Origin of the sequence: Synechococcus sp. CC9616 (genome assembly GCF_000515235.1) — a bacterium.
In the GTDB taxonomy this organism is placed as follows: domain Bacteria; phylum Cyanobacteriota; class Cyanobacteriia; order PCC-6307; family Cyanobiaceae; genus Parasynechococcus.
On the sequence record NZ_KI911558.1, the window covers coordinates 566317 to 623169 of the forward strand.

54 protein-coding genes (2 of these 54 cut by a window edge) are annotated in these 56853 nt (G+C 54.7%); 30 read left to right on the forward strand and 24 right to left on the reverse strand.

Annotated elements, in window-relative coordinates:
• Nucleotides 1-150, reverse strand: partial view of a hypothetical protein gene (locus SYN9616_RS0103415; RefSeq protein WP_028951870.1) — the start only. 429 nt of this gene lie to the left of the window's left edge; the window shows 150 of its 579 coding nt (coding positions 1-150); the start codon lies at nucleotides 148-150; its stop codon lies beyond the left edge, outside the window.
• Nucleotides 151-365: 215 nt separating this feature from the next.
• Here SYN9616_RS0103415 and SYN9616_RS0103425 point away from each other — a divergent pair, with 215 nt between their 5' ends.
• Together SYN9616_RS0103425 and SYN9616_RS0103435 are read left to right on the forward strand one after the other, a co-directional pair.
• A complete protein-coding gene (locus tag SYN9616_RS0103425; RefSeq protein WP_028951871.1) occupies nucleotides 366-2000 on the forward strand; it encodes an FAD-dependent oxidoreductase in 1635 nt (544 codons plus the stop codon).
• A gap of 168 nt (nucleotides 2001-2168) precedes the next feature.
• Nucleotides 2169-2657, forward strand: coding sequence for a hypothetical protein (locus tag SYN9616_RS0103435; protein ID WP_028951872.1), 489 nt, complete (start codon nucleotides 2169-2171; stop codon nucleotides 2655-2657).
• Nucleotides 2658-2693: 36 nt separating this feature from the next.
• Here SYN9616_RS0103435 and SYN9616_RS0103440 read toward each other — a convergent pair whose 3' ends face one another.
• Entirely contained in the window at nucleotides 2694-4589 is a 1896-nt protein-coding gene (locus tag SYN9616_RS0103440) for a gamma-glutamyltransferase family protein (protein ID WP_084218291.1), read from the reverse strand.
• 34 nt (nucleotides 4590-4623) lie between these two features.
• Nucleotides 4624-5964: an FAD-binding oxidoreductase gene (locus SYN9616_RS0103445; RefSeq protein ID WP_084218292.1), complete on the reverse strand. Its 1341-nt coding sequence runs from the start codon at nucleotides 5962-5964 to the stop codon at nucleotides 4624-4626.
• A 295-nt stretch (nucleotides 5965-6259) separates the two neighbouring features.
• Here SYN9616_RS0103445 and SYN9616_RS17030 point away from each other — a divergent pair, with 295 nt between their 5' ends.
• Nucleotides 6260-6478 (forward strand): hypothetical protein, encoded by a 219-nt coding sequence (locus SYN9616_RS17030; protein WP_156918649.1) that lies wholly within the window; start codon nucleotides 6260-6262, stop codon nucleotides 6476-6478.
• Between the two features lie 127 nt (nucleotides 6479-6605).
• On the opposite strand, the gene SYN9616_RS0103450 is transcribed toward SYN9616_RS17030, so the two are convergent.
• The 3 genes from SYN9616_RS0103450 to SYN9616_RS0103465 form a co-directional block, all read right to left on the reverse strand.
• Nucleotides 6606-6824 carry a hypothetical protein gene (locus SYN9616_RS0103450; protein WP_028951875.1) on the reverse strand — a complete coding sequence of 73 codons (219 nt, stop codon included), beginning with the start codon at nucleotides 6822-6824 and terminating at the stop codon, nucleotides 6606-6608.
• Nucleotides 6825-7042: 218 nt separating this feature from the next.
• On the reverse strand, nucleotides 7043-8089 hold the full coding sequence (locus SYN9616_RS16285) for a WD40 repeat domain-containing protein (RefSeq protein WP_071991404.1): 1047 nt from the start codon (nucleotides 8087-8089) through the stop codon (nucleotides 7043-7045).
• Nucleotides 8077-9480 (reverse strand): GTP-binding protein, encoded by a 1404-nt coding sequence (locus SYN9616_RS0103465; protein WP_037990639.1) that lies wholly within the window; start codon nucleotides 9478-9480, stop codon nucleotides 8077-8079. Before SYN9616_RS0103465 ends, SYN9616_RS16285 begins: the two co-directional genes overlap by 13 nt.
• 108 nt (nucleotides 9481-9588) lie before the next feature.
• Here SYN9616_RS0103465 and SYN9616_RS0103470 point away from each other — a divergent pair, with 108 nt between their 5' ends.
• The 3 genes from SYN9616_RS0103470 to SYN9616_RS16290 are packed head-to-tail and all read left to right on the forward strand — an operon-like array spanning nucleotide 9589 to nucleotide 12283.
• On the forward strand, nucleotides 9589-10632 hold the full coding sequence (locus SYN9616_RS0103470; protein ID WP_028951878.1) for a metal ABC transporter solute-binding protein, Zn/Mn family: 1044 nt from the start codon (nucleotides 9589-9591) through the stop codon (nucleotides 10630-10632).
• A 6-nt stretch (nucleotides 10633-10638) separates the two neighbouring features.
• On the forward strand, nucleotides 10639-11409 hold the full coding sequence (locus SYN9616_RS0103475; protein ID WP_028951879.1) for a metal ABC transporter ATP-binding protein: 771 nt from the start codon (nucleotides 10639-10641) through the stop codon (nucleotides 11407-11409).
• A complete protein-coding gene (locus SYN9616_RS16290; protein WP_071991405.1) occupies nucleotides 11402-12283 on the forward strand; it encodes a metal ABC transporter permease in 882 nt (293 codons plus the stop codon). The genes SYN9616_RS0103475 and SYN9616_RS16290 overlap by 8 nt, the downstream gene beginning before the upstream one ends.
• Here SYN9616_RS16290 and SYN9616_RS15100 read toward each other — a convergent pair.
• The 4 genes from SYN9616_RS15100 to SYN9616_RS15110 all read right to left on the reverse strand — a co-directional run bounded on the left by SYN9616_RS15100 (nucleotide 12204) and on the right by SYN9616_RS15110 (nucleotide 16329).
• Nucleotides 12204-13088 (reverse strand): alpha/beta fold hydrolase, encoded by an 885-nt coding sequence (locus tag SYN9616_RS15100; RefSeq protein WP_198015130.1) that lies wholly within the window; start codon nucleotides 13086-13088, stop codon nucleotides 12204-12206. The two genes, SYN9616_RS16290 and SYN9616_RS15100, sit on opposite strands and share 80 nt — an antisense overlap.
• A gap of 333 nt (nucleotides 13089-13421) precedes the next feature.
• Complete coding sequence (locus tag SYN9616_RS0103490; protein ID WP_028951880.1) at nucleotides 13422-14393, reverse strand: glycine betaine ABC transporter substrate-binding protein; 972 nt, start codon at nucleotides 14391-14393, stop codon at nucleotides 13422-13424.
• Nucleotides 14390-15256, reverse strand: a complete 867-nt coding sequence (locus tag SYN9616_RS15105) for a proline/glycine betaine ABC transporter permease (protein ID WP_037990641.1) — start codon at nucleotides 15254-15256, stop codon at nucleotides 14390-14392. Before SYN9616_RS15105 ends, SYN9616_RS0103490 begins: the two co-directional genes overlap by 4 nt.
• Nucleotides 15256-16329: a glycine betaine/L-proline ABC transporter ATP-binding protein gene (locus SYN9616_RS15110; RefSeq protein ID WP_071991406.1), complete on the reverse strand. Its 1074-nt coding sequence runs from the start codon at nucleotides 16327-16329 to the stop codon at nucleotides 15256-15258. The genes SYN9616_RS15105 and SYN9616_RS15110 overlap by 1 nt, the downstream gene beginning before the upstream one ends.
• 378 nt (nucleotides 16330-16707) lie before the next feature.
• On the opposite strand from SYN9616_RS15110, the gene SYN9616_RS0103505 reads away from it, so the two are divergent.
• The gene (locus tag SYN9616_RS0103505) at nucleotides 16708-17520 is read left to right on the forward strand and encodes a class I SAM-dependent methyltransferase (RefSeq protein WP_156918650.1); all 813 of its coding nucleotides are present in this window, start codon (nucleotides 16708-16710) and stop codon (nucleotides 17518-17520) included.
• Between the two features lie 2 nt (nucleotides 17521-17522).
• Nucleotides 17523-18368, forward strand: coding sequence for a cyclopropane-fatty-acyl-phospholipid synthase family protein (locus SYN9616_RS0103510; RefSeq protein WP_028951882.1), 846 nt, complete (start codon nucleotides 17523-17525; stop codon nucleotides 18366-18368).
• 684 nt (nucleotides 18369-19052) lie between these two features.
• On the opposite strand, the gene SYN9616_RS0103515 is transcribed toward SYN9616_RS0103510, so the two are convergent.
• Nucleotides 19053-20072 carry a fatty acid desaturase gene (locus tag SYN9616_RS0103515; protein ID WP_028951883.1) on the reverse strand — a complete coding sequence of 340 codons (1020 nt, stop codon included), beginning with the start codon at nucleotides 20070-20072 and terminating at the stop codon, nucleotides 19053-19055.
• Nucleotides 20073-20082: 10 nt separating this feature from the next.
• Nucleotides 20083-20532: a hypothetical protein gene (locus SYN9616_RS0103520; protein ID WP_028951884.1), complete on the reverse strand. Its 450-nt coding sequence runs from the start codon at nucleotides 20530-20532 to the stop codon at nucleotides 20083-20085.
• Between the two features lie 89 nt (nucleotides 20533-20621).
• On the opposite strand from SYN9616_RS0103520, the gene SYN9616_RS0103525 reads away from it, so the two are divergent.
• The 7 genes from SYN9616_RS0103525 to SYN9616_RS18175 all read left to right on the forward strand — a co-directional run bounded on the left by SYN9616_RS0103525 (nucleotide 20622) and on the right by SYN9616_RS18175 (nucleotide 26951).
• Nucleotides 20622-21542, forward strand: coding sequence for a LysR family transcriptional regulator (locus SYN9616_RS0103525; protein WP_028951885.1), 921 nt, complete (start codon nucleotides 20622-20624; stop codon nucleotides 21540-21542).
• Between the two features lie 281 nt (nucleotides 21543-21823).
• The gene (locus SYN9616_RS17840) at nucleotides 21824-21961 is read left to right on the forward strand and encodes a hypothetical protein (RefSeq protein ID WP_232199974.1); all 138 of its coding nucleotides are present in this window, start codon (nucleotides 21824-21826) and stop codon (nucleotides 21959-21961) included.
• 25 nt (nucleotides 21962-21986) lie between these two features.
• Nucleotides 21987-22703 (forward strand): class I SAM-dependent methyltransferase, encoded by a 717-nt coding sequence (locus tag SYN9616_RS0103535; RefSeq protein WP_028951886.1) that lies wholly within the window; start codon nucleotides 21987-21989, stop codon nucleotides 22701-22703.
• Nucleotide 22704: 1 nt separating this feature from the next.
• Nucleotides 22705-23850, forward strand: a complete 1146-nt coding sequence (locus tag SYN9616_RS0103540; RefSeq protein ID WP_028951887.1) for an NAD(P)/FAD-dependent oxidoreductase — start codon at nucleotides 22705-22707, stop codon at nucleotides 23848-23850.
• 3 nt (nucleotides 23851-23853) lie between these two features.
• Nucleotides 23854-24945 carry a type III polyketide synthase gene (locus SYN9616_RS0103545; RefSeq protein WP_028951888.1) on the forward strand — a complete coding sequence of 364 codons (1092 nt, stop codon included), beginning with the start codon at nucleotides 23854-23856 and terminating at the stop codon, nucleotides 24943-24945.
• 359 nt (nucleotides 24946-25304) lie between these two features.
• Nucleotides 25305-26684 (forward strand): FAD-binding protein, encoded by a 1380-nt coding sequence (locus SYN9616_RS0103550; RefSeq protein WP_028951889.1) that lies wholly within the window; start codon nucleotides 25305-25307, stop codon nucleotides 26682-26684.
• Between the two features lie 30 nt (nucleotides 26685-26714).
• Nucleotides 26715-26951, forward strand: a complete 237-nt coding sequence (locus SYN9616_RS18175; protein ID WP_028951890.1) for a hypothetical protein — start codon at nucleotides 26715-26717, stop codon at nucleotides 26949-26951.
• 20 nt (nucleotides 26952-26971) lie between these two features.
• On the opposite strand, the gene SYN9616_RS0103560 is transcribed toward SYN9616_RS18175, so the two are convergent.
• Complete coding sequence (locus SYN9616_RS0103560; RefSeq protein WP_028951891.1) at nucleotides 26972-27223, reverse strand: hypothetical protein; 252 nt, start codon at nucleotides 27221-27223, stop codon at nucleotides 26972-26974.
• Between the two features lie 296 nt (nucleotides 27224-27519).
• Nucleotides 27520-28284, reverse strand: coding sequence for a hypothetical protein (locus SYN9616_RS16065; protein WP_156918652.1), 765 nt, complete (start codon nucleotides 28282-28284; stop codon nucleotides 27520-27522).
• Nucleotides 28285-28958: 674 nt separating this feature from the next.
• Between SYN9616_RS16065 and SYN9616_RS0103570 the strand changes: the two genes are divergently transcribed.
• Entirely contained in the window at nucleotides 28959-31697 is a 2739-nt protein-coding gene (locus tag SYN9616_RS0103570) for a CHAT domain-containing tetratricopeptide repeat protein (protein WP_028951892.1), read from the forward strand.
• A 637-nt stretch (nucleotides 31698-32334) separates the two neighbouring features.
• Here the strand turns inward: SYN9616_RS0103570 and SYN9616_RS18180 are convergent.
• Nucleotides 32335-32457: a hypothetical protein gene (locus SYN9616_RS18180; RefSeq protein WP_369791918.1), complete on the reverse strand. Its 123-nt coding sequence runs from the start codon at nucleotides 32455-32457 to the stop codon at nucleotides 32335-32337.
• 83 nt (nucleotides 32458-32540) lie between these two features.
• Between SYN9616_RS18180 and SYN9616_RS0103575 the strand changes: the two genes are divergently transcribed.
• On the forward strand, nucleotides 32541-33722 hold the full coding sequence (locus tag SYN9616_RS0103575) for a DUF4336 domain-containing protein (protein WP_037990643.1): 1182 nt from the start codon (nucleotides 32541-32543) through the stop codon (nucleotides 33720-33722).
• A 1-nt stretch (nucleotide 33723) separates the two neighbouring features.
• Here SYN9616_RS0103575 and SYN9616_RS0103580 read toward each other — a convergent pair whose 3' ends face one another.
• The 3 genes from SYN9616_RS0103580 to SYN9616_RS0103590 form a co-directional block, all read right to left on the reverse strand.
• Nucleotides 33724-34077, reverse strand: coding sequence for a DUF760 domain-containing protein (locus tag SYN9616_RS0103580; protein ID WP_028951894.1), 354 nt, complete (start codon nucleotides 34075-34077; stop codon nucleotides 33724-33726).
• 15 nt (nucleotides 34078-34092) lie between these two features.
• On the reverse strand, nucleotides 34093-34716 hold the full coding sequence (lepB, locus tag SYN9616_RS0103585; RefSeq protein ID WP_028951895.1) for a signal peptidase I: 624 nt from the start codon (nucleotides 34714-34716) through the stop codon (nucleotides 34093-34095).
• A 133-nt stretch (nucleotides 34717-34849) separates the two neighbouring features.
• Nucleotides 34850-35113: a hypothetical protein gene (locus SYN9616_RS0103590; protein WP_156918653.1), complete on the reverse strand. Its 264-nt coding sequence runs from the start codon at nucleotides 35111-35113 to the stop codon at nucleotides 34850-34852.
• A gap of 94 nt (nucleotides 35114-35207) precedes the next feature.
• Between SYN9616_RS0103590 and menD the strand changes: the two genes are divergently transcribed.
• The 6 genes from menD (at nucleotide 35208) to murF (ending at nucleotide 42071) form a co-directional block, all read left to right on the forward strand.
• The gene (menD, locus tag SYN9616_RS0103595) at nucleotides 35208-36944 is read left to right on the forward strand and encodes a 2-succinyl-5-enolpyruvyl-6-hydroxy-3-cyclohexene-1-carboxylic-acid synthase (RefSeq protein ID WP_084218293.1); all 1737 of its coding nucleotides are present in this window, start codon (nucleotides 35208-35210) and stop codon (nucleotides 36942-36944) included.
• A 6-nt stretch (nucleotides 36945-36950) separates the two neighbouring features.
• Entirely contained in the window at nucleotides 36951-37820 is an 870-nt protein-coding gene (menB, locus tag SYN9616_RS0103600; RefSeq protein ID WP_028951898.1) for a 1,4-dihydroxy-2-naphthoyl-CoA synthase, read from the forward strand.
• A 4-nt stretch (nucleotides 37821-37824) separates the two neighbouring features.
• A complete protein-coding gene (locus SYN9616_RS0103605) occupies nucleotides 37825-38370 on the forward strand; it encodes a L,D-transpeptidase (protein ID WP_028951899.1) in 546 nt (181 codons plus the stop codon).
• A gap of 64 nt (nucleotides 38371-38434) precedes the next feature.
• A complete protein-coding gene (gene glgA / locus SYN9616_RS0103610) occupies nucleotides 38435-39979 on the forward strand; it encodes a glycogen synthase GlgA (RefSeq protein ID WP_028951900.1) in 1545 nt (514 codons plus the stop codon).
• A 2-nt stretch (nucleotides 39980-39981) separates the two neighbouring features.
• Nucleotides 39982-40725: a hypothetical protein gene (locus SYN9616_RS0103615; RefSeq protein WP_051410933.1), complete on the forward strand. Its 744-nt coding sequence runs from the start codon at nucleotides 39982-39984 to the stop codon at nucleotides 40723-40725.
• Nucleotides 40722-42071, forward strand: a complete 1350-nt coding sequence (murF, locus tag SYN9616_RS0103620) for a UDP-N-acetylmuramoyl-tripeptide--D-alanyl-D-alanine ligase (RefSeq protein WP_028951902.1) — start codon at nucleotides 40722-40724, stop codon at nucleotides 42069-42071. Before SYN9616_RS0103615 ends, murF begins: the two co-directional genes overlap by 4 nt.
• 3 nt (nucleotides 42072-42074) lie before the next feature.
• Here murF and SYN9616_RS0103625 read toward each other — a convergent pair whose 3' ends face one another.
• Nucleotides 42075-42803, reverse strand: a complete 729-nt coding sequence (locus SYN9616_RS0103625; RefSeq protein ID WP_028951903.1) for a tetratricopeptide repeat protein — start codon at nucleotides 42801-42803, stop codon at nucleotides 42075-42077.
• Between the two features lie 51 nt (nucleotides 42804-42854).
• Entirely contained in the window at nucleotides 42855-44207 is a 1353-nt protein-coding gene (gene glmU / locus SYN9616_RS0103630) for a bifunctional UDP-N-acetylglucosamine diphosphorylase/glucosamine-1-phosphate N-acetyltransferase GlmU (protein ID WP_028951904.1), read from the reverse strand.
• Nucleotides 44208-45048: 841 nt separating this feature from the next.
• On the opposite strand from glmU, the gene SYN9616_RS0103635 reads away from it, so the two are divergent.
• A complete protein-coding gene (locus SYN9616_RS0103635) occupies nucleotides 45049-46452 on the forward strand; it encodes a hypothetical protein (protein ID WP_232199978.1) in 1404 nt (467 codons plus the stop codon).
• Between the two features lie 7 nt (nucleotides 46453-46459).
• Here the strand turns inward: SYN9616_RS0103635 and SYN9616_RS0103640 are convergent, their stop codons facing one another.
• From SYN9616_RS0103640 to SYN9616_RS0103650, 3 genes are read right to left on the reverse strand one after another with little or no spacing between them, the layout of a single operon-like run.
• A complete protein-coding gene (locus tag SYN9616_RS0103640) occupies nucleotides 46460-47398 on the reverse strand; it encodes an MnmC family methyltransferase (protein ID WP_028951906.1) in 939 nt (312 codons plus the stop codon).
• Nucleotides 47379-48704: a 3-phosphoshikimate 1-carboxyvinyltransferase gene (aroA, locus tag SYN9616_RS0103645; protein ID WP_028951907.1), complete on the reverse strand. Its 1326-nt coding sequence runs from the start codon at nucleotides 48702-48704 to the stop codon at nucleotides 47379-47381. Before aroA ends, SYN9616_RS0103640 begins: the two co-directional genes overlap by 20 nt.
• A 26-nt stretch (nucleotides 48705-48730) precedes the next feature.
• Complete coding sequence (locus SYN9616_RS0103650) at nucleotides 48731-50293, reverse strand: UbiD family decarboxylase (RefSeq protein WP_028951908.1); 1563 nt, start codon at nucleotides 50291-50293, stop codon at nucleotides 48731-48733.
• Nucleotides 50294-50357: 64 nt separating this feature from the next.
• Between SYN9616_RS0103650 and SYN9616_RS0103655 the strand changes: the two genes are divergently transcribed.
• Genes SYN9616_RS0103655 through sds form a run of 5 tightly spaced genes read left to right on the forward strand, consistent with a single transcriptional unit; the run spans nucleotide 50358 to nucleotide 54839 of the window.
• Nucleotides 50358-51089, forward strand: a complete 732-nt coding sequence (locus SYN9616_RS0103655) for a 2-phosphosulfolactate phosphatase family protein (protein WP_028951909.1) — start codon at nucleotides 50358-50360, stop codon at nucleotides 51087-51089.
• A gap of 34 nt (nucleotides 51090-51123) precedes the next feature.
• Nucleotides 51124-51945 carry a carbon-nitrogen hydrolase family protein gene (locus SYN9616_RS0103660; RefSeq protein WP_028951910.1) on the forward strand — a complete coding sequence of 274 codons (822 nt, stop codon included), beginning with the start codon at nucleotides 51124-51126 and terminating at the stop codon, nucleotides 51943-51945.
• 5 nt (nucleotides 51946-51950) lie between these two features.
• Nucleotides 51951-53045, forward strand: coding sequence for an N-acetylmuramoyl-L-alanine amidase (locus SYN9616_RS0103665; RefSeq protein ID WP_028951911.1), 1095 nt, complete (start codon nucleotides 51951-51953; stop codon nucleotides 53043-53045).
• A complete protein-coding gene (gene murI / locus SYN9616_RS0103670; RefSeq protein ID WP_028951912.1) occupies nucleotides 53042-53830 on the forward strand; it encodes a glutamate racemase in 789 nt (262 codons plus the stop codon). Before SYN9616_RS0103665 ends, murI begins: the two co-directional genes overlap by 4 nt.
• Before the next feature lie 37 nt (nucleotides 53831-53867).
• Complete coding sequence (gene sds / locus SYN9616_RS0103675) at nucleotides 53868-54839, forward strand: solanesyl diphosphate synthase (RefSeq protein ID WP_028951913.1); 972 nt, start codon at nucleotides 53868-53870, stop codon at nucleotides 54837-54839.
• On the opposite strand, the gene SYN9616_RS0103680 is transcribed toward sds, so the two are convergent.
• The gene (locus SYN9616_RS0103680) at nucleotides 54840-55499 is read right to left on the reverse strand and encodes an HAD family phosphatase (RefSeq protein WP_028951914.1); all 660 of its coding nucleotides are present in this window, start codon (nucleotides 55497-55499) and stop codon (nucleotides 54840-54842) included. It abuts the gene before it with no gap.
• A gap of 108 nt (nucleotides 55500-55607) precedes the next feature.
• Here SYN9616_RS0103680 and acs point away from each other — a divergent pair, with 108 nt between their 5' ends.
• Nucleotides 55608-56853, forward strand: partial view of an acetate--CoA ligase gene (gene acs / locus SYN9616_RS0103685; protein ID WP_028951915.1) — the 5' portion only. It continues 728 nt past the right edge of the window; the window shows 1246 of its 1974 coding nt (coding positions 1-1246); its start codon is at nucleotides 55608-55610; the stop codon falls past the right edge of the window.

The following is a 56853-nucleotide window of genomic DNA, read 5'->3' on the forward strand; positions in this document are numbered from 1 at the left end:
GATGGCCAGGAGGGCATCACACCATCCGTTCTGAGCCGCTTTCACTTCCGTGACGGTGATGTTGTCTGCCATCACGGCGGGTTTCGCATCGGCGGCGATGGCACCGGAAACGAGTGTTGCCAGTGATCCTGTAGTCGCAACAGCGAACATGATGGGCTTCAACATTCCAGGAAATTCAGTCTTCTCAACAAACTGAACTGTTGATGAGACATCGCATCTCTTTCACTGAAAAAATTCGGTTTTGCTCAGATCTGATTGGCCTGATTGAGATGAAGATCTCCTGAAATCATTGCGATGCGTTTGGGTGAGGTCTGGTCATGGTGAATCATTCCTCTCCTTAGCTTGTTGGGATGAGGAACAGCGCCATGGACGGGACGGTTGGGTCAGATCAGCAGCCTTCGCACGTGGTTGTGGTGGGCGCCGGCTGGGGGGGATGGGGGGCCGCCAAGGCGCTCTGCGAAGCCGGGGTGCGCGTGACCCTGATCGATGGGATGGCTGATCCCAGTGGCCGTAAGCCGATCACCACCCGCAGCGGCAAGCCATTTGAAGCTGGTACCCGAGGCTTCTGGAAGGACTACCCCAACATCAATGCGCTCAGCGATGAGCTGGGACTTGGCGCGATTTACACCGAGTTCACCACCAGTGCCTTCTGGTCGCCGGATGGGCTGGAGGCCACCGCACCGGTATTCGGGGATGCCCCGCAGCTGCCCAGTCCTGTGGGTCAGGTTCTGGCCACGGTGAAGAACTTCAAGCGTCTGCCGGTGCCGGACAGGCTCAGCATTGCCGGCCTGCTCTACGCGATGCTCGATCTCAACCGCAGCGATGCGGTGTACAGGCACTACGACGCGATCGATGCGTTGACGCTGTTTAAACAGCTCCGCATCAGTGATCGCATGATCGATGATTTCCTGCGGCCCACGCTGCTGGTGGGACTGTTCAAGCCGCCTGAGGAGCTCTCAGCGGCGGTGACCATGGAGTTGCTTTATTACTACGCCCTGGCTCACCAGGATTCCTTTGATGTTCGTTGGATTCGCTCGAAGAGCATCGCCGAACAGCTGATCGCACCGCTCAGTGAGCGTTTGTGTGAACGCCATCAGCTTGAACTGATGGGCGGCACCCTGGCGACAAAACTGATCGTGTCATCCGATGGCAGGACCATCGCTTCGCTTGAGACCCGCAATCTGAAGACGGGCAGCACCGCTGTGCTCTACGACGTGGACGCGGTGGTGCTAGCGGTGGGTGCCAGGGGTATGGGCGCCTTGATGGCGCAGTCGCCGGAATGCGGCGCGCTGGCACCGGAACTGGTGCAGGCCGGCACGCTTGGTTCGATCGATGTGGTGTCGCTGCGTTTGTGGCTGGATCGCTACGTGCCCGTTGCCGATCCAGCCAATGTTTTCTCGCGCTTCAGTGCGCTGCGCGGCGCGGGGGCCACTTTTTTCATGCTCGATCAACTGCAGAAGGAGAGCGAGCCAGACCTTTGGGGTGATCAGCCGGTGCAGGGTTCGGTGATTGCGAGCGACTTCTACAACGCCACAGCGATCGCTGAACTCAGTGATCAGCAGATCGTCGACTGCCTGATGCAGGATCTGTTGCCGAAGGCGCAGCCCGGCTTCGGCGATGCCCGAGTGGTGGATCAGGAGGTGCGCCGTTATCCAGGTTCGGTGTCCCTGTTCTCCCCTGGCAGCTTCAGCAAGCGACCACCGCTGGAGACGTCTCTCGCTTCCGTTGTCTGCGCTGGCGACTGGGTGAGGATGGGCGAGAGGGAACACGGCGCCAAGGGGTTGTGCCAGGAACGTGCCTACGTGTGTGGTCTGGAAGCGGGCAACTCGCTGCTGCGGCGAGGCATCGTGCGCGGTGAAGGCATGCCTAGTAGGGCGCAGCATCCCGTGATTCCGATCCGGGCTGATGAACCACAGGTGCTGCTGGGTCGCGCCCTCAACAAATTGGTCATGGATCCTCTCGAGACCCTCGGTATCGACTGGCCTTGGCTAGCCGGCTGAAGCAGTTTGCGGCAGCTGATGACCAAGCAAAATTTGCCGTGAGGCTTTCAGATGCCAAGACAGAACGCTTTTGAAGAGTCGATGAAATCGTGCTGAGGCTTTGCTGAAAGTCATTGACAGCACTGATGCAGTGATGCGGAGATGAAAAAGTCATCTGCTGTGTTGTGAATGGCTATTTACCTGTTGGCTGCTCTGGCGGCGGCTTCGATTCTTCCGGCCCAGGCTCAATGGGATCCACATACTGACCCTGGCCGCTGCATGAAAATGGCCGGATACATCACAGTTGGCGACAGCACGGTTTGCGTTGGTCGATCTGCCAGCGCAGTGGTTTTATCTGCACCAGCTGATGAAATCGCTGGAGCATCGGATTCAACTGATTCAATTCAATTGGCGGGTTTACCGCCGCTCTCTGAGGCCTTGCGGTTTTGCGACACGCTCCACGATGACGCCGACGACTACAGCACCCGCATGTATTGCCGCGAGAGTACGAAGGAAGATCGCTATCCAGCAGTGAAGGCGGCCCTGGAAGCCAATCCCGACAGCATCCACGTTAAACGCTGCATCAATGGCGCCATCCGCAAGGCCAGCAAGTCTTCATCCACGCGGGGATTCAACGCCAGCGATGCCCGGGGCTGCATTAGCCGTGGCGTGCAATAGTCCAAGTCAAAAGGCTTTCCCCTCTGTTAAGTCTTTTCAGGGCAGGGCCACCGCCGTTCCCTCCCGACGAGGGTCCGCTGCGCCATGCCAGCGGCCGTTGATCCGCTGCACCAGTGCCGTACCGCTGCCGATCCGCTGTGACCGAATGGTTTGACGGTCTGTCTTCAGATCCTCGATTGGCATGGGCCACGGCAGAGGTGGATCCTTTTCCAGCACGAGCGTGAGTCTGCGGCTGGAGAGGTGTGGAAGGGCGACGGCTCGTTTCGGTGGTTCGTTCCAGACCAGTGAGGCTAGTAACACCCGGCTGAGCAGATGGGGGATGCTGCGTCCGCCTGGACTTCCGAGCGCCAGCACCGGCTGGTCGTTTTGGAACACCAACGTGGGTGCCATCGAGGACACCGGCCGGCGACCGGGCAGACGGCGATTGGCTACCGCTTGGCCTCCAATGATGGGTTCAAAGGCGAAGTCGGTGAGCTGATTGTTCATCACCATGCCGGCCACCAGGTGCCGACTGCCGAAAACCGTCTCCACCGAGGAGGTGTAACTGGCGATGTTGCCGTACCCGTCCACGATGGTCACATGCGTGGTGCCCTGTTCGCGCCCCTGCTGGGCTCTGCCAAAGGGATAGTGATCGATTCCAGGCGGCAGCCCTGGTGAGGGTTGGGCTGCGGGTGTGGCCTGCATCTCTTCAGCGCGGCTCGCAATGTAAGAGGGATCAAGCAAGGCCGCAGTGGGAACATCTCCATCGATCGGGTCATGCACCCAGTAGAGACGGTCTGCATCGGCCCAGGTCAGGGCGCTGGCCAGATGTTGCCAGGTCTGCGGATCCGCAGATCCGGAAAGGGCAAGATCCGTGGACGTGTTCAGTAACGCCAGGGTTTGCAGCAACGCCAGTCCGCCGCTGCTGGGTGGGGGCATTGTGCAGATTCGGTGGCTGAACCGCTCGCTGCAGAGGGGTTGACGGTGTAACACCGCATAAGCGGAGAGGTCTGATGGGCGCCAGCCGCGGAATTCAGGCTCGCTCTCCTGCAGGACGCCCATCTCCCGCAAGATCTGCCTGGCAAGGGCTCCCCGGTAAAACGACGGGCCACCGTCTTGCGCCAGAGCCGCCAGCGTGCGCGCCAGGGAGGCATTTTGAAAGAGCTGATCGGCCGGCGGTGGTTGACCGCTTGGTAGATAAAGCGCCTGGAACGCCTGGCTGTGTTGCACTCCGATACGCCGGGCCAGCCCGATCGATCGCAGCAGTCGCGGGCTGGGCCTGAAGCCATCCCTGGCCAACCGGATTGCCGATTGCAAGGTTCTTTCCCAGCGCAGGCGGCCATGGTGCTGATGGACCTCCCAGAGCAGCGCAACCGTTCCAGGAATGCCGATCGCCTCGAGCCTGGCTGTGGCCTCGCGCCAGGGCAGGGGGTCTCCTGTTTGGCTGAGCAGATCGTCTGGGCGGCTGCTCTGGGGTGCCACTTCACGGCCATCGAGCACGTTCAGTGCCTGTTGCTGCGCGTCCCAGAACAGAAGAAAGCTGCCGCCAGCTAGCCCGGAACTCTGCGGTTCAACGACCGCCAGCACGCTCTGGGCTGTGACAAGCGCATCAGCTGCTGTGCCGCCCTCTCTGAGAATATTCAAGGCCGCAGCACTGGCCAGTGGATTGGCGGTGACCACAACGGCAGAGCCAGCGGCTGTGGAGATTCTCTTGCGGCTGAGCTCGGCGGATTCAGGGTCGTCACGGCTGATCGGAGCAGCTGCAGCCATGGCGGCACCCCAGACACTCAGAACCAGCAACAGAGCGTTGATGACTGAGCAATAACTCCTCAATCCGAGAAGATGGCGATCAGGACCTTCTGCAGCGTCGTTGGTGCAGGGCTTTGGAGAAGTCTTGAGGAATCTCAGCCACAATTGTCCGCATGATTCAGCGATGACTTTGTGCGAACGCATTGCCCAAATGATTCGCTAGGTGGATGGTCAGTTTCTAACTGCTTGGAGTTGTGGATCGGGCCGAGAAACGACGGATTGACAGCAGATCGGCGGTTTGTTTTTCGGCTTCAGACAGGTCCCGGTAGCCAAGTAGAGCAGGGGCAAGAGATGCAGCAGCAGAGAGGGACGCTTGCCCCCAGGCGTTGCAGCCAACCATGTAGCAGATACCGCTGTTTTGAGTCGTTTTGCCCACAAGGGGCATGAAATCAGGAGTTTCTGAGTAGATGCCGTAGGTGGCTGGATAGTCGGCCCCGAATTCGAGATAGGGATATTTCTCCCAACCCCATTGTGCGAGGCGTCCACAACGCTGTTTGGCGCGAGGACTCTTCAAGCCGCTGTAGTGGTCTTCTCCGCTGATGCGAACAAAGTTGTCTGTGACGCACCAGTCATGCGAAAAACCGAGTGTGAAAAAGTTCGCTGAATTGGGTGCCTGCATTCCACCCATCGGTCCTGGATCTCTGTGCGGAAGTGCAGCGAGATAGCTGTATCGAGGTGTTAATATTCCGGCTAGATATTTATCCATATACATTCCGCCTGTCGCGATGATTGCCTGGCTGGCTTGAATCAATTCGCCATCAGCCAATTGGATCACAACATGATCGCCTGCCTCTGAATCTTTTACATCAACGACTGGGGAGCATTCCTGCTTGAGTGTGAGTGAACCAGACTGCACCGCGGCATCCAACAGAACCTTGGCATAGGTGACGGAATCAATTCGTGCATGCTGAGGGAACCAGATTCCTGCCACATAGCCAGCGGCGGAACCATGGGCATCGACGACATGCTCTTCCTCCCACCACTCGCAGGGACATTCCAACTTCTGTAAAAACTCATATTCCTGTTTCAAACGATCGGCTCGATCAGGCTCACATACCATCAATGATCCATCTTGCTTAATCTGTTGTTTCGGGTCAGGAAGGTATTGATTGGCCAAGTCAAGTTGTTGTTTCAGGCCGCTCTCAGCAAGATCGAGATATGTTTTGACGCCATCCCATCCAAATAAATCTGCGAAGCCATCCAGCATTTCATATGGAGGCAGAGTCACAATCATCTTGATTGTTCTTGGCCCTTTCGAGCCACCTTCAAAGACCCTTGAGCCGCTGAAGTTAGGTACATAGAATGATTCGTCCTCAGCTGTGAGAGGAGAGTCCTGTCGTACGTGCTCAGGTTGCGTCCGGCCTTCGCCCGGTCGTCCCATTTCCAGGCAAAGCATGTTATTCACACCGGCTTTGCTGAGGTGATATGCAGCTGCTGCCCCTGTTGTGCCTCCACCGATCACAACGACGTCATAACGATCTTGCATCAGGTTGGCTGTAGTTGTTTCTTTCTTAGCCATTTCAGGCCCGAAAAGCTAGCTTCTCCAGCAGATGGGTTCGATCAATCTTCCAATGGACATTGACTGGTGGCTTCTGGTTACGTCGCCGTGAATGTTTAGGCCGTATTGATCAAATGGTCTTTTTATCGCGATGTTCTGCATGATCAACTAGTGCACTACGGTTTTGTGAGCTGAGTGTTGCCTTGTATCACTTCAGTAAAGCGTTGGGTTTGCACTAGAGTTTCGAATATTTTAATAGGATACAGTCAAGGTGAATAAGTACTCTCCCAATCGTCCAACTGATAGGCCCTCTGATTTGTCAGAAGAGACCAGTAAGCTTTTGGAAGGTCTGGATAGTGCTGGGGATTCAACAGATAATCCCAGAATGCATGATATGCAAAATCTTCATCCTGATCAGTCGAACAAAGAATCAGATTCTCAATTGTCTCCTCTTCTGCTGTTCGGTTTTGCAGGTCTTGCCTCTACTCCTATTTTAGGCGTGATAGGTCTTGTGTTTGTTGTTGAAATACACTAAGCGATCGAAAATGAGAAGGCAGAATTAGCACAATAGTTTTGATGTAAATTATAAGACGTTTTTGATATTGAAGTTCTATTTGCGGATTGCTTTAAAATTCAATAGAGGAGGCTTTGCCCTCGCTCAATCAGACAACTTTATTGCTCTCGAGTATAAAACCAAAGCTGGAAAAGACTTGTTCGTTCTGATGTTTGATGATCCGGTTGCCTTGATGCTGTTCTAATTCAAAGCCGCTTTGGTCGAGCTGCCGCATCAATGCGGCGGCGTCTTCAAACCGTTGAGCCATGCATGCAAGCGTTGAACAGTCTGCGGAGAGGGTGGACTCGTCCCAGGTGAAGGAAGCCATGGCTTGATGAGTGGTTACGACGTTTGCGGCTGAGGAAATCAGACTTCTCCACTATAGGATTTTCTTTGGAATCCCTTCGGATTGTTTGCGCTCCTTCACCAATTGTGTATTGACAACTACTCTTTAAGGTTTTCTGATCTCGATAAATGCGTTGATGGGAGTGGATTCTTGGTCAGCGGTTTTCAGGCTTGCCTGTTATTTCGTTGTCCATCGATGGATTATCTCACTTTAAATGTCCAGACATGAATGCCACCGTTTGCATCGATCGCCGCCAAGGAACTGTCGTTTGGTTGCCACTGCAGACCACTAATCCGTTCTCCGACGAATGCTCCTCCCAAGGGGCTTCCATCTCCATTTTTGTCAAGAAGCCAGACGAATACAGAGCCATCTTTTGATCCTGACGCGAGAACCATCCCTTGATTGGCAAAAGTAAGACTTGTAATGGGTTCTGGATGCAGCACAAGTTGTCCCGGTAAAGACCCTTCAGGGCCGTCCCCTTGAAAATTCCAAACAATGATTTGATCACTTCCGCCTGTTGCCAAAAATTGGCCACTTTGATCAAAGGCCAGTTGAACGGGTTTGCCTGGATAACCTGTCATCTCTGCGTCTTTACCAGTGTCGCGCCGCCAGAAATGAACAGAATTGTCCTGACTTCCGCAAGCCACAATGTCCCCCTCGGGATTTAAAACCATTGATATGAGTGATCCCTGCCATTCTAGTTTTTGATTTTCTTGTTTTTTCTTAATGTCGTAAAAAACAACCTGCCCATAACATGCGCTGGCAAGTTCATCAGGTTTCGACCAAAAGATTGCGCTGACAGTACTTGGGTGTTCGTCTGATTTCCATTGTTCGTTGCCATCGCTTGTGTAGATGTAAACGTATCGTCCCGAGGCGACAGCAATTTGTTGTCCGTTGTTTGACCAGGAAAGATGTTCCACCCAATTTTTGCTAGGCTTAATTGAGTAAAGTATTAGCCCCGTACCTAACTCCCAGATCAAGACAGATCCATCTTGACCAGATGTTGCAAAACGATCTCCTTTTGGATGAACCGATAATGCGAGTAAGCCACCTTGGTGGATATCTTTTTTGGACCAAATTACTTCTCCCGAATCAGCTTGGAAGGCATAAAGCCCTCCAGCGACATCTCCAACAATAAGTGTTTGGCCGTTTGCACCCCATCCACAGCTAAGGGCATAGTCATCTGCTTGAGCGCTCCAACCTTCATGAAGCATGCCCTGAGGGGGAAAGGCACTTAAATCAGGCATTGATCGAAGTCCCTACGAATTTGATCTTCGTCAAGATTGCGACCGATGAAGACAAGTTGGTTACATCGTGGTTCGTCCCCCCACTCTTGGCCGGGTTGGGCAGTGAACAGCATATGTACACCTTGGAAAACAACTCTCCTTGATTCATTTGGATAACTGATAAAACCTTTGGTCCTGAATATGTCAACTCCCTTTTCGGCCAGGAGTTGTCCAATCCATTGATTTATTTTGTCTGGATCCACATCACCTACGCGTTCTATTGCCATTGAACCCACTTCATCATCGTGCTCGTGCTCTGCTACCCAGACGCGTTCCTTACTGGGATTGATTTGGCTGGACGAATCTTTATTGGCCGATTCCGCCGAGCTTGATGGTCTATCTTTAACGATTTTAAGATCAAATTCTTCCGCAGTGTGCTGAGCGTAAAAACCGATGGATGATTTCGCCTTTAATTCAAAATGGAATGTCTTTGATCCATTCGATTTGAGTTGAAGATTTAGATGTTGATTCATTGGGATGTCATCACCAGGATTGATCTCTTTTGCGGGAAGTGAATAAAGGCGAACGCATTGCTCTGCACTCACTTTTAATGATTCTTCGTCTTCTTTCTGCCCTGGAATGGCTACAAGGGACATTTCCGGATCAGGACCATCTTCAAGGATCATCTTGTAATGCCCGGGATCCATCTGATAAACACCTGTCCACTCGAACGGATATTCAGGTTCAAGGAATGTAGGTCGACGTTCCAATATTTGATCAAGATCGAATGCACTAAGGTTCAAGACTGTTTCCACAGAAACATCAGCCTGAGTACTTCGAACAATTCGTGCCATTGAGTTCATATCCTGCAGTCTTGATTCCAGTTTGACCAGTGAGGCTTCGTTGACGAGATCCGATTTGTTGAGAACCAGCACATCTGCAAAGGCAACTTGCTCAGAGCTTTCTTTGCTGTGTTCGAGCTGCTGATCAATATGAGCAGCATCAATGAGCGTTACAATTCCATCCAATGAAAACTCTTCGCGAATATCGTCATCCATAAAAAATGTTTGTGCCACCGGGCCTGGATCTGCCAGCCCTGTTGTTTCAACAAGGACATAGTCGAACTTATCTCTCCGCTTCATCAGGTTGCCCAGGACTCTGATCAAGTCGCCCCTAACGGTGCAGCAGATGCACCCATTTGACATTTCAAACACTTCCTCGTCCGCGTCTATCACGAGTCCCTGGTCGATACCAACTTCTCCATATTCATTTTCGATGACTGCTATTCGTTTGCCATGCTCTTCGCCAAGTATTTTATTTAACAGTGTAGTTTTGCCTGAGCCTAGATATCCTGTCAGTATTGTGACGGGTACTTTTTGATACATTGCAAGAAGCCAACTAATTTCCGCCATTCTATCGATGCTGTGCTGATCACGCGAGAATGATTATCATTCTTCAATGACGGGCCTTTTGGCCTTTGCGTACTCCCTTCCTTTTTTCTTCGCCTTTTTGGCGGTCGTATGGCATCTTTACTTTCTCGCTTAAGCGCGGTTTCAGTTCTTCTTGGCTTGTTTGCTTGCGGATCTCCTCGTTCAGCAGACCGTGCCACGACAGGAGGGGAAGGGCTGAAGGTTGTGACGACCTTTTTGCCGATCACTTTATTCACTGAAGCAGTTGCAGGTGAATGTGCAGATGTGAAAGCCTTGATTCCACCTAGTCTTGGTCCTCACGACTTCCAGGCTTCGCCTTCAGATCTTGCCGCTCTTGGCCAGGCATCGGTTCTTGTTCAAAATGGTTTGGGTATCGAGGAGTTTCTAGACGATCTGGTGCGTTCTGCTGAAAATGAGGAGCTTGTTGTGATTGATTCAAGCCGCGGTGTAGCCACAATTAAAGCGGTTGGTGGCGGCCATGACGACCACTCAGATGATGAGCATTCAGATGAACACAGCACTGACAATCATCATGAGGATGACCACCATGATGATGATCATGAGGAGTCAGTCAAAGCCAGTGACAGTGAAGGGCATGGACACAACCATGGCGAATTTGACCCTCATATCTGGCTGGATCCCTTGCGCGCTGTTCAACAGGTTGAAAACATCAGAGACGGTTTGATCGCAGTTGACCCTGGTTGTACTGAAGGCTATGAGAAGAATGCTGATGTGTTCAGCACCAAGTTAAAAGACTTGAATACTGAACTGGCATCCTTGTTAAAGCCTTATGAAGGGAAAACGTTTGTTGCATTTCATGATTTTGCCACGTATTTTGCTGAACGCTATTCATTAAAAGCTGAGTTTTTGGTCGATCTTCCTGAAATGAACCCAAGCCCTGCAGATCTTCAGCGTGTGGGTGCACAAGTAAAAGCTTCAGGCCTTCAGGCTCTGCTGAGCGAACCGCAGGCTGGTAATCGTTCATTCAATTCGTTGGCGAAGGACCTAGGAGTGAATATCGTTGAATTCAATCCGCTCGAAACCGGTTCTGCAGAATCTGCGAAACTTCCAAACACTTACCTGGATGTGATGCGCTCCAACGTCAACAACCTTGTCAAGGCCATCGGTAACTAATCTTTGATGCACAGCCCAGTTCTTGTTGTGAGTGACCTCTCAGTCGTGCGTGCAGGTCGTCTTGCTGTTGAGAACGTCTCGTTCGAACTTGCGAGTAAGAGCGAGACCGCTGTCGTCGGCCCGAACGGTGCTGGAAAAAGCACGTTGATTGCGGCCTTGTTAGGCCTTCTGCCACGGTCTGCAGGTGACGTTCAAATCCTTGGTCGTCATCTGGCCCCTAACGGCTACCTCCCCGGTTCGATTAGATCTCAGATTGCTTACGTGCCCCAGAGTCTTTCTCTGCAGGGTCGTTTCCCCCTGACGGTTGCTGAGTTTGTTGGCTTTGGTTTCGATTCTCCGGGCCCTCGTTGGCCCTGGCACGATTTGCGCCGACGTCTCCAAGCTGTTGAAACCGCTCTTGAGCGCACTGGTTGCAATGATCTCCAACATCGTTTGCTTAGTGAGTTGTCTGGGGGACAACTGAAACGGGTGATGCTGTCGTTCTGCGTTGTTCGTCCCCGTCAGTTACTGGTGCTGGATGAGGCTCAGGCGGGGCTCGATGTGCCGTCCAATGAACGCTTCCAGCAATTGTTGCTCGAGTTGCGCCGTGAAGAGGGATGGACTGTGTTGCATGTCTCTCATGATCTGGACATGGTGCGTCGCAGCAGTGATCAGGTTCTCGGTTTGAATCGCCGTCTCTGCTGTAGCGGGACACCGGACAACACGCTCACTCCCGAACGGTTGAGTGAGCTGTATGGCCCCAACGTCGTTCCCTATCGGCACCACTGCCATGGTTGACACCCACTCCTTGATGCTGGTTCTCGCTGAGCCGTTCATGCAGCGTGCACTACTGGGTGGTTTATTGACGGGAGCTCTGGGGGGAGTGCTTGGCAGTGTTGCCGTGTTGCGTCAGCTGTCGTTTTTCAGTGACGCCCTTGGTCATTCCGCCCTGCTGGGCATTACGTTCGGAATTTTGATTGGAGTCAATCCAACATTGATTCTGATTCCTTTTGCGGTTATTTTTGCGATTCTTGTTAACGGGCTTGTTGAACGAAGTTCACTGCCTACAGACGCTTTACTCAATATTGTTTATTCAAGCTCACTGGCTGCTGCGATTCTTGCTCTCAGCCTGGTTCAACATTATCGCGGCAACATCCGTCAGTTGCTTTTTGGGGATATTCTGGGAGTCAGTAATTTTGATCTTGTTGTTATCGGTGTTCTGCTTACAGCTGCAGTTATCTATCTCGGCCTCAGTTTGCGTGCCCAGGTTCTTCTTACATTGAATGAGGAACTTGCTGGAGCAGTTGGGGTGCGTACGGGCTGGCACCGGCTCGCTTTCATTGTGTTGTTGGCGGTTGTGGTTGCTGTTTCGATCAAGGCAGTCGGCGTTCTGTTGATCAGTGCTTTTGTTGTTATTCCGGCTTGCGCAGGACGTCTGCTTTGTCGGCGTTTTTCTTATTACATCTTCGCCTCTGCTGCCTTGGGTGGAAGTTGCGCACTCATCGGTTTGCTTGTTTCCGGATTGACCAATCTCCCATCCGGTCCTTCTGTGGTAATGGTTCAATTTGTGGGGTTTGTCTTGGCGCTGATCTTTAGTTCAAGGTTTTTTCGTGGGAGATCAAGGCAGCAAGCTCTGCCCCAAATTCCTGGTGGAGACCCACGCGACCTTTGATCACTGAAACTCGATCTGCCTTGCAGGCCAGTTCTTTCATCTCTGACTTTGATCGTGGCGGGGCCTCTTCAGCCAAAACAACGTGCAGTGGACAGTGCAATTGTTCGGCTTTATCCAGCCACCAATCGCTGTGCGTTGCAGGGTCGAACCCTCCACTGACAAAAGACACGCTGGCGAAGCGTGCACCCCTCCTGCGACTGAGACGTTGTTGGTCTTTGATCTGTTTCGGGCTGAGCATCTCGGGGTTGACCCAGACATGTCGCCGCAGCATCAGCCTGAGAACGGCACGGCTGGTGTTCAGTCTGTAGAGAATCGAACCGATCAATGGCAGGGACACCAACTGTCGGAGCCAATCAAAACGTTCCGGTTTCCAGCCTGTCATTGTTGGCAGAGGACCACGCCAGGTTGGCGCAACCAGGGTAAGTTCTGTCCATTGTTGTGAGCGTTCTTCTGCAAGGCTCAGGGCGATGGATGCACTGTGCCCAGCTGCGATCAATTTGATTTTGTTAAGCCCGGTACTTTCCAGATGATTGAGAACAGCGGTTAAGGCTGTTTGAAGTGTTTCTTGGTTGTAGGTGATTGCCGGTCGATCACTGTCGCCGAAGCCAGGCCAATCAAAACTGATCAATTGAACGTCTTTGTTGACGTTTTTGGCAAAATCATGCCATTCGCTTTGGCTGGATACCGTGCTTAAAGCTGGTAGGAGAAGCCAGGCTTCGCTTGCCGCAGTGCCCCATCGTTCTAGGGCAATGCGCACCGTCCTGCCGGCCAGGTTGATGTTTAAATTCTCGCTTGTTGCTGTCATCATGTTGTTCCTGGCGGTTGTATAGAAGGATGCCTTGATCACTTCTTTTGGATTGTTTGAATGCTGGATCGGCGTAGGACTCGAGATTAATGGGATGACTTAGTTGATTTTAGCTTTTCTTTCCTCGCCGACTGTATCAATCTGCTTGCCGGATTGTGTCTCCTTGAATCCAAAGTGAGTTGTTGTTGTCAAATAGGCTTTATTGATCGAATCTTGTATTTTAGTTTTTAGGGTGTGGTGCGTTTCTTTTGCTTGGCCCGCATGACGTGTTGATGCTTAGCATGCTCCTCCACAGCGATTTGACTGGGTGGCTAGCAACAGTTTCTCCTGCTGCTAAGTCGCCCCAATTTCTCCTGTGATCCAGTACCTCACACGTTCGGGATTGCGCTGAAGGTAGTGATCTACAGCTGCTTGCGCAGTCTCTTGATGGGCATTCAGAAGTAGATCTGCCATCTCTGAATCGGTGATTCTGAACCTTGTCAGGACTTCAGCGACCTCCGGTGCCATGGTGCTGAGATCCTTTCGTCCGATTGCGTGAATCCATTCCGTTGAACCGAAAGCTCCTTTGGGGTCTTGTAGAAAGCGCAATTTGTAGCGGGCAAACATCCAGTGAGGCGTCCAACTCGTCACGACGACCCAGCGTTGGTCGCGGATCGCTTGATCCAGGACTGCGGTCATTGCCGCACTGCTGGAAGGTACCAAGCTCATCTCTGACAGGTTGTAGTCCTTTAGAGCGATCTGGGAGAGTTGATTCAGTCCGGATCCCGGATCAATCCCTTGGATCTGTCCATTGAAACGTTCGCTAACCGACAACGTCTGAAAATCTTCAATGCTGTTGATTGTTTGGCGATCCACGTAGTCGGGGACAACCCATCCCAGCAGTCCTGAATACATCGGTCCAAGGTCTAGAACTCGATCCCTTACCCGTGTCCAATAGTCCTTGTGGGTAAGGGGCAGCCAAGCCATCAACATCAGATCCAGGTCACCTCTGGCAACGGAGGCATATTGGATTCCGATGTCGGCAAGGACCCTCTCGACGGGCCAATTGAGGTGCTCTTCGATGAGTCGTTGGGCCATCAGGCTGATGACTTCGGCATCTGCCCAGGGGGACCATCCCAGTCGTATGGGTTGCCGTGTTGAGCTGAAATTCTGTTCGGGCACGCCAGTTCCTTCTGGATTGGCGACTGCCGAATCGGAGTTCTGTTGCTGTTGACTCAGCTGGATCATGCTGGCCAATGATGCGCCGGCGAGGCCCAATCCACCGATCAGTGCGGCACGTCGAGTCCAGCCTGTGGTTTCGCTCATGGAGTCCGTTGGGGTCGACCTGGTGAAAGGCCCTGACTTAAACGGTCGAGAATCACAGCCAAGATCACTACCGCAATGCCTCCCTCGAAGCCGAGTCCGACATCGAGCTGCTGAATCCCTCTGAGCACGACATCGCCAAGCCCGCCTCCGCCAATCATCGAGGTGATGACCACCATGGACAGCGACAACATGATGGTTTGGTTGACACCGCTCATCACAGTGGGGAAGGCGCTGGGGAGCTGCACCATCCACAGCAACTGGAGATCATTGCAGCCGAAAGAGCGACCAGCCTCAACAAGGTCGTCCGAAACTTGGTTGATTCCTAAGACCGTCAACCGAACAATTGGTGGCATGGCGAAGATCAGTGTCGCCATGATGGCCGGGACGGCGCCAGTGCTGAACAGCATCACGGCAGGAATCAAATAGACAAAGGCGGGCATTGTTTGCATCAGGTCCAGTCCTGGCCTGAGCAACCGCCAAATCCATTGCTGACGAGTCCCCAGGACGCCTAACGGAAAGCCAATCATCAACGCTAGAAACGATGAGACCAAGACCAGGGCCAAGGTTGCAATCATTGGCTCCCACAGACCAAGGGCTAAGACGAGGTTCAAACCCAGCAGGCTGAAGAGGGCAAAGCTTCCCCCCACCAATCGCCACCCTGCCATGGCAACCAACAGTGCGACCGTCCAGGGGACTGGCCAATTCAGCGCTGTTTCCAGTCCGCTGGTCAGCCACTGAATGCTCTGCTGGACCACAGAGAAAAAGTCTTCCCCGTTATCCAGCAACCAAGCCACAGCCGTATCAACGGCCTGTCCCATCGGGCCGGCCTGATTCACATTCGCGAATGAGGGATATGCGCTCATCAGTGATGACTGTGCCTTAGGACCTCGAGGATTCGCCGAGGTGTGATCATTCCGAGTGGTCGGTGATGGGCATCCAAAACCGCTACGGGCCATCGAGTTCGGGAGATTGGATCAATCGCCTCGTTGACAAGTAGCCGAGAGTCGAGGGGGCCAGCTTTGTCTGACTGGATCCTGCCGTGGTCATGAGTGATCAGGCCAAGGAATCGTCCGTTCTGATCAACGACGAGTTGAATTGGTTGTTCCTCACTGTTCTGGGGCACGTCCCCTGGACCAAGAACAACGGTTTCAGGGAAGGGTTCGACAATCTGCCCGAGCGTTAACACTGAGCCTCGGTCCACGGTTTCAAAGAACGCTTCGACTTCAGCATTTGCAGGTGCACTCACAAGTTCTTGCGCAGTACTGCATTGCAACAGCGCGCCCGCCTGCATCAGCGCAATGCGATCGCCGATGCGAATGGCCTCGTCACGGTCGTGAGAAATGAACACGACGGTCCGTCGTTGCTCGGTTTGCAATTCCAACAACAGGTCTTGCATGTCCTTGCGGATCAGCGGATCCAGTGCTGAGAAGGCTTCGTCCATCAACAGGATGGGTGGATCGAGCGCAAGAGCACGGGCCAAACCGACGCGTTGTTGCATCCCTCCTGAAAGCTGCGCAGGTTTTCGATTCAGCTGGTTGCCGAGCCCAACGCGTTCAAGGGCGCGTTGGGCCTGCGCGTAACGCTTCGCCTTTGGGAGTCCTGAGACTTCAAGGCCAAACGCGGCGTTATCGAGAACACTGCGCTGGGGGAAAAGGGCAAAGGACTGAAACACCATCGCCATGCACTGGCGTCGCAGGGTGTTGAGTTCATTTGTTGAGAGGTCTGTGAGGAGTTGCCCGCGGACCTCGACTGAGCCTGCGCTGGGTTTGATCAGACCATTCATCATGCGCAGCAATGTCGACTTGCCTGAGCCAGAGAGGCCCATCACAACAAAAATTTCTCCTGGCTCAATCGTGAGGGAAACGTCTTGTACAGCAGCACGCTTCTGCCCTGGGAACTGCTTTGAGAGGTTTTTGAGAGTGATCTCAGCTAACAAACGGCTCTCAAGAGATACCTTTCAACTCTATCGATGGAGAGTCAAAGCGCTACAAAGAACGTTGTGTTCCAGGTCTTCAACAATTCCCAATATTTGCTCAAAACGCTTTACATCACCTTGGTATCAGCGAATGCTCTTTGCTATTCGGATGTCGCTGGCTGGTCTCGACACTGACAGTTGAAGTGCTCACAGATAGGTTGCTGTCATGGATTGCTCTCACGCTCGGAATTTGTTCTGAGATCCATTTTGATGTGTCCACTCTGCCTTTGATGGAGTCCCTTACTTTTTTCTTGAAAGGTGAATTTTTTGTCCTGAATGAAAACATCTAGCCATTCCAGTACTTCTCAAAAACATAGGCCGATGACAACAACTGCGCGGATGGACGAGCAGAGCTTTGGCGCTGCACCAGCGAGTGTTCGTGAAACAGATCACTATCAACAGGAGTACATCGAACAATTCGCCGATCGCTGGGATCGCCTGATTGATTGGGAAGCTAGGGCTAAGGCTGAAGGAGACTTTTTTATACGAATCCTGCGAGAGCACGGCGTCAAGTCGGTGCTCGATGTTGCCACCGGAACGGGGTTTCACTCGATTCGCCTGCTTCAGGAAGGTTTTGATGTGGTGAGTGCCGACGGCAGTCCCAATATGCTTGCCAGAGCATTCCGTAATGCACGGGATCGCAATCAGTTGCTTCGCACTGCTCAGGCCGATTGGCGATTTTTGAACCGAGATATCCATGGAACTTTTGATGCAGTTATTTGTTTAGGTAATTCCTTTACGCATCTTTTTCGTGAGCGTGATCGACGTAAGTCATTGGCTGAGTATTACGCCGTACTCAAGCATAATGGCCTCTTGATCTTGGATCATCGAAACTATGATCGCTTGCTTGAAGGTGGGGCTGCAGTGAAGCAAGGAAAGGGTAATGTCTACTGCGGTGAAGATGTCTCGGTCAGGCCTGATCATGTGGATGAAGGGCTTGCTCGCTTCCGCTACGCATTCAGTGATGGAAGCACATTCCATTTGAACATGTTCCCACTTCGGCATGGCTATGTGCGTCGTCTCATGCGTGAAGTTGGATTTCAAAAAGTGGCCAGTTATGGAGACTACGAGCGTAGTAAGGATGACCCCGATTTTTATATTCATGTAGCTCATAAAGCTTATGAAATGGATGGTGATTCCACGGTTATTTAGATATGTCAAATCCTCAACGCTCTGTCGCTGAGCGCATTGCTTCGGAGTATTACGACAGCACTGATGCTGATCGCTTCTATGAGGAGGTCTGGGGGGGGGAGGACATTCATATCGGTCTATACGCTTCGGAAACAGAGGCGATCGCTCAGGCAAGTCAACGCACTGTCAGTGCTTTGATGGACTTGATGGGCGCACTTTCCCCAGGGGCAACCGTCGTCGACTTCGGCTCAGGTTATGGCGGAGCAGCGCGGCGTTTGGCCAAGGAGCTTGGGGTGCGTGTAGAAGCGATCAATATCTCTGCTGTTGAAAATTCCCGTCATCGTCAGCTGAATCAGAGCGCAAAACTACAGGACCAGATCCGTGTTCATGATGCGTCCTTTGAAGATGTGCCCCTCGCAGCATCCTTTGCTGATGTGGTGTGGAGTCAGGACGCGATTCTGCACTCAGGAAATCGTCAACAGGTTTTGCAAGAGGCCTCACGCTTACTGAAGCCTGGTGGTGTCTTCGTGCTGACCGACCCGATGGCCGCGGATGGGATCGATACCGCTTCTTTGAGAGCAATCTTGGAACGTATTCACCTTCCCGATATGGGATCTCCTGATCGATATCGTGCCTGGGCCATCCAGGCTGGGCTTTCACGAGACGTTTGGCAGGAGAAGACGGACATGTTGATTCGTCATTACAGTCGCGTTCTCGAAGAGCTTCAGCGTCGGGAGCAAGAACTACAGGCCAAAATCAGTCCCGACTATCTTCAGCGAATGGCCGCCGGTTTGGGTCATTGGATTGATGGTGGTCAAAAGGGTCGGCTGAGTTGGGGTTTGATGCGTTTTCGAAAACCGCTTGAATAGGTTTAAGTAGAAGATCAACTTCCATGACTCATGAGGGGTATTTATTTTGAGATCGCGTCTCCTTGACTGGATCTTTTGACTCTGATTAGAAGATCGCTTACCCATCTCCAATGACTGGCAATCTCTCTCTACCCAGTTGTAGATGTCATCTATAGCTATCATGGGCTAAATAAAGTAATTCGCCAACTCATAGACACAATGCTATCTACAGATGAGCAATACAGACCCCAACGGCCTGATCTTTACTGCATTGCACCATTTCTGGGCAGACAGTGGGCTTATTTTGCTTGGGGAAAGCATTACAGGAGATGGTCCAAGACAACCTGCTCGTATACCTTCAAATTGGACACCTCATCCCTATGAACCATGGCAGGGTCGTTCCGATGCCGGATCCTATGGCGATGTCTATTCCTTCCAAGTCTGCAAGCCGCATCGTTTCGATGCATCAGATAGCCCTGTGTAATTCTCATTCAGTGAACAAAGCAGCCGTTTGGCTAAAACATGACGCTGGCCGGACGCAACGATTAGCTTGAATAAATATGTTTGAAACTTAAAGCACGCTTCAGAGTTTCTATCAATATGGCGTTCAAGTCAACGGTGAGAGGTCTTACTCTAACTTTGCTCACATCATATCATCATAATTTGAGACTTTTAATGCGAATATTGTTGGCAGTAGGTTCAAAGCTATGGCCTGACTAAATTCGTTGAAGGAATTGTGATCAAACTTGCATTGTCGGGATCCCACAAAAGAAATTTTGAACTTCGCAGCATTGTTCCAAGTCGCAATATTGGTACGTTTTCCAGAAGATGTTGATTGCATTGATGACATGCTTCAAGATTGTAATTGGGAATCCTTTCGCAAAGATGGTGAATGTTATGGAAGCCAATATTTGCTGTGAACCATTGCAGCATTGGTGGGAGGATGAGTAGGCTCGAGCCTTCTAATGCCCCTCGCATCGGGCTCCAACCGTGGCTCGGATGCGCATAGCTATTTTCGAATATATGCTGTATGTAGAATACGTAAATTAGGCTGCTAGCTGTTAGGCATAGAATAATACTGTACAAGCTTAGAAATAATCCGAAACCAATACACCATCCAAGGCAGGTCACAGCAATCAAGCTAAAGAAGTTGCTTAGGCAAAGATCGTTGAATTCCTCCCTTGACCCCCACATGCGATTCTCCGGCCTGATAAGGCCAATCAAGAGATCAAGCCTGGGTTTGATTGCCAGGTAATAGAAGCCACCAGGTATAGCCATGAGCGGGTGGTGGATCGCGGTGTAGATCCGTTGCTCTTTATGGCTGAGGTTTTGAAATTCTTCCAGGCTGAGAAAATCAGCGACCCCTCGATACCGTTCCCAGTCTCCATTGGTTTTGTGGTGATAAGCGTGGTCAATGGACCAGGACAGTTGCGGGACCGCATTGACGACGCCCAAGAGGAATCCAAAGACCCGATTCAGCTTTGGGGTTTCAAACAACGATCCATGGCCGCAATCGTGCATCAATGAAAAACTTCTCAGCGAAAATAAGCTGAGAACGATCAGAAAAGGTGGAGTGAGCCAAAGGGACACCTCAGTGGCTTGAAGCATCAGCCACCACAACAGTCCATAGGGAATCAGCGTGTTGCTTATCTGAGTGAGAGCCTTTCGATTGCTGCGTGTTGTAAAAGGCTTCAGGCTGAAGTCTTGATAGGTAGGTGATTTCATTGGACGTCGTTTAGGTGAGTTCAAATTCGTCGCGGCGGCGTACCAGTTGACTCAGGGCTACCTCCGGGGGGACCTTTAAAGCTTGGAAGTGCAGCACCAACGACTCCTCGGCACATCCCAACCAGGCCATGGCATCTGTTGACGGGTTATAGGTCTGAAGAGCTCTATTGATTTCTAGTCTGCTTTGCTCGCAAGACAAGCTGCCAATGACGTTTTCAGCATCTGCGTTGGTGAGGTAAATCGGTGCCAGAAGACGCGCTTCAGTACTCCATGGCCACGGTCCTGCTTCTGCTGTCATCGTGAGAGCACGGATCCAGACCATTCCTCTGCCATGTTCCTGGAACCCTTGCCAGGCCCAAGCACCCACCAGGATGCTGTTCTCCTTCAACCACGTTGCCTTGGCCTCCTCTGTTGGCGGTTGGAGACTCCGAAGCTCTGGACAGGTGTTTGTTGTGTTCAAAGGCGTTCAGCTGGCAATGCAGTTTGGCGAAGTATGCAAATTGTCGGCCGTGACCAATTGAAAGTAAAATGTTCATTCTTCATTGATTCATGAACGCAGCTCATGAGCATGTTCTTCAGAGGTTGCATCTGCAGATCATTTTTGAAGTAGAGGGTCGTGGTTCTTTAACTGCTGCTGCTGATGCGCTGTCACTAACGCAGTCAGCCCTGAGCCATTCCATCAAGAAACTTGAAAAGCAGCTAGGAGTGACGATTTGGATGCGTGACGGTCGACAGTTGTATCTTACTCAGGCGGGTCGTTATCTTCTTTCTTTGGCCGAAAGAGTTTTACCTCAACTCTCGCTAGCAGAGGATCATCTTGATCAATTTTCTGCGGGTGTCCGGGGTACATTGCGGGTTGGTATGGAGTGCCATCCTTGTTATCAGTGGATGCTAAATGTGACGAATCCATATCTGAAGGCTTATCCAGATATTGATATTGATGTGATTCAGAAATTTCAGTTTGGTGGCCTCGGGGCTTTGCTGAATCATGAAATCGATATGCTCGTTACTCCTGATCCTTTTTTCAAGCCAGGGCTCGAGTTTGAGCCAGTGTTCGACTACGAGCAGGTTTTGGTGGTGTCAGATCAACATCCATTGTCTGCCAAAGATTGGGTGATTCCCGACGATCTGAGGTCTGAGGTTCTGATTTCTTACCCAGTTCCCTTAGAGCGCTTGGATATCTACAGGAGCTTCTTGACGCCAGCCGGTCTGTCGCCAGCTCTGCACAAGCGGATTGAAACCACTGACATGATTTTGCAGATGGTGTCTAGCGGTCGCGGCGTCACGGCATTGCCCCGTTGGCTGGCTGAACGCTATGTCGCCTCGATGAGACTCACGGTGCTCCGGCTGGGTCAGAGCGGTATTGCCAAGCAGATTCATTTGGGCATGCGTCAGGCAGACGCGTCCTTCGACTACATCACCGGCTTTGTCAGCCTTGCGCGGCGCCTAGAGCGCCCCGCTGAGAATTGAATCACCTGGTTTCTCATCCAGCAGGCTGTGTTGTCTTCAGTCGTTGGTAATCGTGGACCCCGGGTGCGGGCCGGATTGCGTTCAACTGAGGTTTTTATAATGACTTTTCGTTTTTGAGTGAATAGGTCAGACGAGGAATCATTATTTCGTTGCAAAGATAGAACAGTGGCTGAGCCTTAGACCACCGAAACTTGTAGAAAGTGAATCCAATATGAGCTTCATGGCAACGCTCATAGAATTCAAAACTTCTAATGCAATCGTCGTTGGGATGGCAGACGGCAATGCACTCTTGCAATACGCGAGGCGCTGAAGGGTTTGACGCCGACGGGCTTGATGGCAACGGCGGCGTCAGTCACGTCAGCGATTTGGGTGCGCAACACGTCGCTGAACACAAGTGGATCCTGATGCGTCCTGCCTAGGGTGATCCTCCAAATGTGTTTGAGGATGTTTTTGGGCTGGGCCCCAATGCAACGTGATCGGCAGCCCGAGGTGATGGATCAACCTGGTCTCGATCCTGTCGCTCATGAACAAGCCCTCCAGGGTTTGCGACGGATCAATGCCATCAGTCGTTGCGTGCCGGGTCTGTTTCGTCACATTGAGACGCTTGCACGTGAGAGTTCATCCGCTCAGCTGAGCGTGCTTGAACTGGCTTGTGGAGGAGGTGATACGGCGATTGAGCTTGCTGCGCTTGCCCGAAGACACGATGTCGGAGTGTCGATTCATGCCTGCGACCTCAATCCCGAAGCGGTACGGATCGCACGGCGCAATGTGGCCCGATCTGAGAGCGATGTTGATGTGTTTGTCGCGGATGCTCTTGATCCGGCTGGATCCGAGCAATTCGATGTGGTGTACTGCACGCTGTTCGTCCATCATCTGGATCCTCCGGATGTGGTCCGACTTCTGACAGGGATGGCCGCCAGGGCACGACGTCTCGTCCTCGTTGACGATCTGATCAGAAGTCGTCTTGGTTACTCCTTGGCTTGGATGGGCACACGTCTACTTAGCCGTTCCTGGGTGGTCCACCACGACGGCCCCTTGTCTGTCCAGGCAGCCTTCACTCCCACGGAGATCCTTCAACTTGCGTCTCAGGCTGGTTTGAGGGCTCCTCTCCTGGAGCAAACCTGGCCCGAGCGTTTTCTGTTGAGCTGGAGACCTCGCTGAGATGCAGAACAGTTGGGATGTGATCGTGATCGGCGCAGGGGTTGCCGGTGGTCTGGCGGCCTTTGATTGCGCACGTCGTGGTCTACGGGTTCTGCTTGTGGAGAAACGCTCGTTCCCACGCTGGAAGGTCTGTGGCTGTTGCTTCAATGCCAATGCCATGGCTGCAGTGACAGCCGCAGGGCTTCCGGATCTGTTTTGTGATCAAGGTGCTGTGCCCCTCGATCACCTTCGTCTTGGCTGGAGTGGCAGGACGATGAACCTGCCGTTGCCAGGCGGTTGGGCACTCTCGCGGGAGCGCTTTGATCAGGCTCTGGTCAACGCGGCCATCGCAGCTGGCGCGACCGTGCGATTCCAAACCGGTGCTGTCTTGGAGGAGATGTCTTCAGCGGGGCGCATGGTGCGGTTACGACCGTCTGGCGGCGCTCCAGTTGAGCGGATTCAGGCCCGTGTGGTGCTCATCGCGGCCGGCCTGCAGCACCAGGTGCTGGCATCGTCGGACCCTGCCAGCTCCAGCAGCACGTCAGGCTCGAGGCTTGGGGCTGGTTGTCTGATCAGTGATGACGAAGTCCTTTTCGAGTCCGGAGCCATTCACATGGCCATCGGCCGGAGTGGATACGTCGGTTTGGTTCGCCGGGAGGATGGTGCTCTCAACCTGGCGGCCGCGTTCGACCGCGCGGTTGTTCAATCTTCCAGTGGTGTCTCTCATGCGGCAGAGCTGGTTCTCAGACAAGCCGGCTTCCCCTTGCCTCATGAAATGGAGACATCCCGCTGGCAGTTGACTCCTGCGTTGACCCGTCGTGCTGATGTCTTCTCAGGCGACCGTTTCCTGCTGCTTGGCGACTCCACCGGTTACGTGGAGCCGTTCACCGGTGAGGGAATGGCCTGGGCTCTTGCCGCTGGGGCCGCTGTGGCTCCTTTCGTGCAGGAAGCCCAGGGCGAATGGACGACAGATCTCGAGCAGCGCTGGCAGAGGAGGCTGGAGACGCTGACGATCCGTCGGCAGCGTCTCTGCACTCTGCTGTCGACGTTGTTGCGACATCCTGTCGCGACAGATGCTTTGTTCAAGCTGGGGAGCCAATGGCCTGCCATACCGCAACGCATCATCAGCAGCCTCAATCAGGTGTCCCCCCTGATGGCGAGTCTCTGATCCATGCCCCTCACACTTCACGGCATTGGCACGGCGGTTCCAACTCAGCGACTGAGCCAGGAAGAGGCGGTGCAAGTGGCGCATCGGATCAATGCCGAGAGCCCTGAGCAGAAAAGGTTGATGTCTCGGATTTATCAGAAAACCAAGGTTCTGAGCCGAGGGAGTGTCCTGCTCGACAAGGATGCCGAACGCGGCACGAGCCAGGAACAGCTCAGCTTCTACGGCCCTGAAAGTCCTGGAACGGCAGAACGGATGCAGGCTTTTGAGGCCCATGCCGGTCCGCTGGCACTTCAGGCCGCGTCGAAAGCGCTCAGCGACAGCAAGATTTCCCCAGGGGCGATCACCCACCTGGTGACGGTCAGTTGCACCGGGTTTCAATCACCCGGTGTTGATCTGTTCCTGATCGACAAGCTTGAGCTGGCTCCGAGTGTTCAGCGGACACATATCGGCTTCATGGGGTGTCACGGCGCACTGAATGGTTTGCGTGTTGCCCATGCCTTTGCGGAGATGGATCCCAAAGCGGTGGTCCTGCTCTGCGCCGTCGAGCTCTGCAGTCTTCATATGGCATATGGATGGCACCCGGAGAAGGTTGTCGCCAATGGTTTGTTTGCCGATGGTGCTGCTGCCGTCGTCGCCTCCGCTAAACCTTCCTGCTCCGATCCGACCCTGGTGTTGCGAGGCAGTGGCTCGACGGTGATTCCTGACAGTTCCGATCTCATGCACTGGGAGATCGGAGATCACGGATTTGCGATGGGTCTGTCTCCACGGGTTCCCGACGCAGTTGGGGCTGCCTTGTTGCCTTGGTTACGTGGCTGGCTCAAGGACCAGGCCATTGAACTGGAGGCGGTGACCAGCTGGGCCGTGCATCCCGGTGGTCCGAGAATTCTCTCGACCTGTTCAGATGTTTTGTCGCTGGATCCGAAGCTTCTGATCGAATCCAGAGGCGTTCTTGAAGAGCATGGCAACATGTCGTCGGCGACGATCCTGTTCATCCTTGAGCGCCTACGTCGGCGGTCGTCTGCAGGGCCTTGCCTCGCTCTTGCTTTCGGCCCCGGATTGAGCGCCGAGGTTGCTCTGTTCAATCTTGCTCGTTAGGAAGGATCGACGTAACAGCTCAGCTCAGCTCAGCTCAGCCATCATCCTGAGGCGACAGAACCTCGGTCGATGTCATTGGTTGCTGGCCTGTTTTGAAAAGGGCTGCTGCCACCTAGCTCCTAGTTTCAGGGGCCTGTCTGGAGAGCTTGTACCTGAGTTGTCCCTGAAATTTTTGTTCAACTGGGTGTGATTGTTGGTTATTGATGATTCACTGCCTGAGTAGTGGTTTTGTATATGTCGCCTTTATCTCGCCGTCAGACCCTGGGATGGTGAAGCTGTCACCGAGAACATCATGCTGGATGGTTCCGAATGAATGACTGCCTCCTCCATAACCATGTCCATCGAAGGAGCCTTTTTTCATGCCTGAAGTCAATGATGCTCAATCCCGTCTGAATCCCACCGATGTGAAGGCCATCCTCTCGCCACGTTCGGAGGAGGAGGTCCGCAAGGCGATCCTGACCGCGGCCGAAGCGGGCGATGCGATCTCCATGGCCGGCGGCCGGCATTCGATGGGGGGTCAGCAGTTCGGGACCGGAACAGTGCATCTCGATCTTCGTGGGATGGATCGAATCATTGACTTCGATCGTCGAAACGGTCTGATCGACGTTGAGGGTGGAATCATGTGGCCGGAATTGATCGGTTACCTCCACGCCGATCAGGACGGGAGCGAAACGGTCTGGGCGGTGCGACAGAAGCAGACCGGAATCGATCAGGTCTCCATTGCGGGCTCGCTCTCCTCCAACATCCACGGCCGGGGCCTTCGATTTCCGCCGTTTGTTTCGGACATCGAGTCCTTCCGGATCATCGACGCCGATGGACGCTTGAAGGTGTGCAGCCGAACCGAGAATCGTGAGCTCTTCGCCCTCGCGATCGGCGGGTACGGTCTCTTCGGCGTGGTGACCCGGGTCACGATTCGACTGGTGCCTCGGTTCAAGGTGAAGCGAATGGTGGAGGTCATCGCGGTGAGGAATCTCATGCCTCTGATCGATGCGGCGATCGAGGAAGGTTTCCTCTTCGGCGACTGTCAGTACTCAATCGACCTGCATAGCGGCGAGGAGTTCCATCCCGGAGTCTTCTCGTGCTACCGGCCGGTACCCGACCACACTCCCGTTCCCGAAGAGACCCGCCACATGGCGTCGTCCGACTGGGCCGATCTCTATCGACTCGCGCGAACCAATAAGGGAAAGGCCTTTGCGACGTACAAGCAGTTCTATCTCGGTACTTCGGGTCAGGTCTACTGGTCGGATGCCCACCAGCTTTCGAACGTGTTCGAAGGCTATGCAGCTGAGGTTTCCACCGATCAGGGGACCGAGATGATTACGGAGGTCTACGTCGACCGCGACTCACTGATCCCATTTCTGACCGAGGTGCGTGGGGACTTCATTCGCCATGGAGTCGACATGACCTATGGAACCATCCGGTTCATCGAGCCCGACGAGGAGAGTTTTCTCCCATGGGCTACTCGGAGAAGCGTTTGCATCGTCTGCAATCTGCATGTCATGCACACGCCGGGAGGCATCCAGAAGGCGCAGGCCGATTTTCGCCGGATCATCGACCGGGTGATCGAGCATGGGGGGCGGTTCTATCTCACTTATCACCCGTGGGCGACGAGGGAACAGGTCGAGACGTGCTATCCACGATTTGCGGAGTTCCTCGACGCGAAGCTGATGCACGACCCCGAATGCCGGTTTCAGAGCGACTGGTATCGGCACTACGCGACGCTGTTCGGCCGGGTCTGACCCGCGACGAACCCAGCCTTCCTGGCGTCCATGTTTCAGCCCGTCTGGCACACGGGAATCCGCTGCGAAGCTGAGTTCAGCCTGGCCTTGGTGGCGTTTGTGCTGTTGGTGGGTTGGCGTCAACCGGCGTGGCGGGTGGTGCTGTTTTGCTCCGGGGTGGATGTTTGCCCCTGGCCTGATCGATTCCTCTGCAGAATCACTTCATTGATGGGGAGCGTGGTGGCTGGAGCTGGTGTGAATCCTGCTGATCAGCGCTGGGGCTGGTAGTCGCTACTGCCACTGAGACGTTAGTTGTTGGAATTGTTGTAAGAGGCTTGTCCCTGCGTTGTCCCAGGTTTTTTGTGCAACTGGGCTTGATGGAGTTCAACTGAGCCATCCATCAATCGTTCAGGTTGATGGATCAGAAGGTGATCCTTGTGTGATGGCTTTGCGTGCGGTGTTGATGCTGCAGCAGTTGCTTTCGCTGTTCTATTGGCGTTTTGCTCCTGCAAATGCAGCAGCTGAATGCTGAATGACAGATCTTTTTGGAAATTTTTCATGCATTGAAAGCGTGTATGGACCACGAGCCAATAAAGGATTGGTGATGTATTTTAATCGAAAAAAATTGCCAGTAAATTATGATTATTTTGGGTATACTTATTAAAATCTTTCTTTAAACGCGATTGCTTGCCGTTCTTAATAATTCAATCAAATTTAGCCTGATAGAATTACCAAATACAACCTCTATTTCTGATTCAGTTCAAGCAATTATGAGTGAGGGCGAGTTTGTCTCCGAAAACAAAATAATTGACCTTGAAAAATCAAAATTGCGTTCCCCCTGAAACGTATTGAAGTACTAGACACCTCCCAGCAGGCTTCCAGAGATCGACTTCAAATGAGTTTGCGGCTTGTTCAAGTCCACACTATTAGCCGATCTCTGGGAAGCTAGTTCCTTAAAAACGGGATCATTGATCTGGTTCGCAGACAATTTATTCATGTCTGCTGTTGAACACGAAATTTCTTCAGAAAGGCCAAATCCTGCGTAAACAGCATAAGCCCGTTGGGCTCCCGTGCCATGAGATTTACTACCGATTGTGTATGCAGCTTGAGCCATACTGATGATATCTCTCTTCGTGATTTCAAGTTCATTAGCACCTTGCCCAAGGATTGCTCCAGAAAGGCAATCGGCTTGTAATTCAGAGACTGGCTGAACATATTCCATTTCAAAAGCTGTCTGAAGATAGTGCGCATATTCATGGGCAATCACATAAGCAATTGCTGCAGGTCCAAAGTGTTTGAAGAAAGGTTCAAGCTGCTCTTGGACGACATAAATTGTGTTGACCCGTGGGCAATAGGAGGTTCCACCCACATCAGTCGCGATCCTTCCTCCGTGGTTGGAAACGCAACCACCAAGGACCTTGGTGTCTGATTTAACGTTGGTGATGATCTGCGGTGGGTTGAAATTCTTGAGCTTCGGATCTTTTTGCCAGTGGTAAATCACGTAGTTGCCAAAGGCTTCAACGCTCTGGTTGAGACTGGCTGATTTTACTGGATATTGGGCTGTTGCAGTAAGTAAGCCCAGTGCAGAAATGGCACCGAAAGCTTTTTGGGCCAAGCTCATGAGCAATGTGGTGATTGCATACAGCTTCAATTTAGCGATCAAACAACTGTTTGGCAGCAGCCATGCTCAATGATGAATCAATGCCTCTAGTTCTTGAAGTGGCTAATTTGGTGAAGAGCTTGTTTGGGCAATGCGTGTTGCGTCATCATTAGTTTCGATATCTTTGCCGGCTCTACCTTTGATTCAGCTGCCTGTGCAGGCAGGCTGGTTTGTCGATTACAATCTGATTGCGTAGAATAAGCAAGTATAATAACGCATGATAACGCACTATTTACCTGATGATCCTTTGTGGAAGAAGTTGGATACTGAAGCCGGGATTTACGCTAAAGTTTGTTCATGGTTTCGATACATGACTTTTAAAGACTGCATTCCAAGACTGGGCAAAACCGCTTATCACGGTCTACGACGGCATCGCCGTATCAGTAAGCGACATGGATGGCGCACAGGACGCGTCCGGCAAGTAATGGTTGAAACCTGCCAAGGAGACCCTGTCGCAAGGCTTGCCTGCGAACTCAAAGTCACCGATAATCGATTGGAACGTCTTTAAAAGGGGAAGGGGAATTTATGAATATTATCAACCTAGATAAGATGTTGAACAAAACTCACAAAAAAACTTCAGCGCAATACTTAATGCAAAGTTGTAACGGGAAACCAAATTGTACTAGTATAGAGAAATGAGAATTATCAACTTTCTTTCTATCGGGTGCCTATGGCTGCCTTTAGGAATCTGTTTTAACTCAACGATTGCTACTCCAGTCTTCGCCGCGGAAAACATTGCACAAGTCACCACTTTAACTGACAATCAGGAAACAGTTAATAGAGCGATTGATTTACAAAAGACAGGTAATTACGCTGAAGCTGCCAAGATATGGAAGACTCTTGTTGAGATCAGGAAATCAAAATATGGATCGGAAAGTCTTGCTGCCTCCTATGGCTACAATAGGTTAGGACGTATATATTTTGATCAAGGCTTTTACAACGAGGCAGAGACTTATCTTCAGAGAGCGCTGGCGATACAGGAAAAGCAATCAAGTGCCGATCCTTTGGAGATGATCTCTACACTCAGTTACCTAGCCGTGGTGTATCAAACTCAATCTTTATATAGTGAAGCGGAACCACTGTTTCAAAAAGCAATTTCAATTTCCGAAGAGATATCAGGAGAGAGTCACGTCTACACAGCTGTACTTTATAGAAGCTTGGGTGAGCTATATTCAAAGCAAGGCTTCTACCGCAAAGCAGAAAGATTGTTCCAAAGAGCAATTAAGATTTTTGAGAATAAACTAGGAATTGCTAATTTTCAAGCAGCCATTACTCTTCGACATCTGGCTGATGTTTACAAAAAAGAAAGATTATACGCAAAAGCCACACCGCTTTACCTTGACGTTCTCTCTATTTACACAAAAATACTGCCAGAAAATCATCCAGAGACTGCTTTGACACTTAATCACCTAGCATGGGCATATTCAGAGCAAGGCTTAAGTAATAAGGCCGAGACGCTGTTTCGACAATCTTTAGATATCTATTTAATTTCACACGGCGAAAACCACCCTGCGACGTTAGTAAGTATGAATAATCTTGCGATGTGGTATATGAAAGAAGATCAAGCCCATAAAGCAGAGCCGCTATTGCTGGAGGTGCTCAGCAACTTTGAGAAGATCTACGGTCCAAATCATCCATCTACAGCTGATATTATAAATAATTTAGCCTTTTTATATGAGAGCCAAGGATCAAGTAAAAAATCAGCACAAATGCTTAAGAGAGGTTTGATTATTGAAGCAGATTTGATTCAAAGAGAAGTACCTTTTCTAGCGCGAAATGATCGACTTTCATTTATCAAAAGCCTTGGGTTTACTCATGAAGCAAGTTTCTCATTGGCGTCATCTGGGACAAGTGGTGCTGAGGTATCTCTCTTCGCTCGCTTGAATCGCCAAGGCTTATTGACAGAAATTGAAAAAAGACAAGCACTTATATCAATGTTTTCAGGTGAACAAGTTAAATTAGCAAATGAACTCAAGGAAGTTATGAAACAAATAGCTTCTTTAGCAATCACACCTGATCAACGTAAAGCCCTGTCCGAGCGGCAAGAGTTCATAGAAAAACAATTATACCGATTGTTGCCGCAATTGAAACCTAGGATTGTTGAGGTAGAAGAGATTGCCAAAGCTCTTCCAGCAGATAGTGTATTGATTGAATTTCAACGATATCGTCCCTTTACTGCAAACCGTCCTGTTGACAAGCGTTGGGATGATGAACGCTATTTAGCAATGGTGCTCAATTCGAATGGGACAATTGAGGTGGTAGATTTAGGATCTGCTGAATTAATTGATAAAAATATTAGCAAAGCTGTAGAAGCAATTGAAAGTCAGTCAAATGAATCGCCAGCATTAATCAAAAGAATTAGCGAAATAATTGTTTATCCACTACTGAATGTTGTTAAAAGTACTAAAACTTGGTTCATCTCGCCAGATGGTGAGCTGAATCGTCTGCCTTTTGCAGCTCTACCTACAGCTGACAATGGCTATTTGAGTGATCAAGTTGAGCTGAGACTGTTGACTACCGGCCGTGAGCTCTTAGATCTACAGAAACCAATTTATTTAGCCAAAGGTGATGTGTTGATCATTGCAGACCCAAACTACGATGGAGTTGTGTCTCAGAGGCAGGTTGTTACTAGTTACAACCATGATGATACAAGTGTGAAACGTTCAGCTGCTTTGCCTACTCAATTGAAATGGCAGCGCTTGAAGGCAACAGCATATGAAGGCACAAAAATTCAAGGGTTAGTGGGCGGCGAACTATTGATGGATTTAAAAGCCACTGCGACCACTGTCAAGCAAATTCGTGCCCCACAAATTCTTCATCTAGCGACGCATGCTTTTTACCTGCCTGATCAAACAAATAAGGGGGCGACCCCACGCGTAGCGTCAAAAACGCAGCGCAGCAGTGGTGAAGGCTTGAGCACATCGCTTTTACAAGGTGAAAGTCCGCTATTGAGAAGTGGGATTGCTTTGGCAGGGGCCAATCAGCCGAATGCAAATCCAAATGACGATGGTTACTTAACAGCTTTAGAGGTGGCTCAACTCGATTGGGATGGAACAGAGCTTGTTGTGATTTCAGCCTGTGAGTCAGGGCGAGGCGATATTCGTGCTGGTGAAGGGGTTTATGGTTTGAAACGTGCAATTGCCGTAGCCGGCGCAAGGAGCAGTTTGCTGAGTCTGTGGAAGGTGGATGATGCAGCAACAGCAGCCTTTATGGAGAGCTTCTATCAGCGCTTAAAGCAAGGAAAAGGCAAAGCTGATGCCTTGGCTGAAACGCAAAAGGAGTTCCGCAATCACCCCATTCCGATGTGGCGTGAACCGTATGTATGGGCAGCATTCCAGCTGAGTGGAGATTGGAGACCGGTGGAGGGTCTTTAATCCCGAAGTCATCGTCCCGAACAGGTTTGCCTACCAGAGACCTGGTTTTGGAATCACCCCTCAGGCCATGGAACGAGTGGTTGGCTTCGGAGGGTTGAACTCCACATCCACCTCAACCAACTCCACCCATGAAAAAGATTCTTGTTTCCCTGTTCGCTCTCGGTGGTGTCTCGATTGAAATCATCCCAATAGCAGAGGCGTATTCCAGCTGTGCCACTTCCTGGTATGGAAGTGGTCCCTATCGCACCCGTAGCACTTATTTGCGGTGGAATCTCCGATGTTTCTGATGTTGTGAACCAGCTTCTACGTAAAAATTAGTCAAGAAGTCACCAACCAAGATCTTGTTTGACCAAGTGACAAATGTCAGCACAAATTACCATCTTGACCTGTTGGCGACCCATCCAAAAAGCCTGAGACTCCATACCTGCACCCGAAGACTTCTCGAATGATCTCGTTCGAGCGGAAACGGTAATGGTCCAATTAGGAATTCCGGAGCATGTCTGCAGAGGTTGAGAGTAGTCCTGCAATCTGGTGAAGGTCGAGCTGTTTCACCTCCAGCAGTTACCGCAGCGTTGTACCGACGCGTGCGTAGCCCATGAATTCTCGAACATCCTTTAACCCGTGCTTCTCTGAAAATTCACGCCAGATCCAGCCGTTCTTGGCGTCCTTGTTTCAGTCCGTCTGGCACACGGGAATCCGCTGCGGCGCTGAGTTCATCCAGGCGTTGGTTGCATTTCTGCTGTTGGTGAGTTGGCGGCACCGGCGTGGCGGGTGGTGCTGTTTTGCGCCTCGGTGGTGGTTTGCCCCTGGTCTGATCCGTTCCTCTGCAGAATCACTGCATTGATGGGGGGCTTGGTGGCTGGAGCTGGTGTGATTCCTGCTGACCAAAGCTGGCCCTGGTGGCCGCTGCTCCCGCTCTATCCGTATGGTCGCCGCCGCACGGTGTTCAGTGAGTTAATCCCCGGGCAGCTCTGGAGCCTCGAGCAGCTGCAGGGGGTGTATTACGTGGCGGTGCCCGTGCGGCTCACCGTGGCCAAGGTGCCGGGTGGCTTGATGTTGGTGAACCCGCTGCCGCCGACCCGCGAGCTGCGCCAGGAGATTGCTGCGCTGGAGCAACAGCACGGACCCGTGCGCTCGATCGTGTTGCCCACCGCCTCGGGACTGGAGCACAAGTTGCCCTTGCCCCCCCTGGCGCGGGCTTTCCCTAACGCAGATCTCTGGGTCTGTCCAGGACAGTGGAGTTTCCCGATTCCCTTGCCGTCCTCCTGGCTTGGTATTCCGTCACATCGAACAAGAGTGTTGCTCGACGATGGCGTCCCCCATGGCGATGTTTGTGAGTGGATCTCCCTGGGACCGCTCGATCTTGGCTTGGGTCGTTTTCAAGAGGTGTCCTGTTTTCATCGCCCCTCAGGGGCTCTGCTAGTGACCGATGCCCTGGTGGGCATCAGTGCCGAACCGCCAGCGTTGTTCGACTTGGACCCAACTCCCCTGTTGTTCCATGCTCGTGAATGCGGAGATGAGCCACTTGCGGATTCACCCGAGGCACGTTGTCGCGGTTGGGCACGACTGGTGCTTTTTGCCTCTTACCTAAGACCTGAACCGTTGGAGGTTCCAGCTGTTCCAGAACTGCTGCGCCATGCTTTTCGTCCGGGGCTCAGATCCTTGCGGGCTCATTTTGGCCTGTATCCCTTCCGCTGGAAGCCTGGCTGGCAGGAGTCTGCCGATGGCTTGATGGGCAGCGCAGCGCCCAAGCTGCAGGTGGCTCCTGTCCTTGAGCGCCTTGTCCTGCCCCGAGCGCTCACCAGCCTGATCACCTGGCTGGGAGACGTGTCACGCTTCAGCGATCTGCGCTGGCTTGTTCCTGCTCATTACTGCGCTCCTCTGAATTTTGGATCTGAGGAGGTTCTGGCCTTACGGAACGAGCTCACAAAAAGGACCTGGGCCCCAGATGATCACAATTGGGCCTTTTTGAGTTCTATCGATCAACGTTTGCTGAAGCTCGGTGTTGTGCCGAAGAATCCCTAAATCAGAGATTGAGCTGATCGTCAGATTCGACCGCCATTTCGTCGTCAGCAAAAAGATTTTCCTCCAACTCCTTGCGCTGCTCCATCTGGCGAAGGAAGTAGCCCGTCATCATGGCTGAGGCGAGCATGTTGGCCAGGTTGTCCCTGTTAGCAGTGACTTTCACTTCGAAGTGCTCGCCTGGAAGCATGCCCAGCAGCCCCTGAACGTTGTGGCGAATGATGTCCTGGATTTCGCCGGATGCAGAACGTGCGACACGCTGGAGAGTGTCAGGGGACTGCTCCTGTAGGTACTGGATCAGGCTGTTCCCCGCTTGACCGTCGCTGTGATCCGTGGTCAAAAACTCGGGATTGAACATCCTGTGTGATCAGCATCACGGACCCGACACTAACGCAGCCTCCGGATTCAGCCCGTCCTCATTGTTGGCGGAGATCCGTATCGGACCAAATCGCACCGGCGGCCAGTAGCGCCAGACGGCGGTTCCGATCACATTGGCCTGGGGAAGTGGTCCCCAAAGGTGGGAATCGAGGCTTGTATTGCGGTTGTCTCCCATCACCCAGAGCTGATTCGGCGCAATGGTTACCGGCTCCATCGCGTAATCGATCGATTCGGCCAGCCAGGGTTCCTCCAGAATCTCTCCATTGCGAATCAAGACTCCGTCACGCACTTCCAATTGATCTCCCGGTTGTCCCACAACCCGTTTGATCAGAGCGGCTGACGGGTCGTAGCCGGCTTCGACCAGTTGCGGCGGGGCTGCGAACACAACAATGCTGTCCAGTGGCAGCGGGGACCCTTGCCGCCGGCTGAGCCGCGGACGGATCTTCTCAACAAGGATCCTGTCCTGCAGCTGCAGGGTGGGCAGCATTGATCCGGATGGAATCCAGCGGGGTTCGATCACGATCCAGCGCACCAACAAAGCCAGCAGACCCCAGAGGATCAGGTTGCGCCAAAAACGATCGGGTTTCTTGTCGTCGGAAGGAGTTGAGGGTGATGTCAACAGTTTTTGGAGTCCTCAGCGTTTCATGAGCGTGTCACGGGGTAATTCTCCGAACAATTCTCTGTAGTAGCGGCTGACATCTCCACGGCTTGGAAAGCCATAGCGAAGTGCCACATCCCCGACTCCGCTTGGTTCAACACCGCTTGCACTTGACCAGGTGAGGCTCCAGGTCCTGATTCAGTTCAACAGCGATCTGCGTCACGGCTGAATTGCGATCACCCTGAAAAATCAATCCCTGGCTGGAATCAATCCTGACGACTGGAAATCCAAGGGTCTTTGACGCACGCAGACGACCCTGCAGAGGACCTGGGGTGAACTGAGTAATGCGGCATCTGTACCCGATGGTTCTGCAGAACTGCTTGAGCTCACTGCTGCTTCGAAATGGTTGGTCGATCATTCGTGATGGTCGGCCAGTTTGAGAAACCTCAACTCCTTTTGGCAACAAATCGCTCCGAAACAGCTGTTGCAGCAAAATTCCAAAAAGCATTTGGCTGTTGCTTTCGGTTGCTGCCGCGAATTTCAGAGTTGCTCTCGGCCTGCTCCTGTCTTTCCGACGTTTTGGTCTTGAGCGACTGGTCCTGTGTCCTGGCAGCCGGTCCGGGGCTTTGGCAACCGCCGCTGGGCTTCTGGCAAAGAAAGGCGATCTTTGGCTGACGACCGCCATCGATGAGCGATCAGCAGCGTTTCTGGCTCTTGGGATGGCGACGGCGTCCGGCAAAGCCGTGGCTGTAATCACCAGCTCCGGAACGGCGGTCGCCAATCTGTTGCCTGCTGCGGTGGAGGCGGATCGCTCCTGCCAGCCGTTGTTGCTTCTGACTGCCGATCGTCCTTTAAGGCTCAAAAACTGCGGGGCGAATCAAACCGTCAATCAGGAGGAGTTTCTGGGACCGGTCTGTCGTTGGGCCCATTCCGGTCCGCTGCAGGGACTGCACTGTGCTGAGGTTGAGGATCTTGATCGTCTCGCCGCAAACAGCTGGCACCGGGCTCATGGCAGCGTCACTGACGCTGCTGGACCGGTTCACCTCAACCTTCCCTTCGAGGAACCCTTGCATGCCTCCGTTGCAGAGCAAGAGGATGGCCTTGCAGCCTTGATTAGCGGCCAGGCCGATCCGGTCGCGATCGCTTCAGCAAATCCACCTCCGATCAACGCTGCCCCTCTGTTGGATCCTTCCCTGCCCGGAGTTGTGGTGGCAGGGCCATGGAGAGGTCTCGCCTCTGATCTGACCTCGTTTCAGCAGGCCGTGCGCGAATGGCAACAGCGCAGTGGTTGGCCCTTGTTGGCGGATCCGTTGTCCGCCTTGCCAGTCGATCTGCCAGGACGACTTGATCACTGGGAGTTGTTGCTTGAGGCTCTGCCGATCGGTGAGTCCCTGCAGGTGCTGCGGCTCGGTCCCATGCCAGCCAGTCGCAAGCTTGAAAAGTGGCTTTCGGGTTTTTCCGGCCCTCAGTTGCTGATCACCGAAGGTGATCCCCGACCGCTCGATCCGCTTGGTCTCGCAACCCAGTGGCATGGGGGCATGCAGGCCTGGCTTGCTCAGCAACCAGAAGGTTCGCTTGGCTCTTCAAGCGTGTTGAAGCAACTCGATGAAAGGCTCGGGACACTTCTCGATGCCCAGATTCCCTGTTGCGGAGTGGCCACCGAACCGGCCCTTGCGCGCGCCTTGGCACGGCTGCTGCCCGAGACGATCCCGGTGATGCTCGCCGCAAGTTCACCCGTGCGCGACTGGATGGTCTGGAGTGGTTCGGGCGGCTACCGCCACCGCTGTTTCAGCTTCCGTGGCGCGTCTGGGATCGATGGAACGCTCTCGCTGGCGATGGGTCTGGCGATGGTGCAAGGCCGGACGGTGCTGATCACGGGAGATCTCGCTCTCCTTCACGACAGCAATGGTTGGCTGCATGGCCGCGATGGTGCTCCTCCCTTGCTGGTTGTTCTGATCGACAACGCCGGGGGCGGCATTTTTGAACAACTGTCGATCGAGTCCGGTACGCCGGAGCAATTCGACCGTCTGTTCGCGATGCCGCAGCGCGTTGATCCGCTGGCCCTGGCCTCTGCCCATGGCATTCCGGCACGTCAACTGGCCTGCCTGGATGATTTGCAGGATGCTCTGGAGTGGGGGTTGATGGTTGAGGGTCCGGCCCTGTTGCGCGTCAGCACCAGCCGTCGCCTGGATGTTGCGTTGCGACGGCATCTGCGCGCCGCTGCTCAGAATGAGTTGTTGACGCGCTGAAAGCCGATGTCTCAGCCACGGCAGGTTCTTCCCGGTCCAGTCGCCGTGGCCTGGCAGCCCTGGGGCGACTACTCAGACATTCTTTTGGACCGCTGCCAGGAGGGCATCGCGCGGGTGGCGATCAACCGCCCGTCCAAACGCAATGCCTTCCGGCCACAGACCGTCGTTGAACTCTGCGATGCCTTCACCCGCATCCGCGATGACCAGCGGATCGGCGTTGTGTTGTTCACCGGAGTGGGGCCCGCTGACGATGGCGGCTACGCCTTCTGCTCAGGGGGAGACCAGAGCGTGCGTGGCGACGGCGGTTACGTGGGGGAGGACGGTCTGCCGCGGCTGAATGTGCTGGATCTGCAGCGCATCATCCGCAGCCTTCCCAAGGTGGTGATCGCCCTGGTGGCTGGCTACGCCATCGGGGGTGGCCAGGTGTTGCACCTGCTCTGTGATCTCAGCCTGGCTGCAGACAATGCCGTGTTCGGTCAGACGGGGCCGAAGGTTGGCAGCTTCGATGGCGGCTTCGGGGCCGGATTTCTCGCCCGGGTGGTGGGCCAGCGAAAAGCGCGAGAGATCTGGTTCCTCTGCCGTCGCTACGGGGCCGAGGAGGCTCTCCGGATGGGACTTGTGAATGCGGTGCTCCCTCTCGATGATCTCGAATCAGAGGGGGTGCGCTGGGCCAGGGACGTTCTGCAGCACAGCCCAACTGCCATTCGCTGCCTCAAGGCCAGCTTCAACGCTGAAACCGATGGGTTGGCTGGTCTGCAGGAGCTGGCCGGCCAGGCCACCCATCTCTTCTATCGAACCGATGAGGCCCAGGAAGGCCGTGACGCTTTCCTGGAGAAACGCCCCCCTGACTTCTCCTCAACGGGCTGGTTACCTTGAATCCATGCTCCCTCTCACCCTTCCAGATCCAGCTCCGCTGATTCAGGCTGGATCCGTCGATTCCCTGATGATGGCGCTCGCTTCGGTTCCTGAGGAGCTGCGTCAGAAGCCGGAGCGCCACGTCGTGATGCTTCGTGGGCGCCGCCGGTTGCTGTTGCTGGAGGGCGGCAGCCTTAGAAGCGCCTTCCCAGTAGCCGTCGGCATGCCGGGTTGGGAGACTCCAACGGGGACATTCCGTGTGATCGAAAAGATCGACCAGCCGATCTGGGTGCATCCCGTGACCGGTGAACGGGTGGAGGAACAGGGACCCGACAATCCCCTGGGTAGTCACTGGATTGCTTTCCATCGCGACTGCCTCGGGCGTGATGCCCACGACGGTGAGACCTGGGTCACGATCAAGGGGTGCACCACGACGGGTTTTCACGGCACGCCCCATCGCTGGACTGTTGGACGGGCGATTTCCCATGGCTGTGTTCGCCTCTACAACGAGGATGTGAAATCGCTGTACCGGCAGGTCAGTCTCGGCATGGGTGTGACCGTTCTGCCGTGAGTCACTCTTCAGTGAGTGGCCAGCTGAATTGCCTTTAAAGTCGCGCCGATTCAGAGATCATTCGATGCGCATCCTGTTCGCTGCTGCCGAATGCGCCCCGATGATCAAGGTCGGCGGCATGGGGGATGTGGTGGGCTCACTGCAACCAGCGCTCGCCCAGCGCGGACATGATGTGCGGCTGATCATGCCGGGTTACGGCAAGCTCTGGAGCCAGCTGGAGATACCAGAGGAGCCGATCTGGCGTGCCCAGGCCATGGGCACCGAATTCGCCGTTTTCGAAACCAGCCATCCCACCTCAGGACTAACGATTTATCTGGTGGGTCATCCTGTGTTTGATCCCGAGCGGATCTACGGGGGGGAAGACGAGGACTGGCGCTTTACCTTCTTCGCCCTGGCTGCTGCTGAATTCGCCTGGAACGTCTGGAAGCCTCAGGTTCTGCACTGCCATGACTGGCACACCGGAATGATTCCGGTGTGGATGCATCAGGACCCTGACATCAGCACGGTTTTCACGATTCACAACCTCAAGTACCAGGGACCCTGGCGCTGGAAGCTTGACCGCATCACCTGGTGCCCCTGGTATATGCAGGGGGATCACACGATGGCGGCTGCCCTGCTTTACGCCGACACGGTCAATGCCGTGTCTCCCACCTATGCCCAGGAAATCCGAACGACCGAATACGGCGAAAAGCTGGAGGGTCTGCTCAATTTCGTTTCAGGAAAACTGCGCGGCATCCTCAACGGGATCGATCTCGAGGCCTGGGATCCCTCAACAGATGCCTCACTGCCAGCCCGCTTCAGCGTGGAGGATCTCACCGGCAAAACCGTCTGCAAGCGGGTGCTGCAGGAGCGGATGGGATTGGCTGTTCGTGAGGATGCCTTCGTACTGGGCATGGTGAGCCGGCTCGTGGATCAGAAGGGTGTCGATCTGCTGCTTCAAGTTGCCGATCGTCTGTTTGCCTACACCGACACCCAGATCGTTGTGCTCGGAACAGGAGATCGCGGACTGGAATCGGGCCTGTGGCAGCTGGCGTCCCGCCATCCAGGGCGCTGCGCTGTGTTCCTCACCTACGACGACGAACTGTCGCGGTTGATCTACGCCGGCAGCGACGCTTTCCTTATGCCTAGTCGGTTTGAGCCCTGCGGGATCAGTCAGCTGTATGCCATGCGTTACGGCTCTGTTCCCGTGGTGCGCAAGGTCGGTGGCCTTGTGGACACGGTGCCCCCCCACGTTCCTGCGGACGAGAGTGGAACCGGATTCTGCTTCGACCGCTTTGAACCGGTCGACTTCTACACCTCTCTTGTGAGGGCCTGGGAGGCCTATCGCCATCCGACCAGCTGGATGGCCTTGCAGAAACGTGGCATGACTCAGGACTACAGCTGGAACCGGTCCGCTGTGGACTACGACCTGATGTATCGGGATGTCTGCGGACTGAAGGAGCCAACCCCCGATGCCGCCGCGGTGGAACAGTTTTCACGGGGACAGGACGCCGATCCTTCCCGGCCCGACGATGTCCAGGCCGAAACAGCTCCTAAGCCCATCCCTGCCCCGGCCAGTGCCAGCCGTCGCAATCCGCTCAACAGACTGTTCGGACGACTTAGCGGCTGACCTTGCCCAACCTGCCGGCGCCATACACCAGCCCCTGGCGGGAATTCGGCCGCAATCTCAGGGCTTTGGTGGCCGATATCGGTCTGCGTATCAGGGAACTGTCGCGGCGTAATCGTGAGGGTGATCTTTCTGTTCCAGCGTTCTGGCCCCGTTCTTGGGCTCCGTTGTTTTGGCCTCTGCTGCTTGTTCTGGTGCTGGCGTTTCCGGTAGTGGGCCTGCGCTGGCTGAGCCTGTCCCGTTCCGTTCCAGCCCCTGCGGAACAGATCAGTCCAGACCCTTCTGCATCACTCAGCCTGAGCCTTCAGGACAACGTCGCCGACGAACCTGCGATATCTGGCCTTCCAGAAGCCACTCTCGAGAGCGATCGCGATGTTGCCGAGCCGTTTTCAGATATTGGCTCTTCGTCGGAACAACCCATTCCGTCTCGAACCGCTCCGCCAGCTCCGCCGACACTGCAGATCGATCCCTTGCTGGATCTGATGATCAATGGCGATACGCCTAACAATCTCCTGGACTCTGCGGAGCCAGATCTGCGCGCCAATCGGCTGGTGTTGCGTGTGTCGCCATCCGGCTGGCGTGCTCTCTCCGCAGACAGTCGTCAGCAGCAGGCTGAAACCTGGCAGTCCATCGCCGAGGACCTTGGTTATGGAGCCCTCATGCTGGTTGATGACGAGGATCGTTCCCTGGCTCGCTCGGCACGGGTGGGTGACGGCATGATCCTGTTCGAAATCGAGGTGTCCGGATGAGCCTGGTGATCCAGCAGTTGATTGATCTCTGGGGACCACCGGTCGCTGGTGAGGTCCGGCCCGATGCAGCAGTTGGTCCGATTTGTACTGACAGCAGGAAGCTGGGCAGTGGGGATTTTTTTGTGCCTCTGGTTGGTGAACGCTTTGACGGTCACACCTTTCTGGGGGAACTGCCCAAGCTTGCAGCCCAGGCAGCCGTGGTGTCGCATGCCTGGCATCATCCGGTTCCGCCGGATCTCCTGCATTGGCGGGTTGACGACACCCTTGAGGCCTACCAGCAGTTAGGTCTGTTCCATCGTCGTGCCTTGCAGCAACCTGTTGTTGCGATCACCGGGTCTGCTGGCAAAACAACAACGCGCGAATTGATTCGATCCGTTCTGATGCCGCTGGGACCGATTCAGGCCAGCACTGGAAACAACAACAACGACGTAGGTGTTCCTTTGACGTTGTTGCAGGCAGACAACAGTCATCGCGCCCTTGTCGTCGAAATGGGGATGCGAGGACCCGGTGAAATCGCCCGGCTTTCACGGTGCAGTGAACCGGATCTAGCCGTCATCACCAACATCGGCACGGCCCACATCGGCCGGCTCGGAAGTCGCGAGGCCATCGCTGCTGCCAAATGTGAAATTGCGATGCATCTCAGCCCCCATGGTGCTGTTGTGATCCCAGCCGGAGATTCTTTGCTGGACACGTCCCTGGCCAGGGTTTGGTCCGGCAGAGTGATTCGCGTCCGTCTTGACGATGATCAGGCAGCCGATGCCGATCTGATCGGCTGCATCGACGGCGATCAGATCGTTGTGGATGGTCAACGATTCGGGCTGCCTCTCGATGGTCGCCACAACGCCCGTAATTTCCTGCTGGCTATCGCCGTGGCTGGTGAACTGGGAGTTCCCCTCGCCAGTCTTGCCAATTTGCAGGTTGAGGTTCCAGGCGGACGTAATCGCCGATTGGACAAGGACGGCCTGATTCTTCTCGACGAGACCTACAACGCTTCACCGGAGGCTGTGCTTGCGGCCCTGGATCTCCTGGCTGCACAACCCGGTCGCCGGTTCGCTGTTCTGGGAACGATGCTTGAACTCGGTGATCGCAGCGTGGAGCTTCATGCAGCCATTGCCGCCCGTGCTGCTGAAATAAAACTCGATGGCCTGGTGGTCGTGGCCTCAGATCCCGAAGCTGCAGCGATGGCGAATGCCGCCGCAGCGATTGAGCGTCTGGCAGTGGTTGTAGAACCGGAGGCGGCAGCTGAGCCGTTGATGCATTGGCTCAAGCAAGGTGATGTCGTTCTGCTGAAGGCGAGTCGTGGTGTTGCCTTGGAGAGTTTAATGCCGCTCCTACCGCGTTTCTGACTCTCAGCGACACTGTTTCTGAATCCATTGCACAACCTGCTTGTTGCCGTAGTTCTTGGCCTGGCGCCAGTCGCTGCAGGCACCCGTCATGTCACCCATCATTTCGCGAGCGATTCCGCGGCTGCGGTAGGCGTAGGCGTATTTGGGTGAGACGGCGATGGCCTTGTCGAACCAGCGAATGGCTCCAAACGCATCCTTCAGGTCCATCTGCACAATCCCCAATCCCGTCATGACGGAGGAATTATCCGGCGAAGTTCTGAGGACCCGCTGAAAGTCTTTGGCACTCTGAATGCGGTCGCCGTCATTTTTGTAGATGTTCAGCCAACCTCTCAGCTGATAGCCAAACAGATAAGAGGGGTTCAGCGCTATGGCTCGATTGATGTCGTTCATGGCCTTGTCATACTCCCCGAGATAGGTCCAGGCATCGGCTCGGTTCCCGAGGGCGACGACATATTTCGTTGACAGCTTCAGGGCCTCGTTACAAGCATCAATTGCGGTCTTGTAGTTCGACGCCAGAAGTCTTGTGGAGCAGAGGTAATTCCAGAGACTGGCATTCTCTGGGTCGATTCGAACGGCCTGCTGAAAATCCCGTTCAGCACTGACGTAATCACCGTTTTCTCGACTACGCAGGGCACTGTTCAGGAGTTCAGCTGTCTGCTGGGCTTTTACGACCCCGACAGGAACTGTGGCGATGGCCAGGCATGCAAGTAGGGAAAAGGTTTGTCGTTTCATCGGTGCACCGACTCCCCTGAAGGCTTTGAGCCACTGCTTAGCAGCAATCCGTCAGCCTGTCCGGTCTGCCCAACCAGGTTTGTTCGCCTGTCTGGATCGTCCAATCGCCAGCGCACCATCGGTGACGTCCTTCGTGATGGTGGATCCAGCGGCAATCGTCACCTGAGATCCCAGGCTCACGGGTGCAACCAGAACGCAGTTGGCACCGGTCTTGCTGCTGTTGCCAATGACCGTTCGATGTTTCCGCACGCCGTCGTAATTGGCCGTGATCGTTCCTGCGCCGATGTTCACGTCACTCCCAAGCTCTGCATCTCCGATGTAGCTGAGGTGATTCACCTTGCTGCCTTGGCCGATCTGACTCTTTTTCACTTCGACGAAATTGCCGATGCGGCAGTCGTCACCGATCTCGGCGGCGGGCCGTAGGTGGGCGAATGGACCAATGGCGACGCCATTGCCGACTTTGGCCTCGCGCACCACGGAATGGAGAACAGTCACATCACTGCCGAGAATGGCGTCCTCGAGCAGGCTGCCGGGACCGAGGCGGCAGTTGTCACCAATGCTGCAGGCCCCACGCAGATGGGTCTGCGGTTCGATCACCACGTCTCTGCCGAACTGGCATCCCTCGCTGAGTGTGCAGCTGGCAGGGTCAACAAAGGTGACTCCCTCTGCCATCCAATGATCCCGCAGACGTTCCTGCAGGAGCGTTTCGCACTGGGCCAGTTGGTTGCGATTGTTGATGCCGTTCACTTCATCCGAGTCGCCTACCTCCACATGCATGGCTTTGGGCAGCATGGCGACGGTATCTGTGAGGTACAGCTCACCCTGGTCGTTGTCGGTGCTGAGCTTGGGCAGCACGCTGGCTAAGGCAGTCCAGTTGAAGCAGTAGATGCCGGCGTTGGTGAGGTCGTTGCGGCGTTGTTCATCACTGCAATCGCGATGTTCAACAATCGCCGTCACCTGTCCTTGCTGATCGACAAAAACCCTGCCGTATCCAGTTGGATCAGCAAGACGCGCCGTGAGCAGGGTCACGTCTGCGCCGCTGCTGCGGTGACCATGGACAAGCGCCTCGATGGTTTCCGGGCGCAACAGGGGCACATCTCCGTTAAGCACCAAGAGTTCTCCCGCAAATCCCTGGAGAACGGGCAGCAGCTGCTGAACGGCATGTCCGGTTCCGTTCTGAGGTTGCTGGAGAACGAATTCCAGGCCTCCGAGGGCGCTCAATGTCTGCTCCACCCGCTCGGCCTGATGACCCACGATCAGCAGGCGTCGCTCCGGCTGCAGGTTGCGTGCACTGGCCAGAACCCGCTCCACCAACGTGGCGCCAGCAAGGGGTTGCAGCACCTTCGGAAGGGCGCTTTTCATCCGTGTTCCCTTCCCAGCGGCCAGAACGGCAACGGCGAGCATCGGCATGGAGAGGCGATTTGGCCGGAATCTATCCGGACCTGCTCTGGACACCTTGATTTAGTGGTGCAGCCTGGTAATTGCTGCATCCAGTGAAATCAAACTAATCCAATTGCGAGGAATCAAGTTTGCTTCTCCTTCTTAAATATACTTTCAAGTTCTATCTGTCCCGGGTACGTTCTTGATCAGTATGTGATGAACTGCTTGGACACCAGCTGTTAGTCGATTTTGATGCCTTGGTGGGAGAGCAGTTCAACTGCTCCTGTGCGATCGGCGTAATAAGATTAGTATTGGGCAATAAATATTGCTTGTCAATTTGGGCCTTGACTAAATCAAGAGCTCGTATAGCTCACCCTTCCTGAATATGTTTCGACAGCACAACGTCATCTATATGTTAAAGGGTTTTGAACAAATACTTTTAAGGAAACTGCTTGATAATTTTACTTTTCGGAAAGTAGGGCTTTGCCATTGATAGTCTTTCGTTTTTGATTGAGTTGGCAGTCGTAAACAATGGCTTCGATCGATTAGACATCATATTGTGACTTTCAGTAATGATAAGTAGATTAATATCGGCATGTAAACTCGATGTAAGCATTTATTTTGTCAAGGAATAACCCATACCCACCTCCTCAGCTTGCTGAGTGGAGCAATTAATTGGTCAATGCCAATGCATATTTAATCTTAAGTGATACCCAAATTCTTGAATTGTTTTGATGGTTTGCTTTTCTCTTGTGCAAGTAGGAGAGCGATTCGGGGTTGTAGTTTCTCCAGAAGAGACAATGAGATATTATGGGGTTGACAGCTCTTGTCCCGTTGCCAGAATATTAGAAATTAAGGTTTTTTCATGGCAATTCTTAGGGTTCCCAATTCTGCCTCACAGATTTCTGGAACGATTGACCAGGATTTGATCGTCGTCCCTTCTGGGCTTTCTAATATGGTTACAATCTACGGGCTTCAGGGTGCTGATACTGTTGAATTTCTTGGTGGTGATGTATCTGCTAAAGATGTAAAGGTAGAAGCAAATGGTGGTCCTGATCAGATCTTGTTTAGTGGAATCGTATTGGGCAATGGGATGATACGGGGTGGTGCTGGCGGTGACTTAATCAATTTCAATTCTGGGACAAATAAAGACATAACAATCCAGGCTGGAGATGGAAACGACACCATCACAGTATCCGGAGCAGACTTGGGGGATGTAAATGCAGGTGGCGGTTTTGATTATGTTTCCTACAATGCCGGACATAAGTTTTCTGCTAACAACAAGCAATACCTATTGGGGGCGGGGAAAGACACACTTTCTTTTGCAGATCAAGAAGGGTCTGCAAGCAACATAGACAATGCCACGGTATATGGTGGAGGTGGTAATGATTTAATCGAGATTAAAAATAGCACTTCTACGAATAATTTTGTCGTCAATGGTGATGCTGCTGATGCGAATGTTTACGGCAATGATCTAATCGATTTGCAATTGTCAGCAAATAATGGCTCATTTAAGGGAAATGGCGGCAGAGACACGATATTAATCTCCGCAGAGCTCGGTAAAGATAATGAGATACTTGGTAATGCTGGAAGAGATAGTATTGTAATCTCCGCAAGTTTTGATGGATCTGATAATTCAATTGGCGGTGGATCTGGTGGCGACACGATACAGATTTTAAATACTATGACCGCTTCAGCACATATTACTGGTGGAGGAGGTGCCGATTCAATTTATATTGATTTTACGCGCTCGGAAATTAAAGGTACGAATACTTTAAAAGGTGGACAAGGTTCGGATACTATTGACTTTGATAGCACATTCTCAGGTACTGAATCGACAGGGCTTGGTCATTTGATTGTTTTTGATCAAGTTAGTGATTCCACGACGACTAATTCTGACCAATACATCTTTAGGAATAATGCGAGAGGAGCTTCTTCGGGAACCACGATGGAAATCGATACCAGGTCGATCGCTGTGCCAAGTCAGAATTATTCTATTGACGTTGATGGTTTGACCGTTTCAGGGGGTATTGCAAGGTTTAGTGCAGTCACGTCCCTTGCTGAGAGAGTTGAGGTATTGGATGCGAACTTAAAAGAAGTTGGCCAATATGCCGTAATGGATGGTCTTGAGTCTGATAATGCGTATTTCTTCATGCAGGGTGGGTCAGGCGATGACTTGCTTGTTGAAGTTCAGAATAAGCAAATCAATGTCAAACATGTATCTGTGACGCAAAACGATATAGGTTTAATTAATTTTATGATTGGTTGATTTATATTCAACTTCTATTGTTTTTGCCTGAAGCAAGGCCGCCCTTTGCCATCCACCTCCGTTGCCAGGCATTAGTGGCTTCAAGGCCACAGCAACGTTGCTCCAGATCTCGATTGGCAAGGATCTCTGTGGCCTCAAAATCTCCACATGGATCACGAAAAGGAACTGCGGCTCGGGTTCTTAGATGTTCTCGTTCCATTGGGCTGAGAGATCGCCATCCAGGCCCACTGCTGGCCAGTGCTGTGTCTCCTTTTTTTACGGCCAGGGTGCCACTGCTCCAACCGGGGCGTTCACCCGGGACCGGCAAAAGGGAGTACAGCTCCAACCCGGCTGTCTCCAGGCTGGATCGAATGGCGGCGGCACGGCTGTAAGTGAGCATGCGACCACCCGGAGCCAGGCAGGTCGCCAAGCCATGCAAAAACTCCTCGCTCCATAACTGTGGACAACGTCTTGGAGAGAAGGCGTCGTGAAGGATCAGGTCGACGGATCCTGAATCCACACGTTGCAGCATTTGCCTGGCATCTCCCCAAAGCATGGTGCCCTTGCTCTTGCTCTCCTCCCATCCGTCATGGGTCTGAATGGCCTCCAGCCGCTCGAGCACTGGCTGGCTCCAGAGAATCCTGAAGTCAGGTTGGGAAAGAGCAAATTGCAGTGGTCGTGGGTCCAGTTCCAGACCCCACCACTGCAGTGACAGAGTCGTTTTCGGCAGGCTCTCGAGCAGCGCCCCAGTGTTGTAGCCAAGTCCAATGCAGACATCCAGAAGGCGAACCGGCTTGGCTGCAAACCGATCCGGTTCCGATGGCAGGGCATATTTCGCCTTCGCTTCGCTGAAGGCTCCCGCTGAGTTGTGAAAGGCCTCCCCGAAGTGATCGCTGTGCAGGCTGAAACTGCCATCAGCTGTTGGGTAGACGCGGAGAGCGCCAAGGTCAGCAGCGGAGCCGGTCAAGCTCGTCCCAGAAGGTGGGATAGGACACGGCTGCTGCTTCGCTTCTGGCCAGGCTGGAGTTGCCATCCGCCAGCATCGCGGCAACACCGAGGCTCATCGCAACCCGGTGATCGGTTTCGCTGTCCAGCACGGCTCCCTTGAGGGAGCGTCCGCCGCGGATGGTCATGCCGTCGTCGTGTTCTTCGATGTCGGCCCCCATGGCCTTGAGCTGCCGGGCCATCACCGCTAGCCGATCGGTTTCCTTGACCCGCAGTTCAGAGGCTCCACTGATCCGACTCTCGCCCTCGCAGAAACAGGCGGCAACGCTGAGGATTGGGACTTCATCCACAAGACGGGGCATGATCTCCTCGCCGAAGTGGAACGGTTTGAGCGGCGCATGTGTGATGCGCAGGTCGCCCACCGGTTCACCGGCCACATCACGACGGTTCAGCACCTCGATGCGGGCCTCCATCTGCTCCAGCACCTCGAGGATTCCAGTGCGGGTGGGGTTGAGACCGACATTCTCGATGGTGAGATCCGCCCCGGGCACAAGGGCGCCAGCCACCAGCCAGAAGGCAGCGGAGCTGATGTCCCCGGGGACCACCACATCCTGACCGCGCAGGGTCGCTCCAGGGCGAACGGTGATGTGCCGTCCCATCTCACCATCCACCTCAAGATCGGCGCCGAAAGCGCGCAACATCCGCTCGCTGTGATCACGGGAGCGCGCCGGTTCGATCACGTTGGTTGCACCTTCAGCGGTCAGAGCTGCCAGCAGCAGCGCTGATTTCACCTGGGCGCTGGCCACCGGTGTTCCGATCACCGTTCCCTTGAGCCGACATCCCATTACGGCCAGGGGGGCCAGGCTGCCACCCTGACGCCCGCGTACATCGGCACCCATCGAGGCCAGTGGCTGGCTAACCCTGCCCATCGGCCGTCGTCGCAGCGAGGCATCGCCGTCCAGGACGAAATGGCGGCCCGCACGTCCCGCCAGCAGCCCCAGCATCAACCGCATTGTGGTGCCGGAATTGCCGCAATTGAGAATCTCTGTCGGTTCCTGCAAGCCATCGAGACCAACCCCTTCAACGGTGACGATGCTGTCGTTCTGAATCGGGCTGATGGTGACGCCCATCGCCCTCAGACATGCTGCCGTACTCAATGGGTCCTCGGCAGGCAGCAGGCCTTCGATGGTTGTTCTGCCCTCGGCAATCGCTCCGAACAGAAGCGAGCGATGGGAGATCGATTTGTCTCCGGGGACTTTGACACGCCCGCCGAGGCTGCCGCCGGCCTTCAGCTCGCGAGGTGAAGTGGTGCCTGCGGTCGCGCTCAAAGCCGGGAGCTCGTCAACGCTCGATCCTATGGGGCGGTGTTGATTGTCTGGATCAAGCGATCCAGGGCGTAGCCGAACAAGCTCGGATCCGGTTCGTCGCTGCCGAGGTCATCAAGGCCGAGTTCGCTCCATCGTTGGCTGATGCGCTGCTCTAGCTCCGCTGGTCGACTCAGAGGTTCGCCCCAGTCATGGTTCTTCTCGGGCCCCACTTTCGTGGTGGCATCGATGGCGAGACGTCCGCCAAGGCCAAGTTGTTCGCTGGCGAAATCGAGGCTGTCGAAAGGCGTATCCGCCAGGGTGAAGAGATCCCTCTGTGGATCCACCTGGGCTGCGATCGCCCAGACAACCTGGCGGGGATCGCGGACGTTGATGTGGTTATCGACCACCACAACAAACTTTGTGTAAGTGAACTGTGGAAGGGCACTCCAGAAGGCCATGGCGGCCCGCTTGGCCTGTCCGGGATAGGCCTTGTCGATCGAGATCACCGCGAGCTTGTAACTGAGGGCCTCCATGGGCAGGAAGAAATCGGTGATTTCGGGGATCTGCTGGCGCAGGATCGGTGTGTAGATCCGGTTCAGGGCGATGGCCAACATCGCCTCTTCTTTTGGAGGGCGACCGCTGAACGTGGTCAGAAACACAGGGTCGCGGCGCTGCGTCATGCAATGGAAGCGCACCAATGGTGAGTCTTCAACGCCGCCGTAGAAGCCCATGTGATCACCAAATGGCCCGTCCGGAAGCACCTCTCCGGGCGTGATCGTCCCTTCAAGAACCACCTCGCTGTGGCTCGGCACTTGCAGATCAAGCGTTTTGCATGGCGTGAGCCGCACGCCTTCGCCGGCATAGATCCCCGCAAACAACCATTCGCTCAGCTGAACCGGAATGGGTGTGGCCGCAGCCATCACCAGCAGCGGATGCACGCCGATGGCGACGGCGACCTCAAGTTTGCGACCAAGAGCCGCCGCCTTACGGAGGTGGCGGGCTCCGCCCCGCACACTCAGCCAATGCACGGTCATCGTGTTCACCGACTGACGTTGCAGCCGGTAGACACCCACGTTTGGGACGCCCGTTTCCGGATCCTTGGTGATCACCAGCCCGAGCGTGATCACACCGCCGGCGTCGCCCGGCCAGGGACGGATCAAGGGAATGTTGTTGAGATCCACCTCGTCGCCGCGAAACACCTCCTGGCGGCAGGGGGGCGTGAGATCTCGATCCGGCCTGGCCTTGATCAGATCCCAGAACACGCGTGCGAACTGCTTCGTTTCCTGTAATCCCTTGGGCGGCCTTGGCTGCTGCAGCAAGGCCAGACGGCTGCCGAGTTCTTCGAGTTGCTCGGCCCGCTCCAATCCCATGCTCCACACCACCCGTTCCACCGTTCCGAGGGTGTTGACGGCCACCGGCATGGAGGAGCCGATCACGTTCTCGAACAGCAGGGCAGGCCCCCCCATGGCCAGCACGCGATCAGCGATGGCAGCCAGTTCCAGATCAGGGTCAACCGGTGCCGTGATTCGTCGCAGCTGACCTTTTTGATCAAGGAGATTCAGGAAGCCGCGGAGGTCGCGGGTGGCCGATCCCGATCCGAACAGGGCCATGGCGACGACGAAGGTCTGACGGTTGGCCTCGGTACTGTGTCGCACGCTGATCCGGAGCGTGGCCATGCAGGTCCTTTATTTCCATGTACCCGCTGAGATGCCAGCGGATTGCCAGCCCGAGGGGGCTGTGGTGATCGATGTCCTGCGGGCGACGACCACCATTGCCTGGGCCCTTCACAACGGCGCTGAAGCGGTGGAGGCGTTTGCGGATTTACAGCATCTCAACGCTGCGGCTGAGGCCTGGACTGCCAGCCCCCGGTTGCTCTTGGGCGAACGAGGTGGCCAGATGTTGGCCGGCTTTGACCTCGGGAATTCGCCCGTGGCCGTGGTTCCAGAAACCGTCGGCGGAAAACGCTTGTTCATGAGCACCACCAACGGCACCCGCGCCCTGGATCGCGTGCGGGACGTTCCACTGCTGTTGACGGCTGCCCTGCCCAATCGGGAGGCGGTTGCTCAGCGCTTGCAGAGCAAGCAACCGGAAACAGTGGCCATCGTTGGTAGTGGATGGGAGGGGGCCTATTCCCTGGAAGATTCCCTCGCAGCCGGAGCCCTTGGCGCCAGGCTCAAGGACCTCGATCCAGAGGGGGTTGTCATCGCCAACGATGAGCTCACGGCTGCAATCGCCCTCTGGGATCAGTGGAAGGAAAATCCAGAGGGTTGTTTGCGTGCGGCCAGCCATGGTCAGCGCCTGATTCGTCTCGGTGATCACGACGCAGACTTCCGCTGCTGTGCCGGTCTCGATCAGCTCAGTGTGGTGCCGACTCAGGTGGAGCCCGGTGTCCTGAAGGCAGCGTGAGCAGATTTACAGTCCGCCCCAGCGAATTGATGTCGTGACTGATTTCCTCGCGGCTGCCATTCAGCTCACCAGCGGTCAGGATCCGGACAGGAATTTCACAGCGGCTGAGGAACAGATCGACCTTGCTGCCAGGCGAGGAGCAGAACTGGTCGGACTGCCTGAGAACTTCTCCTTCATGGGTGACGATTCACGCCGTTTGGAGCTGGCTCCAAGCCTGGCTGAGCAGTGCAGTCGTTTTCTGGTGACCATGGCCCGCCGCTACCAGGTGGTGCTTCTGGGAGGTGGCTTCCCTGTTCCCGTCGGTGATGGATCGCGAACCCTCAATCGCGCCGAACTTGTGGACCGGGACGGCCAGATCCTGGCCCGCTACGACAAGATCCACCTCTTTGACGTTGACCTGCCGGACGGAAACACTTATCAGGAATCGGCAACGGTGACCCCTGGAACCACTCTTCCGCCCGTGGTGGACGTTCCGGGTTTGTGTCGACTGGGGGTGTCCATCTGTTACGACGTGCGCTTCCCTGAGCTCTATCGACATCTCGTTGGTTCAGGGGCCGATCTGTTGATGATTCCCGCCGCGTTCACAGCCTTCACGGGTAAGGACCATTGGCAAGTGCTGCTTCAAGCCCGTGCCATTGAGAACACGGCCTACGTGCTGGCCCCTGCGCAAACCGGCCTTCACTACGGCAGGCGCCAGAGCCATGGCCACGCCATGGTCATCGACCCATGGGGCACCGTTCTTGCCGATGCAGGCGTCCAACCTGGAGCTGCTATTGCGCCGGTGAATGTCTCCCATGTCGGTCATGTCCGGGAGCAGATGCCGAGCCTGAGGCACCGGCAACCGGCCTTGTTCTGATCGGGATGCTGGCCCCATGGTCCCGTCGATGGACGCTGGTTGCGGCAGCGGCCCTGCAGGTCCAGATGCTCGCTGTCACGCTTCCAGCGCGTGCCGCCAGTGCTCTGGCTGCCTGGGCGTTCACCGAGCAGGGTGTTCTGCAGCTGCGCACCAGTCGTAATGCCCGTCTTGAGGCTTTTTATCAGCAGCCCAGCGACGGACGCGGAACCCGCGTTTGGATTGATTTCCCTGGGGAGCTGAGGTTTCCGCGCAAGTTGGTGGGCCGTGGCGCGATCAAGGAGATTCGCCTTGGCAAACCAAGGCCAGGTTCCACGCGTCTGGTGGTGGAGTTCCAGCCGGGGGTTGAGCTGCAGCCCTCCGAGCTGAAACTGCGCGGTACCTCACCGGATCGTTGGGAGTTGAGATTCCAGGGGTTGCCCACCCGCGGTCTCGACGATTTGGGAGAGGGTGATCTCACCGGAAGAAGCACCGCCTGGAGACCCCCCAGCCGCATTGTTCCCAGCCGGGTTCCTGTGAATCCAGCGGGTCTGCCCACGGTCAAGCAAGGTCGTTATCGCGTTGTGATTGATCCCGGCCATGGAGGCCCTGATCCCGGAGCCGTCGGTATCGGCGGTCTTCGTGAAACCGATGTGGTGCTCGACGTTTCATTGCAGGTGGCCGCACTGCTGCGAGCTCGCGGAGTGGATGTACGGATGACGCGTACATCAGAGATCGATGTGGATCTTCCACCCCGGGTCAGCTTGGCCAACCGCTCTGCTGCCACGGCCTTGGTGAGCATTCATGCCAATGCCCTGAGCATGAGCCGGCCCGATGTGAACGGCATCGAGACCTTCTTTTTCTCGGATCCGCGTTCCGGTCGTCTGGCCTCTTATCTGCAGCAGCAGCTGATGGCGGTCTCGCCGGGTACACCCAACCGCGGCGTCAGGCGTGGAAGGTTTTTTGTGATCCGGCGCTCCACCATGCCGTCGGCGCTTGTGGAGATGGGTTTTGTGACTGGACAGATCGATGCTCCTCGTCTGGCACGCGCGGATCATCGTCGACGTCTTGCCCTCGCCATCGCCGCCGGCATTCTCAACTACCTCATATTCGAAGTGAAGTGACCTCTGTACTCGGTCTGTTTGACAGTGGGGTGGGTGGACTCACCGTTCTGCGCCGCATTTTGGAGCGTCATGGAGCCGTGCGATGCATTTATTTAGGAGATACGGCCAGGGTCCCCTATGGCTGCAGATCCCCGGAGGAGATCCGTTCGATCGCGGTGGAAGTGGTGCGCTGGCTGCGACAGCAAGGGGTGACGACAGTGGTGATGGCATGCAACACCACCAACGCCCTGGCTCGGGATGTCGCTGAAGGTCAGGCGGGAGTTCCAGTGATCGGTCTGATTGGGGCGGCATCAGCGATGGTGAGGGAACGGCGCGTTGGTGTCCTGGCAACCGCCGCCACGGTTGCATCGGGTGCCTACCGAACCAGCATCGAAGCGCTGCATCCCGGGACGCAGGTTCTCGAACAGGCCTGCCCGGATTTTGTCCCTCTGATTGAACGGGGTGATCTGCACTGTGATCAGTTGCGTCGCGCGGTTGAGACCTACCTCGAGCCACTGATGGCGAATTCCGTGCAGTCCATCGTGCTCGGCTGCAGTCATTACCCGCTGCTCGCGCCGCTGATGCGTCAGATCCTTCCTGAGGACGTGCGATTGATTGATCCGGCTCTCGGTGTGACGCATCAACTGGATGCCCTGCTGGGACCACCCTCCGCAAGGAAGCAAAGCGCTGACTGCTTGAAGCTCTGCCGTCTCTGCGTCACGGCTGATCCTGAGGGGTTTTGCGATCGAGCCGCTCCGTGGCTGGGTGAGCGTCCACGGGTTGAGTTGGTGCAGCTGCAGTCCTGAACAGAAGGCCACTAGGATCGCGGCGCGAAAGGGACTCATGATCACCGTCACCGAGCTGCTAGCACCGGTTGAAAACGACCTCGAGACCCTGCTTAGTGATCTGCGCAGCCTCATCGGTGCGGGCCACCCGATTCTTCAGGCTGCCGCTGAACATTTGTTCAGTGCCGGAGGCAAGAGAATTCGCCCTGGCATTGTCCTGCTGATTTCCCGTGCCCTCGCCAGTGATGGCGAGTTGTCGGCCCGTCACCGCCGCCTGGCTGAAATCACGGAGATGATCCATACGGCTTCGCTAGTCCACGATGACGTAGTGGATGAGGCCTCAACGCGTCGCGGTGTTGCAACCGTGCACAGCCGTTTTGACGCCAGAGTCGCCGTCCTGGCTGGCGATTTTCTCTTTGCTCAGGCCAGCTGGCACCTCGCCAATCTTGACGACCTCGATGTGGTCAAGCTTCTGAGTCGCGTGATCATGGATCTTGCTGATGGTGAGGTGAAGCAAGGCCTGTACCGCTACGAAACCGGACAGAGTTTTGAGACATACCTCGAAAAGAGTTACTGCAAGACGGCATCTTTGATCGCCAACAGCTCGCGCGCCGCAGGTGTACTCAGCGCCTGCAGTGAGGTCCAACTCGATGGTCTTTATCAATTCGGGCGCCAGCTTGGGCTCGCCTTCCAAGTTGTCGACGACATCCTGGACTTCACAGGCAGCGAACAGCAGCTGGGCAAGCCGGCGGCCAGTGATTTGGCCAGTGGATATCTCACGGCTCCCTGTTTTTATGCGATGGAGGAGCATCCAGAACTCAAGGCTCTGATCGATCGCCAGTTCAGTGGAGATCAAGATCTCGACCAGGCTCTTTCGATGGTGCGTTCCTCAAAAGCAATCCCAAGAACCCGCGAACTGGCAGAAACGTTTGCTCGTGAATCCAGAGAGGCGATCGCCTGGCTGCCTGATTCCCCCTCCAAACGTGCCCTGATGGAGCTTCCTGATTTCGTGCTCAGCCGTCTGTATTGATCACGGATTGATCAGGTAATCCAGAACTGTGCCCAGATTGCTGATGTGACAGGGCTCGGCCTCGAGGGGATCACAACCCTCAGCGCGATCCAGGACCCAGACCCGACAGCCTGCTGCCAGCGCCGCGGCTGTACCAGCACGTGAATCCTCAAGAGCCCAGCAATCATTGGGATCGACCTTCAGTCGTCGGGCTGCCAGCAAAAACGGTGCCGGATCAGGCTTGCCAGCCGTCAGTGCAGGGTCATCCCCGTGGACTCGTGTCTTGATCAGTCCCAGCCAAGGATGGGGGCCGCTTTTGAAGGCGACGGATTCCTGGCTGCTGCTGGTCACCAAAGCCATGGGGATGTTGTCCTTCTGGCAGTGACGAATCAGGTTTTCCGCGGACGGCATCGCTTCAGCCTTCGGCAGAAGTTGTTTCACGATCGGCTGCTGAACCGCTAGCAGAGCCTCGCTGCCGACTGATGTCGGCAGCCACGCATCCACTTGTTCTGCGCAGTCCTGACGGCGACGACCTCTCAGCTGCAGCAGGTGATTTCCACTTAGATGCCCTCCGAAATGAGCCGCTGCCTCTGCCCAGGCTTGACCATGAAGCGGCTCGGTGTTGAGCAGCAGACCATCCAGGTCGAACAGGCAGGCAGCAGGGCGAATGCGGTTGCTCATGCCTCTTAGTCAAGCCCCTCTGCCCCTTGCCGACGGATTGCAACGAGTGAGGGGTGGCTGGCTTCGATCTTCCTACCCTGACCAGCGAGCATGGGATAGACGGCTGCCGTGACAGACGCCAACACGACGATCGAGAGTGTGCTTCAGGAAGGACGGGTGTTTGACCCGCCTGCTGATCTGGCCGCTCAAGCGCGGGTCGGCAGTCTGGAGGCCTATCGGCAGTTGGCGGAGACGGCCAAGCTCGATCCAGATCGCTTTTGGGGTGATGCTGCTCGCCGCGAGCTGCATTGGTTCGAACCCTTTCACACCGTCCTGGACTGGAGCGATGCCCCCTTCGCGCGCTGGTTTGAAGGCGGGACCACCAACCTTTCGTTCAACTGTCTTGATCGCCATCTCTCCGGTCCTACAGCCGATAAAACAGCCCTGATTTGGGAGGGAGAGCCGGGAGATGTGCGTCGATTCAGCTATCGCGAGCTGCACGCTGAGGTGTGCAAAACCGCCAATGCGCTGAAGGCGTTGGGTCTCGGCAAAGGTGATCTGGTGGCGCTTTACATGCCAATGGTTCCCGAAGCAGCCATTGCGATGCTCGCCTGTGCCCGCATCGGCACCCCCCACTCCGTTGTGTTTGGTGGTTTTTCGTCAGAAGCTCTGCGGGACCGCTTGATCGACGGCGAGGTCAAGGCGGTGATCACCGCGGACGGCGGTTTTCGCAAGGACAAACCCGTGTCCCTGAAACCCGCTGTTGATGCCGCTTTGGCGGATGGCGCCTGCCCCACGGTGCACTCGGTTCTGGTGGTGCAGCGCACCAAACAACCCGTCGAGATGGTGGCTGGTCGTGACCAGTGGTGGCACGAGCTGGTTGACAGCCAGAGAGAAGCCTGTGCGGCCGAGCCAATGGCCAGTGAAGACCGCCTGTTTGTGCTCTACACCTCAGGTTCGACAGGCAAACCAAAGGGGGTGGTGCACACCACGGCTGGTTACAACCTTTGGGCCCATCTCACCTTCCAGTGGATCTTCGACATCCGTGATGACGACGTGTTCTGGTGCACGGCGGATGTGGGGTGGATCACTGGCCACAGCTACATCGTCTACGGACCCCTCTCCAACGGGGCCACTACGGTGATGTTCGAAGGGGCACCTCGCCCCTCAAAGCCCGGCGCTTTCTGGGAGCTGATTCAGAAGCATCGGATCTCGATCTTCTACACCGCGCCAACGGCGATTCGAGCGTTCATGAAGAGTGGTCGTGAGGTGCCGGATCAGTACGACATGAGCAGCCTGCGACTGCTTGGAACCGTCGGTGAGCCAATCAATCCAGAGGCCTGGATGTGGTATCGCGACGTGATCGGAGCGAATC

Bases quoted from the DNA above. Each gene is read 5' to 3' on its own strand.
- SYN9616_RS0103425 (WP_028951871.1), top strand. From the start codon at position 366: ATGGACGGGACGGTTGGGTCAGATCAGCAGCCTTCGCACGTGGTTGTG.
- SYN9616_RS0103435 (WP_028951872.1), top strand. From the start codon at position 2,169: ATGGCTATTTACCTGTTGGCTGCTCTGGCGGCGGCTTCGATTCTTCCG.
- SYN9616_RS0103440 (WP_084218291.1), bottom strand. From the start codon at position 4,589: ATGCGTTCGCACAAAGTCATCGCTGAATCATGCGGACAATTGTGGCTG.
- SYN9616_RS0103445 (WP_084218292.1), bottom strand. From the start codon at position 5,964: ATGGCTAAGAAAGAAACAACTACAGCCAACCTGATGCAAGATCGTTAT.
- SYN9616_RS0103450 (WP_028951875.1), bottom strand. From the start codon at position 6,824: ATGGCTTCCTTCACCTGGGACGAGTCCACCCTCTCCGCAGACTGTTCA.
- SYN9616_RS16285 (WP_071991404.1), bottom strand. From the start codon at position 8,089: ATGCCTGATTTAAGTGCCTTTCCCCCTCAGGGCATGCTTCATGAAGGT.
- SYN9616_RS0103465 (WP_037990639.1), bottom strand. From the start codon at position 9,480: ATGGCGGAAATTAGTTGGCTTCTTGCAATGTATCAAAAAGTACCCGTC.
- SYN9616_RS0103470 (WP_028951878.1), top strand. From the start codon at position 9,589: ATGGCATCTTTACTTTCTCGCTTAAGCGCGGTTTCAGTTCTTCTTGGC.
- SYN9616_RS0103475 (WP_028951879.1), top strand. From the start codon at position 10,639: ATGCACAGCCCAGTTCTTGTTGTGAGTGACCTCTCAGTCGTGCGTGCA.
- SYN9616_RS16290 (WP_071991405.1), top strand. From the start codon at position 11,402: ATGGTTGACACCCACTCCTTGATGCTGGTTCTCGCTGAGCCGTTCATG.
- SYN9616_RS15100 (WP_198015130.1), bottom strand. From the start codon at position 13,088: ATGACAGCAACAAGCGAGAATTTAAACATCAACCTGGCCGGCAGGACG.
- SYN9616_RS0103490 (WP_028951880.1), bottom strand. From the start codon at position 14,393: ATGAGCGAAACCACAGGCTGGACTCGACGTGCCGCACTGATCGGTGGA.
- SYN9616_RS15105 (WP_037990641.1), bottom strand. From the start codon at position 15,256: ATGAGCGCATATCCCTCATTCGCGAATGTGAATCAGGCCGGCCCGATG.
- SYN9616_RS0103505 (WP_156918650.1), top strand. From the start codon at position 16,708: ATGGACGAGCAGAGCTTTGGCGCTGCACCAGCGAGTGTTCGTGAAACA.
- SYN9616_RS0103510 (WP_028951882.1), top strand. From the start codon at position 17,523: ATGTCAAATCCTCAACGCTCTGTCGCTGAGCGCATTGCTTCGGAGTAT.
- SYN9616_RS0103515 (WP_028951883.1), bottom strand. From the start codon at position 20,072: ATGAAATCACCTACCTATCAAGACTTCAGCCTGAAGCCTTTTACAACA.
- SYN9616_RS0103525 (WP_028951885.1), top strand. From the start codon at position 20,622: ATGAACGCAGCTCATGAGCATGTTCTTCAGAGGTTGCATCTGCAGATC.
- SYN9616_RS17840 (WP_232199974.1), top strand. From the start codon at position 21,824: ATGCACTCTTGCAATACGCGAGGCGCTGAAGGGTTTGACGCCGACGGG.
- SYN9616_RS0103535 (WP_028951886.1), top strand. From the start codon at position 21,987: ATGTTTTTGGGCTGGGCCCCAATGCAACGTGATCGGCAGCCCGAGGTG.
- SYN9616_RS0103540 (WP_028951887.1), top strand. From the start codon at position 22,705: ATGCAGAACAGTTGGGATGTGATCGTGATCGGCGCAGGGGTTGCCGGT.
- SYN9616_RS0103545 (WP_028951888.1), top strand. From the start codon at position 23,854: ATGCCCCTCACACTTCACGGCATTGGCACGGCGGTTCCAACTCAGCGA.
- SYN9616_RS0103550 (WP_028951889.1), top strand. From the start codon at position 25,305: ATGCCTGAAGTCAATGATGCTCAATCCCGTCTGAATCCCACCGATGTG.
- SYN9616_RS18175 (WP_028951890.1), top strand. From the start codon at position 26,715: ATGTTTCAGCCCGTCTGGCACACGGGAATCCGCTGCGAAGCTGAGTTC.
- SYN9616_RS0103560 (WP_028951891.1), bottom strand. From the start codon at position 27,223: ATGAAAAATTTCCAAAAAGATCTGTCATTCAGCATTCAGCTGCTGCAT.
- SYN9616_RS16065 (WP_156918652.1), bottom strand. From the start codon at position 28,284: ATGAGCTTGGCCCAAAAAGCTTTCGGTGCCATTTCTGCACTGGGCTTA.
- SYN9616_RS0103570 (WP_028951892.1), top strand. From the start codon at position 28,959: ATGAGAATTATCAACTTTCTTTCTATCGGGTGCCTATGGCTGCCTTTA.
- SYN9616_RS0103575 (WP_037990643.1), top strand. From the start codon at position 32,541: ATGGGGGGCTTGGTGGCTGGAGCTGGTGTGATTCCTGCTGACCAAAGC.
- SYN9616_RS0103580 (WP_028951894.1), bottom strand. From the start codon at position 34,077: ATGTTCAATCCCGAGTTTTTGACCACGGATCACAGCGACGGTCAAGCG.
- SYN9616_RS0103590 (WP_156918653.1), bottom strand. From the start codon at position 35,113: ATGATCGACCAACCATTTCGAAGCAGCAGTGAGCTCAAGCAGTTCTGC.
- menB (WP_028951898.1), top strand. From the start codon at position 36,951: ATGTCTCAGCCACGGCAGGTTCTTCCCGGTCCAGTCGCCGTGGCCTGG.
- SYN9616_RS0103605 (WP_028951899.1), top strand. From the start codon at position 37,825: ATGCTCCCTCTCACCCTTCCAGATCCAGCTCCGCTGATTCAGGCTGGA.
- glgA (WP_028951900.1), top strand. From the start codon at position 38,435: ATGCGCATCCTGTTCGCTGCTGCCGAATGCGCCCCGATGATCAAGGTC.
- murF (WP_028951902.1), top strand. From the start codon at position 40,722: ATGAGCCTGGTGATCCAGCAGTTGATTGATCTCTGGGGACCACCGGTC.
- SYN9616_RS0103625 (WP_028951903.1), bottom strand. From the start codon at position 42,803: ATGAAACGACAAACCTTTTCCCTACTTGCATGCCTGGCCATCGCCACA.
- glmU (WP_028951904.1), bottom strand. From the start codon at position 44,207: ATGCTCGCCGTTGCCGTTCTGGCCGCTGGGAAGGGAACACGGATGAAA.
- SYN9616_RS0103635 (WP_232199978.1), top strand. From the start codon at position 45,049: ATGGCAATTCTTAGGGTTCCCAATTCTGCCTCACAGATTTCTGGAACG.
- SYN9616_RS0103650 (WP_028951908.1), bottom strand. From the start codon at position 50,293: ATGGCCCTGTTCGGATCGGGATCGGCCACCCGCGACCTCCGCGGCTTC.
- SYN9616_RS0103655 (WP_028951909.1), top strand. From the start codon at position 50,358: ATGCAGGTCCTTTATTTCCATGTACCCGCTGAGATGCCAGCGGATTGC.
- SYN9616_RS0103665 (WP_028951911.1), top strand. From the start codon at position 51,951: ATGCTGGCCCCATGGTCCCGTCGATGGACGCTGGTTGCGGCAGCGGCC.
- sds (WP_028951913.1), top strand. From the start codon at position 53,868: ATGATCACCGTCACCGAGCTGCTAGCACCGGTTGAAAACGACCTCGAG.
- SYN9616_RS0103680 (WP_028951914.1), bottom strand. From the start codon at position 55,499: ATGAGCAACCGCATTCGCCCTGCTGCCTGCCTGTTCGACCTGGATGGT.